At 73.4% G+C, this 44959-nt stretch carries 44 protein-coding genes; 23 read left to right on the top strand and 21 right to left on the bottom strand.

Features of this window, described 5'->3' with window-relative positions; genetic code table 11:
• Positions 1-78 precede the first annotated feature (78 nt).
• Positions 79-267, top strand: a complete 189-nt coding sequence (locus PSD17_RS08685; RefSeq protein WP_013674719.1) for a ferredoxin — start codon at positions 79-81, stop codon at positions 265-267.
• Positions 268-355: 88 nt separating this feature from the next.
• Positions 356-1990 carry an FAD-dependent oxidoreductase gene (locus PSD17_RS08680; RefSeq protein ID WP_339122341.1) on the top strand — a complete coding sequence of 545 codons (1635 nt, stop codon included), beginning with the start codon at positions 356-358 and terminating at the stop codon, positions 1988-1990.
• A gap of 46 nt (positions 1991-2036) precedes the next feature.
• Here PSD17_RS08680 and PSD17_RS08675 read toward each other — a convergent pair whose 3' ends face one another.
• From PSD17_RS08675 to PSD17_RS08665, 3 genes are read right to left on the bottom strand one after another with little or no spacing between them, the layout of a single operon-like run.
• A complete protein-coding gene (locus PSD17_RS08675; RefSeq protein WP_339122340.1) occupies positions 2037-3038 on the bottom strand; it encodes a zinc-dependent alcohol dehydrogenase in 1002 nt (333 codons plus the stop codon).
• Positions 3039-3040: 2 nt separating this feature from the next.
• Positions 3041-3844, bottom strand: coding sequence for a sugar phosphate isomerase/epimerase family protein (locus tag PSD17_RS08670; RefSeq protein ID WP_013674722.1), 804 nt, complete (start codon positions 3842-3844; stop codon positions 3041-3043).
• A 58-nt stretch (positions 3845-3902) separates the two neighbouring features.
• Positions 3903-4847: a ketopantoate reductase family protein gene (locus PSD17_RS08665; protein WP_013674723.1), complete on the bottom strand. Its 945-nt coding sequence runs from the start codon at positions 4845-4847 to the stop codon at positions 3903-3905.
• Positions 4848-5013: 166 nt separating this feature from the next.
• Between PSD17_RS08665 and PSD17_RS08660 the strand changes: the two genes are divergently transcribed.
• From PSD17_RS08660 to PSD17_RS08600, 13 genes are all read left to right on the top strand, one after another.
• Positions 5014-5769 (top strand): class II aldolase/adducin family protein, encoded by a 756-nt coding sequence (locus tag PSD17_RS08660; RefSeq protein WP_013674724.1) that lies wholly within the window; start codon positions 5014-5016, stop codon positions 5767-5769.
• 97 nt (positions 5770-5866) lie between these two features.
• On the top strand, positions 5867-7090 hold the full coding sequence (locus tag PSD17_RS08655; RefSeq protein ID WP_339122339.1) for an alpha-hydroxy acid oxidase: 1224 nt from the start codon (positions 5867-5869) through the stop codon (positions 7088-7090).
• 107 nt (positions 7091-7197) lie between these two features.
• Positions 7198-8406 (top strand): ABC transporter substrate-binding protein, encoded by a 1209-nt coding sequence (locus PSD17_RS08650; protein WP_103381315.1) that lies wholly within the window; start codon positions 7198-7200, stop codon positions 8404-8406.
• Between the two features lie 64 nt (positions 8407-8470).
• Positions 8471-9334: a branched-chain amino acid ABC transporter permease gene (locus PSD17_RS08645; RefSeq protein ID WP_339122338.1), complete on the top strand. Its 864-nt coding sequence runs from the start codon at positions 8471-8473 to the stop codon at positions 9332-9334.
• Complete coding sequence (locus PSD17_RS08640; RefSeq protein WP_339122337.1) at positions 9327-10445, top strand: branched-chain amino acid ABC transporter permease; 1119 nt, start codon at positions 9327-9329, stop codon at positions 10443-10445. The genes PSD17_RS08645 and PSD17_RS08640 overlap by 8 nt, the downstream gene beginning before the upstream one ends.
• Positions 10445-11275 (top strand): ABC transporter ATP-binding protein, encoded by an 831-nt coding sequence (locus PSD17_RS08635; RefSeq protein ID WP_103381312.1) that lies wholly within the window; start codon positions 10445-10447, stop codon positions 11273-11275. The genes PSD17_RS08640 and PSD17_RS08635 overlap by 1 nt, the downstream gene beginning before the upstream one ends.
• Entirely contained in the window at positions 11259-11963 is a 705-nt protein-coding gene (locus tag PSD17_RS08630; RefSeq protein ID WP_103381311.1) for an ABC transporter ATP-binding protein, read from the top strand. The genes PSD17_RS08635 and PSD17_RS08630 overlap by 17 nt, the downstream gene beginning before the upstream one ends.
• Before the next feature lie 28 nt (positions 11964-11991).
• Positions 11992-12564, top strand: a complete 573-nt coding sequence (locus tag PSD17_RS08625) for a hypothetical protein (RefSeq protein ID WP_339122336.1) — start codon at positions 11992-11994, stop codon at positions 12562-12564.
• A gap of 43 nt (positions 12565-12607) precedes the next feature.
• On the top strand, positions 12608-13414 hold the full coding sequence (locus PSD17_RS08620) for an SDR family NAD(P)-dependent oxidoreductase (protein ID WP_234027832.1): 807 nt from the start codon (positions 12608-12610) through the stop codon (positions 13412-13414).
• A complete protein-coding gene (locus PSD17_RS08615; RefSeq protein ID WP_339122335.1) occupies positions 13411-14172 on the top strand; it encodes an SDR family NAD(P)-dependent oxidoreductase in 762 nt (253 codons plus the stop codon). Before PSD17_RS08620 ends, PSD17_RS08615 begins: the two co-directional genes overlap by 4 nt.
• A gap of 12 nt (positions 14173-14184) precedes the next feature.
• Positions 14185-14646 carry a VOC family protein gene (locus PSD17_RS08610; protein ID WP_013674734.1) on the top strand — a complete coding sequence of 154 codons (462 nt, stop codon included), beginning with the start codon at positions 14185-14187 and terminating at the stop codon, positions 14644-14646.
• An 8-nt stretch (positions 14647-14654) separates the two neighbouring features.
• Positions 14655-16103, top strand: a complete 1449-nt coding sequence (locus tag PSD17_RS08605; protein WP_041759610.1) for an FAD-dependent oxidoreductase — start codon at positions 14655-14657, stop codon at positions 16101-16103.
• On the top strand, positions 16100-17002 hold the full coding sequence (locus PSD17_RS08600) for a TrmB family transcriptional regulator (protein WP_339122334.1): 903 nt from the start codon (positions 16100-16102) through the stop codon (positions 17000-17002). Before PSD17_RS08605 ends, PSD17_RS08600 begins: the two co-directional genes overlap by 4 nt.
• 19 nt (positions 17003-17021) lie before the next feature.
• Here the strand turns inward: PSD17_RS08600 and PSD17_RS08595 are convergent, their stop codons facing one another.
• Positions 17022-17441, bottom strand: coding sequence for an ester cyclase (locus PSD17_RS08595; RefSeq protein WP_339122333.1), 420 nt, complete (start codon positions 17439-17441; stop codon positions 17022-17024).
• 87 nt (positions 17442-17528) lie between these two features.
• Here PSD17_RS08595 and PSD17_RS08590 point away from each other — a divergent pair, with 87 nt between their 5' ends.
• Positions 17529-18611 carry a LuxR C-terminal-related transcriptional regulator gene (locus PSD17_RS08590; RefSeq protein WP_339122332.1) on the top strand — a complete coding sequence of 361 codons (1083 nt, stop codon included), beginning with the start codon at positions 17529-17531 and terminating at the stop codon, positions 18609-18611.
• 16 nt (positions 18612-18627) lie between these two features.
• Here the strand turns inward: PSD17_RS08590 and PSD17_RS08585 are convergent, their stop codons facing one another.
• Both PSD17_RS08585 and PSD17_RS08580 read right to left on the bottom strand, forming a co-directional pair.
• On the bottom strand, positions 18628-20025 hold the full coding sequence (locus PSD17_RS08585; protein ID WP_339122331.1) for an FAD-dependent oxidoreductase: 1398 nt from the start codon (positions 20023-20025) through the stop codon (positions 18628-18630).
• A 27-nt stretch (positions 20026-20052) separates the two neighbouring features.
• Positions 20053-22083 (bottom strand): AAA family ATPase, encoded by a 2031-nt coding sequence (locus PSD17_RS08580; protein ID WP_063821965.1) that lies wholly within the window; start codon positions 22081-22083, stop codon positions 20053-20055.
• 224 nt (positions 22084-22307) lie between these two features.
• Here PSD17_RS08580 and PSD17_RS08575 point away from each other — a divergent pair, with 224 nt between their 5' ends.
• Positions 22308-23996 carry an alpha/beta hydrolase gene (locus PSD17_RS08575; RefSeq protein WP_013674739.1) on the top strand — a complete coding sequence of 563 codons (1689 nt, stop codon included), beginning with the start codon at positions 22308-22310 and terminating at the stop codon, positions 23994-23996.
• 7 nt (positions 23997-24003) lie between these two features.
• Here the strand turns inward: PSD17_RS08575 and PSD17_RS08570 are convergent, their stop codons facing one another.
• A complete protein-coding gene (locus PSD17_RS08570; protein WP_339122330.1) occupies positions 24004-24837 on the bottom strand; it encodes an LLM class flavin-dependent oxidoreductase in 834 nt (277 codons plus the stop codon).
• Positions 24838-24999: 162 nt separating this feature from the next.
• On the opposite strand from PSD17_RS08570, the gene PSD17_RS08565 reads away from it, so the two are divergent.
• Positions 25000-25488, top strand: a complete 489-nt coding sequence (locus PSD17_RS08565) for a MarR family winged helix-turn-helix transcriptional regulator (protein WP_013674741.1) — start codon at positions 25000-25002, stop codon at positions 25486-25488.
• A gap of 22 nt (positions 25489-25510) precedes the next feature.
• On the opposite strand, the gene PSD17_RS08560 is transcribed toward PSD17_RS08565, so the two are convergent.
• Complete coding sequence (locus tag PSD17_RS08560; RefSeq protein WP_013674742.1) at positions 25511-26071, bottom strand: TetR/AcrR family transcriptional regulator; 561 nt, start codon at positions 26069-26071, stop codon at positions 25511-25513.
• A gap of 126 nt (positions 26072-26197) precedes the next feature.
• On the opposite strand from PSD17_RS08560, the gene PSD17_RS08555 reads away from it, so the two are divergent.
• Positions 26198-27844 (top strand): MDR family MFS transporter, encoded by a 1647-nt coding sequence (locus tag PSD17_RS08555; protein WP_339122329.1) that lies wholly within the window; start codon positions 26198-26200, stop codon positions 27842-27844.
• Between the two features lie 63 nt (positions 27845-27907).
• Here PSD17_RS08555 and PSD17_RS08550 read toward each other — a convergent pair whose 3' ends face one another.
• The 9 genes from PSD17_RS08550 to PSD17_RS08510 all read right to left on the bottom strand — a co-directional run bounded on the left by PSD17_RS08550 (position 27908) and on the right by PSD17_RS08510 (position 37161).
• Positions 27908-28123, bottom strand: a complete 216-nt coding sequence (locus PSD17_RS08550) for a ferredoxin (RefSeq protein ID WP_339122328.1) — start codon at positions 28121-28123, stop codon at positions 27908-27910.
• Positions 28120-29334, bottom strand: coding sequence for a cytochrome P450 (locus PSD17_RS08545; protein ID WP_339122327.1), 1215 nt, complete (start codon positions 29332-29334; stop codon positions 28120-28122). The genes PSD17_RS08550 and PSD17_RS08545 overlap by 4 nt, the downstream gene beginning before the upstream one ends.
• 119 nt (positions 29335-29453) lie before the next feature.
• The gene (locus PSD17_RS08540) at positions 29454-30989 is read right to left on the bottom strand and encodes an acyl-CoA synthetase (RefSeq protein ID WP_339122326.1); all 1536 of its coding nucleotides are present in this window, start codon (positions 30987-30989) and stop codon (positions 29454-29456) included.
• Between the two features lie 61 nt (positions 30990-31050).
• Complete coding sequence (locus PSD17_RS08535) at positions 31051-32373, bottom strand: MFS transporter (protein ID WP_339122325.1); 1323 nt, start codon at positions 32371-32373, stop codon at positions 31051-31053.
• Positions 32370-33089 (bottom strand): enoyl-CoA hydratase/isomerase family protein, encoded by a 720-nt coding sequence (locus tag PSD17_RS08530; RefSeq protein ID WP_339122324.1) that lies wholly within the window; start codon positions 33087-33089, stop codon positions 32370-32372. Before PSD17_RS08530 ends, PSD17_RS08535 begins: the two co-directional genes overlap by 4 nt.
• A gap of 6 nt (positions 33090-33095) precedes the next feature.
• Complete coding sequence (locus tag PSD17_RS08525; protein ID WP_339122323.1) at positions 33096-34403, bottom strand: LLM class flavin-dependent oxidoreductase; 1308 nt, start codon at positions 34401-34403, stop codon at positions 33096-33098.
• A gap of 3 nt (positions 34404-34406) precedes the next feature.
• Positions 34407-35570: an LLM class flavin-dependent oxidoreductase gene (locus PSD17_RS08520; protein ID WP_103381293.1), complete on the bottom strand. Its 1164-nt coding sequence runs from the start codon at positions 35568-35570 to the stop codon at positions 34407-34409.
• The gene (locus PSD17_RS08515) at positions 35567-36241 is read right to left on the bottom strand and encodes a cyclase family protein (protein WP_013674751.1); all 675 of its coding nucleotides are present in this window, start codon (positions 36239-36241) and stop codon (positions 35567-35569) included. The genes PSD17_RS08520 and PSD17_RS08515 overlap by 4 nt, the downstream gene beginning before the upstream one ends.
• Positions 36241-37161, bottom strand: coding sequence for a dihydrodipicolinate synthase family protein (locus tag PSD17_RS08510; RefSeq protein ID WP_013674752.1), 921 nt, complete (start codon positions 37159-37161; stop codon positions 36241-36243). Before PSD17_RS08510 ends, PSD17_RS08515 begins: the two co-directional genes overlap by 1 nt.
• Before the next feature lie 401 nt (positions 37162-37562).
• On the opposite strand from PSD17_RS08510, the gene PSD17_RS08505 reads away from it, so the two are divergent.
• Both PSD17_RS08505 and PSD17_RS08500 read left to right on the top strand, forming a co-directional pair.
• Positions 37563-38222, top strand: a complete 660-nt coding sequence (locus PSD17_RS08505; protein ID WP_013674753.1) for a GntR family transcriptional regulator — start codon at positions 37563-37565, stop codon at positions 38220-38222.
• Between the two features lie 99 nt (positions 38223-38321).
• Positions 38322-38819, top strand: coding sequence for an STAS domain-containing protein (locus PSD17_RS08500; protein ID WP_013674754.1), 498 nt, complete (start codon positions 38322-38324; stop codon positions 38817-38819).
• A gap of 69 nt (positions 38820-38888) precedes the next feature.
• On the opposite strand, the gene PSD17_RS08495 is transcribed toward PSD17_RS08500, so the two are convergent.
• Both PSD17_RS08495 and PSD17_RS08490 read right to left on the bottom strand, forming a co-directional pair.
• Positions 38889-39326 carry an STAS domain-containing protein gene (locus PSD17_RS08495; RefSeq protein ID WP_013674755.1) on the bottom strand — a complete coding sequence of 146 codons (438 nt, stop codon included), beginning with the start codon at positions 39324-39326 and terminating at the stop codon, positions 38889-38891.
• A gap of 226 nt (positions 39327-39552) precedes the next feature.
• On the bottom strand, positions 39553-40011 hold the full coding sequence (locus tag PSD17_RS08490) for a MarR family winged helix-turn-helix transcriptional regulator (protein ID WP_339122322.1): 459 nt from the start codon (positions 40009-40011) through the stop codon (positions 39553-39555).
• 89 nt (positions 40012-40100) lie between these two features.
• Here PSD17_RS08490 and PSD17_RS08485 point away from each other — a divergent pair, with 89 nt between their 5' ends.
• Together PSD17_RS08485 and PSD17_RS08480 are read left to right on the top strand one after the other, a co-directional pair.
• Positions 40101-41903, top strand: a complete 1803-nt coding sequence (locus PSD17_RS08485) for an ABC transporter ATP-binding protein (protein ID WP_013674757.1) — start codon at positions 40101-40103, stop codon at positions 41901-41903.
• 52 nt (positions 41904-41955) lie between these two features.
• Positions 41956-43035 (top strand): DNA topoisomerase IB, encoded by a 1080-nt coding sequence (locus PSD17_RS08480; RefSeq protein ID WP_339122321.1) that lies wholly within the window; start codon positions 41956-41958, stop codon positions 43033-43035.
• 116 nt (positions 43036-43151) lie between these two features.
• Here the strand turns inward: PSD17_RS08480 and PSD17_RS08475 are convergent, their stop codons facing one another.
• Together PSD17_RS08475 and PSD17_RS08470 are read right to left on the bottom strand one after the other, a co-directional pair.
• Positions 43152-43703: a type 1 glutamine amidotransferase domain-containing protein gene (locus tag PSD17_RS08475; RefSeq protein ID WP_013674759.1), complete on the bottom strand. Its 552-nt coding sequence runs from the start codon at positions 43701-43703 to the stop codon at positions 43152-43154.
• A gap of 41 nt (positions 43704-43744) precedes the next feature.
• Entirely contained in the window at positions 43745-44923 is a 1179-nt protein-coding gene (locus PSD17_RS08470; RefSeq protein ID WP_013674760.1) for a thiolase family protein, read from the bottom strand.
• Positions 44924-44959 lie beyond the last annotated feature (36 nt).

Below are 44959 nucleotides of genomic sequence, written 5' to 3'. Positions count from 1 at the left end.
ACAGCCCATCACCCGATCCTTGATCGCCTACGACCACTGACCGGGTTCGGACTTACTCGTCTAGGAGAGGGGCACGCCGTGCGTGTCGACATCGACCTGGCCGCGTGTGCCGGCCACGGGCAGTGCGCCGCAACGTCCCCGGACGTCTACCACCTCGACGACGACGGGTTCGTCCTCGCCGACGTGACCGTCCCAGACGGTGCGGAGGAGGACGCCCGCGAAGGCGCCTCGGCGTGCCCGGAGAACGCGATCACCGTGCGGGACTGAGCCCGGCACGGGTCGAGCGGGTCCCGGGCCGGAACGTCATCAGCTGCTGCGGCAGGTCCGCGGCCCGAGCAGGAGGAGGTGCGGGCTCGTGCGCGTCTGGACCGGCGATCTCGCCAGGGAGCACGACATGGTGGTCGTGGGGGCCGGCGCGATCGGGCTGACGGCGGCGCTCGTCGCGGCCGACGCCGGCGCCCGGGTGGCCGTCCTGGAGAAGGCGCCCTACCTCGGCGGCACCTCCGCGGTGTCCGGCGGGATGTTCTGGATCCCGATGAACACCCGGATGGCGGCACTGGGGCTGACCGACGACCGCGAGGACGCGCTGCGTTACCTGCGCGCCGTCACCGCCGGCCGCACCGCCGACGACGTGCTCGCCGCGCTCGTCGACCGCGGGCCCGAGATGCTCGACTTCCTCGAACGCCGCGCCGGGCTGCGGATGGCGCCGATGGACAACTTCCCCGACTACCACCCCGAGTGGGACGGCGCCCACCCCGGCGGCCGCTCGCTCGACCCGGAGCTCTACGACATCACACAGATGGGCGAGCTGGCCGGGAGCCTGCGCCCGGACCTGCGGCTGCCGTTCACGATGCGCGAGTACGAGGAGTGGCGCATCTTCACCCGCTTCCCGACGGAGATGCTCGAACGCCGCGCCGCCGCCGGCCTCGTCGCGCGGGGCCGCGCGCTGGTCGCCCCCCTCGTCGCCGCCTGCTCCGACGCGGGCGTCACCCTCGTGACGGGTTGCGCCGCCCAGCGGCTGGTCGTCGAGGACGAGGCCGTCGCCGGGGTCGTCACCGCCGCGGGGGACCGGGTCCCCGCGCGGGCCGTCGTGCTCGCGTGCGGCGGGTTCGAGTGGTCGCCCGAGATGGTCGACAACTTTCTGTCCGGCCCCGTGCACGGCAGCTGCAGCCCGCCGCACAACACCGGCGACGGCATCCGGATGGCCGCGAAGGCGGGCGTCGGGCTCGGCTCGATGCGCGAGGCGTGGTGGGGCCCGATGGTCCTCGTCCCCGGCGACGAGACCGACGGCGCCCAGACCGGCACGCTGCTGCGGTTCGAGCGCACCGGCCCGCACACCGTGATCGTCAACCGCAACGGGCGCCGGTTCGTCAACGAGGCGCACAACTACAACGACATGACCAAGGCGTTCCACCTGTTCGACCCGGGCGCCTACGACTTCGCGAACCTGCCCGCCTATCTGATCTTCGACGAGCGGCACCTGCGCGAGTACGGGTTCCTGTCCCACCGGGCCGGGCTGCCGACGCCGTCGTGGATCCGCACCGCACCCACCGTCGCCGAGCTCGCCGCCCTGCTGGAGATCGACCCCGCCGGGCTCACCGAGACCCTCGACCGGTTCAACGAACACGCCCGCAACGGCGTCGACCCCGACTTCAACCGGGGTGCCAGCGCCTACGACCGGTACTGGGGCGACCAGCACGCGCCGCACCCGGCGCTCGGCCCGGTCGAGACGCCGCCGTTCTACGCCGTCGAGGTCGTCTCCGGCGTCATCGGCACCAAGGGCGGCATCGTCACCGACGGCGAGGGGCGTGCCCTCGACACGTTCGGCGACCCGGTCCCCGGTCTCTACGCCGCGGGCAACACCACCGCGCACCCGATGGGACCGGGCTACCCGGGCGCCGGCGCGACGCTCGGTCCGGGCTCGACGATGGCCTACGCCGCCGGCCTCGCGGCCGTCGCGCAGCTCGGCCTGCGGCCCCTCACCACCTGACCCGGGATGCGCTCCTCCCGTCCCACGGCGCGCAGGCCCTCACGGGTCACGGAGTGACCAACACCTTCACGATCTCGGCGGCGCCGGTGATGGCGTGGTCGAAGGCGGCGGCGACGTCGTCGAGGGGGTAGGTGGCGCTGACGAAGCGCGCCACGGCCTCGCGCTGCGCGCCGACCACCGCGAGCGCCTCAGGGAACAGGCCCGCCCGGGCGCCGACGATCGTGACACCCTCGAACAGCACCTTGGGCACGGGCACCACGAGGTCGTGGGCCGCGACACCGACCACGACGAGCCGGCCGCCGTTGCCGACCGCGCCCAGCGCGGACTCGAGCCCGGGGCGGGTTCCCGAGGCCTCGAACGCGACGTCGGCACCCTCGCCGTGCGACCAGTCGGCGACGGCACCGGGCTCGGCGAGCGGGTCGACGACGCGGGCGGCGCCCAGCTCGGCGGCGAGCGCCCGACGCCCGGCGACCGGGTCGCTGACGAGGATCTCGTGCCCCGCGGCGGCCGCGCACACCGTGACGGCCAGGCCGATGGGGCCAGCGCCGACGATCGCGATCCGCTCGTCGCCACGCAGCTCGGCGCGCGCGACCGCCATCGCCGCGATCGAGAACGGCTCGACGAGGGCGGCCTCGGTCGGGGTCAGCCCGGGTGCGCCGAAGAGCTGCCCGACGGGCGCGACGACCTGCTCGGCCAGCCCGCCCGGCAGCGCGACGCCCAGCGCGCGGAACGACGTGCACGCCGGCCACCGCCCGCGGGTGCAGGGCCGGCAGCGCCCGCACGGGATGGCCGGGTTGATCGTGACCGTGTCCCCGACCTGCAGCGGGCCGTCGTAGCCGCGGGGGAGCGAGGTGAGCGTGCCGCCGACCTCGTGCCCCTGCCGCAGCGGGAACCCGGTGTCGTGTCGTTCCCCCAGGTACATGTGCAGATCGGTACCGCACAGCCCGACGGTGCCGACGTCGACGACGGCGTCACCGGGGCCGGGGTCGGGCTCGGCGACGGTCTCGACGCGGATGTCGCGAGGGCCGGTGGTGACGGCGGCGCGCACGGCTACTCCTGTCCGAGGACGGTGGTGGCGGGATCGGTGACGAGGACGCGCTGTGTCGCCTCCAGCAGGCGGCGGGCGCGGTCCGCCGGGTCGAGCTCGGCAGCGAGCCGGTCGGACTGCACCTCCACCGAGACCGGCAGGTCCGCGGGCAGGCGCGCGAGCAGGTCCCGCAACGGCAGCTCGCCCTCGCCCGGGGCGAGCCGGTGATGGCGGGCCTCGTCGGCGACGGCGTCGAGGTCGGCCGGGCCGGTGGCGGGACCGTCGCACACCTGGACATAGCCGATCCTGGTCCCGGGGACCGCGGCGAGGTCGGCGGGAGAACCCCCGCTGCGCTGCAGGTGCAGCGCGTCGACCAGGACGGCGGCGTCGGCGGGGTCGGCGTCGAGTTCGTCGAGGAGCCCGACCGCGTCGGCCAGCGTCGGGATCCGGGTGAACCGCATGAACTCCACTGCGACCCGGACCGGGGTCGTGTGGGCGGCGCCCACCAGCGTCGCCAGCTGGTCGAGCGTGGCGGCGCGTTCGGGGTGCCCGCTGACCGTCAACAGGTACCGGGCGCCGAGCTCGACGGCGAGGTCGAGCAGGCGCAGCGCCTCGTCGAGGTCACGGTCGGGCCCGAGCCGCACGACCTCCAGGTCGAGCAGCACCAGGCCCTGGTCGGCGGCCCTGCGACGCAGCCGCGTCGCGGTGGCCCGGTCGGTGTCGGCCGCCAGCCGCAGCCCCGCGGCGTCGTACCCGGCCGCCGCGGCGGCGTCGAGCGTCGCCGCGGGTCCGGCGTCGAGTACCGTGCCGGCCGCGAGGGAGATCATCGGGCGCTCCTCGGATAGTCGCTAGCCACGAGACGACGCGTGCTGCACGTCACCGGGCTCACCGGACCCCGGCGAGCGCCAGCAGGCCCAGCACGGTCGTGTGCACCGGTACCGGCACGCCGTGGGTGCCGGCGAGCCGCGCGACCGCGGCGGCCATGCTCGAGAGCTCGGTGCGCCGCCCGTTGCGGACGTCGGTGCACATCGAGGTGTAGTGCTCGCCGGTGCCCGCCCAGACGGTGCGGGCGTGCGCGAGCGCCTCGTCGCGGTCGAGCGCGACGCCCTCGGCGTGGGCCACGGCGACGACCTCCGCGGCCATCGTCTGGACGACGTCGCGGCCCTCGGCGCTGTTCCACACGGTCGCGACGGTGACCCGGGGGACCGCGCTCACCGGGCTCATGGATGCGAGCGCGAGCTTGTTCCAGATCAGCGTGTCGACCTGTGGAACCGCCTCGGCCGACAGGCCGGCGGCGCCCAGCGCAGCGGCGACCGCGGCACCGCGTTCCAGGGGTGCGCGACCCCGCCCCATGCGGCCGAGGTCGGTGCGCGAGGCGCCCGCGGCCGTCGACGCCGAGACCGTGATCCGGCCCGGTTCGGCCAGCGCGGCGCCCACCGTCGTGGTCCCGACGAGGGTGCGCTCCTCGCCGAACACGTCCGCGACCAGCGCGTCGGTGCCCAGCCCGTTCTGCAGCGGGACGGCGACGCCGTCCGCGGCGAGCACGTGCCCCGCCGTGGCGGCGGCCTCGCCGAGGTCGTAGGCCTTGGTGAGCAGGAGCAGCACGTCGAGCGAGCCCGGGGCGACGTCGGCCGCGTGCACCGCGACCGGGACGTCGACCCGCCACGGCTCACCCTCGGGCGGGTCGACCTGCAGCGGAGCAGTCTGCAAGGCCCGGATGTGCGCGCTGCCGCGGCCGATCAGGACGACGTCCGCCCCGGCCCGTGCGAGGTGGGCGGCGTAGGCCGATCCCATGCCGCCGGCTCCGAGCACACCGATGCGTCCGGTCATGTCCTGTCCTCCGGGGGAGCCGCCGCGTCGCGGCCGAGTACGTAGGTCGATTCCTGACCCTGAAAGCGTCACTAGAACCCTAGCGCCGCTCCGCCGCGGCGGGCTAGCCTTCCGGGCAGGCGGTGCCGCCCGGGCCGGTGGCGGCACCCCGGAACCGGAGGAGCCGATGAGTCTCACCGACAGCGCGCCGACCACCCAGCCCGTGATCAGCGAGAGCGACCCGCGGTTCCAGATCGCCGCGGCGCGGCGCATCCTGCACCGCGAGGGTCTGGACAGCCAGGTCGGCGGACACGTCAGCCTGCGCGTCCCCGGCGAGGAGGCCTTCCTCGTCACGCCCTTCCAGTACTTCGACGAGACGCTGCCCGAGCACGTCAGCAAGGTCGGCTTCGACCTCCAGGTCATCGAGCCCGGCACGCTGCCGGCCTCGCCCGGCATCAACTTCCACGCCTCGATCTACTCGGCGCGGCCGGACGTGAACTGCGTGATCCACACCCACGCGAAGAACATGTCGGTGCTGAGCACGACGGGTGAGCCCTACGGGGTCTACTACGACTACGCCTCGCTGCTGCTCGACGAGGTCGTGCCGTGGGTCGACGACCCGAACCTCGTCCCCTCCGAGGAGGGCGAGCTCATGGTCGCCGCGCTCGGGAGCAAGAAGGCGCTGCTCATGGGCCACCACGGGTCGCTGCACGTCGGCGACACGCTGGAGCGGGTCACGATGGAGGCGCTGATCATGGAGCTGTGCGCCGGCTACCAGCTGGCGGCCATGGCCGTCGGCGGCAAGCCGCTCGACCGTCAGATCGCCGAGAGCTACCGCGGCGCGTACCTGAAGAACAAGTTCCGCGAGCAGATGTGGATCGCGAACTACCGCCGACTGATCCGCAGCGACCCGGACCTCTTCGCGACGCTGCAGCGCGGCTGAGGGCAGGCGTCGTTCGTCGGGTCACGACGGTTCCGGGCCCGCGCTGACGCGTGTGGCCCGGCACCGTCGTGCTCGGCCGAGAACCAGGAGGGACCACGTGGTCGGGAGTGGACGGCGGGGCCGGCTCGCATCGGCGGTGACGGTCGCCGACCTGCGCGCGGCGGCGCGCCGTCGGTTGCCGCGCATGGTGTTCGACTTCGTCGACGGCGGGGCCGAGGACGAGCTGACGCTCACCGAGAACGAGGCGGCGTTCGACCGGGTGTCGTTCCGGCCGCGGGTGCTCGTCGACGTCTCCGAGCGCCCGCAGCACGTCACGGTGCTGGGCAGGCGGCTGGAGCTGCCGGTGATCCTCGGGCCGACCGGGCTCATGCGCATGGTCGACCACGAGGGTGAACGGGCCTCGGCGGCCGCCGCGCACGCCTTCGGCACGGTGTCGGTGACCAGCTCGGGGTCGAGCGTGTCGATCGAGGACGTCGCCGCCTCGGTGGCCTCGCCGCAGTGGTTCCAGCTCTATCCGTGGGGCGACCGGGGCACCGTGGAGAACATCATCGGCCGCGCCCGCGACAGCGGGTTCGAGGCGATGGTCGTCACGGTCGACGTGCCCGTCGTCGGGGCCAGGGAGAAGGACCTGCGCAACGGCCTCACGGTCCCGCCGCAGGTCAACCCCAGGACGGGCTGGGACCTGCTGCGCCATCCCGGCTGGCTCGCGGGGCTGCTGACCCACCCGAGGCCGACGTTCGCGAACTTCACCGGGCTCATGACCGAGGCCAAGGGCACGACGGGCCTGGCCGTCTACACCAACGGGCTGCTCAACCCGGCGCACACCTGGCGCGACCTCGAGTGGATGGTCGAGCGCTGGGGCGGGCCCGTCGTCCTCAAGGGCGTGATGACCGGCGAGGACGCCAAGCGGGCCGTCGACGTCGGGTGCCGCGCGGTCGCGGTGTCCAACCACGGCGGCCGGCAGGGTGACTCCGTCCCGGCCGCCCTGGACGTGCTGCCGGAGGTCGTCGACGCGGTCCCGGCCGACGTCGACGTGCTGCTCGACGGCGGCGTCCGCCGCGGCGGCGACGTCGTGAAGGCGCTCGCGCTCGGTGCGCGGGCGTGCCTGCTCGGCCGTCCGTGGGTCTACGGGCTGGCGGCCGGCGGCACCGCGGGCGTCGAGCGGATGCTCGCCATCCTGCGCGACGAGATCGACCGCACACTGGCGCTGATCGGCCGTCCGGGCGTAGCCACATTGGACCGTTCGGCGGTGGGCCCGTGGCCGCGTGCCGTCGCCGGCGGCCTTGCCGACGGCGTTCCGGAGCCCGTGCGTAAATCGTGACCTACTAGAACGTCGTTAGGCAGTTGACGACGCTTCGTGTGACCCTTACATTTCGCCGGAGTTGCGGCCGTCACACGTCCGCGCGTCACCCCAGCGGAGGATCCCCGATGATGCGCAAGCCTCTCCTGTTCGCGGCAGCGGCCGTCACCGCGCTGCTCGCGACGGCATGCGGAAACGTCTCCAGCAGTTCCGGGTCGGGGGGAGGTGAGACACCACCGGGCATCACCGCCGACCAGATCACGATCGGCGCGACGCTCCCCATCACCGGCACCGCGGCCGTCTCCGGCCAGGGCCTGCAGGCCGGCATCCAGATCGCGGTCGACGAGATCAACGCAGGCGGCGGCATCGGCGGTCGCAAGGTCAACGCGATCATCCTCGACGACGGCTTCACTCCCGACCGCGTCGTCACCAACGTCCGGCGCCTGGTCTCGCAGGAGAAGGTCTACGCGATCGTCGCCCCCGCGGGCTCGCAGGGCCTGCCCGGGACCTGGCAGTTCCTCGCTGAGAACAAGACGCCGATGTGGGGCCCGATCTCCCCGGCCGACCCGAAGCAGGCCGAGGTCTACCTGCTCAGCGCCACCCGCGCGGCCCAGGACGCGGTCGCGATCGACTACTTCGCCAAGAAGGGCGCCAAGCGCCTCGCGGTCATCAAGCAGGACAACGACCTCGGTGTCTCGGCCAAGCAGGCGCTCGACGCGCAGATGCCCAAGCACCCGGACATGCAGGTCGTCGCCGACGAGACCACGGCCACCGGCAGCACCGAGGTCAGCTCCGCGGTCAACAAGGTCGTCGCGGCCCAGCCCGACGCCGTGCTGCTCGCCGAGGACAACACCTCGACCGCGCTGATCCTCAAGCAACTGCGGGCGCAGGGCTTCACCGGCATGGTCTTCGCCGACCAGGGCGCCGGCGGCACCGGCGGTCCGTCGACCGTCGGCCCGGCGGGCGAGGCGGCCGAAGGTTTCCTCGGCGGCATGCAGGCCGACACCGTCTCCACGAACAACCCCGCCGTCGAGCACTGGCGCGAGCTGGCGAAGAAGAGCGGCAAGCCGCAGGCCGAGAGCGGCTTCTCGCTGCAGACCTACAGCTTCGTCCAGGCGTTCGCCGAGCTGGTCAAGCGCATGGGTGACGACGTCTCCTACGCGAACTTCCAGAAGACCGCCGAGGGTCTGAAGTCCGAGCCGATCAAGCTCGGGTCGATCCCGGACATCGAGTGCGGACCGCTGCCCGACGGACACACCTGCGCCAGGCAGGCCGGTATCGCGAAGTACACCGGTGGTAAGTGGGTCGTCGAGCAGGAGTTCATGGCCCCCATCTGATCCGCACCACCCCGGGAAATGACCCCGGTCCCGACGGGCCGGGCCGAGCAGGAAGGAGAGAAACGTGCTGCAGACCATCGTCAGCGGGCTGGAGTCCGGAAGCTGGTTCGCCCTGCTCGGCCTGGCCATCGTCGTCGTCATGAAGGCCGCCGACGTCCCTAACTTCGCGATGGCGGAGATGGGGCTCGTCGCGACCTACGTCGGCATCTCGCTCGCCGCGGCAGGCCTGCCGTTCTGGATCACCGTGCTGGCGACACTCGTCGTCGGCATCGCACTCGGGGTGCTCATCGACGCCGCGCTCATGCGCCGGCTGTCCAAGTACGGGCACTTCCCGCTGCTGCTCATGACGATCGGCCTCTCGCTCGCGCTCAACGCGGTCGTCGGCCTGATCTGGGGGCACGACCCCCGCAGCTTCCCCGCACCCTGGTCGGGTGTGTCGGTGAGCGTCGGCGGTGGCGTGTCCGTCGGCGTCTCGCAGATCGTGTCGATCGTCGTCGGGCTCGTCGGCGCCGTCGCGATCACCATGTTCTTCCGGTCGTCGACGGGAGCGCAGATGCGCGCCGTCGCCGAGAACCGGGCGACTGCACGGCTGATCGGGGTCAGCGCCGGCCGGCTCTCGGCCATCGCGTGGGGCATCGGCGGGCTCATCGCCGCGGTCACCGTGATGCTGCAGGCGCAGTCGTCGCTGGTCTCGACGATCACGCCGACGTCGCTGATCATCTACGGCTTCGTCGCCGCCACGATGGGCGGCTTCACGTCGCTGATCGGCACGTTCGTCGGCGGCCTGATCCTGGGTGTCATCCAGCAGTTCGTCGGCGCCTACCTGTCGACCGCGGCGCAGTTCTCCGTCGCGCTGCTGGTCGTGTTCCTGGTCCTGGTCCTGCGTCCCGACGGGTTCACCAAGGGAGTGAGGTTGCGCGATGTCTGACTCGACCGAGGTGCTCGCGAGCGCCCCGACCACCGGGCCCGCCGCCGTCGCGGCCGGGATCAGAGCCAACGCCGGCGCCGCCGACGAGGGCGGGCGCGGGTCGGGCCTGCGCAAGGGCATCGTGGCGATCGTCGTCCTGGTGGTGCTCTTCGCGGTGCCGTTCGTCGCGAACTCCTACCTGGTGTTCGTCCTCAGCCTGACGCTCGTCTACGCGATCTCGACCGTCGGGTTCAACCTGCTCGTCGGGTGGTCGGGGCAGATCGGCCTCGCGCACGCCGCGCTGTTCGCCCTCGGCGCCTACGGGAGCGCGATCTCCGTCCAGCACGGGGTCCCGTTCCTGATCACGATCCCGCTCGCCGGTGTTGCCGCCGCCCTGCTCGCGGTGGTCATCGGGTTCCCGGCGGTCCGGCTCAAGGGCTTCTTCCTCGCCATCGCGACGCTCGCGCTCGGCATGGCGATCGTCGAGCTGCTGGTGTTCGCCCGGCCCATCACCGGCGGCGGCGCGGGCATGAACGTCGACGTGTGGACGCTGCCCGGCATCACCGGCAGCGCGTCGACGTACTTCGTGATCCTCGTCGTCGCGGCGCTGACGTTCTTCCTCACCCGCCGCGCCCTGCTCGGCCGCTTCGGTCGCACCCTGCAGGCGGTGCGCGACCTCGGGTCGCTCACCGGCTCGCTCGGGGTGTCGGTGCTGCGTTACCGGCTCGTCGCGTTCGGGCTGTCCGGCTTCATCGCCGCGGTCGCCGGCACCCTGTACTCCCAGTTGCAGACGTTCATCTTCCCGGCCATGTTCCACATGAACCTGCTGGTCCCGATGCTGGTCATGGTCTTCGTCGGCGGCGCCGGGTCGCTGTGGGGCCCGCTGGTCGGCGCGGCGTTCGCCGTCGTCATCATCGAGTTCTTCCAGGACCTCGGCGACCAGCAGGCCATCGCCTACGGCCTCGTGCTGATGGTCGTGATCGCGCTGCTGCCGGGCGGACTCACCTCGCTGTTCCGGACCATCCGTGACTCGCGGTTCGGGACGGCACTGCTGCGGCGCAAGCCTGCGACGCCCGTCCCCGGCACCGAGGGCACCGCCGCGCCCGAGACCTCTGTGAAGGAGGACGCGTGATGTCCACCGAGACGGTCGACGCGGGCGACACGGCCACCCCGGCGCGGGAGGCCGACGTCGTCGTCGAGTTCGACGGCGTCAGCAAGTCCTTCGGCGGCAACTCCGTGCTGGAGGGCGTGAACCTCGCGGTGCGCCCCGGGTTCACCGGGCTCATCGGACCCAACGGCGCCGGCAAGACGACATGCCTCAACGTCGTCTCCGGCTACCTCCGGCCCGACGCCGGCGACGTGCGCCTCGGCGGGCAGAGCGTCATCGGGCTGCGGCCCGACAAGGTCGCCCGCCTCGGCGTCTCCCGCACCTTCCAGACCCCGCGGCTGATCCCGAACCTGTCGGCCGTGGAGAACGTCATGGTCGGCGGTGGGCGCCACCACCGGCACGGGCACATCGCCGAGCTGTTCGGCGTCCCCGCCGCGCGCCGCGACGAGAAGGACCAGCGCGCCCGCGCCCGCGAGCTGCTGGGCATCTTCGGGCTCGGCGCGCACCCGGACCGGGCGGCGAACCAGTTCCCGATCGGCAGCCAGAAGATCATCGAGGTGGCACGGGGCCTGCTCAACGACCCCGCACTGCTGCTGCTCGACGAACCCGCCGCCGGTCTCGGCGCCGAGGACGTCGACCGTCTCGTCGACGGGCTCAACGGCTGGCTGGGGCAGCGGCCGGAAGCTGCCGTCATGATCATCGAGCACGACCTCGAGCTCATCACCCGGCTGTGTCCCACGGCCGCGGTCCTGCACTTCGGGCGGATCATCCAGAACGGACCGCCCAAGGACGTCCTGCGCGACCCCGTCGTCGTCGAGGCCTACCTGGGAGCCGACGTTGCTGCTGGAGATTGACGATGCCCGGACCGGCTACGGCGGTCTGGAGGTCCTGCACGGGGTGTCGCTGACCGTCGACGAGGGCGAGATCGTCACCGTCCTCGGTCCCAACGGCACCGGGAAGACGTCGCTGATGCGCCTGCTGTCGGGGGTGCTGCCGCTGTGGTCGGGCCGCATCACCTTCGACGGCAAGGACCTCGGCAAGCTCCCGCCCAACAAGCGCGCCGGCCTGGGGCTGTGCCAGCTGCCCGAAGGCCGCGGCATCTTCCAGACCCTCACGGTCGGGGAGAACCTCGACCTCGGGCTGGCCGCCCGCCGCGCCCACGGCGCCGCCGCCAAGGCCGACCGCGACCGGGTGCTGTCGCTGTTCCCGGAGCTCGCCGGCCGGCTCGACCAGTCGGCGTCGTCGTTGTCGGGCGGGCAGCAGCAGATGCTCGCCCTCGGCCGGGCGCTGATGAGCCACCCTCGGCTGCTGCTGATCGACGAGCTGTCGTTCGGTCTGGCCCCGCGCGTCGTGCGCGACCTGTTCGACGTCGTGCGCGAGCTGCGCGAGCAGGGCGTGACGTTCCTGATCGTCGAGCAGCAGGCCGCCGCGTTGCGGGTCTCCGACCGGACGTACATCCTGCGCGGCGGTCGCAACGAGCTCACCCGGGCCTCCGACGAGCTGCTCGCGTCCGACGAGCTGGTGAGCTCCTACCTGCGCTGACGGTGAACATCCGAGGGGGGAACGGGCGATGACGGGGGAACACGAGGAGCTGCACCTGCGGCAGCTCCCCGACCAGCTGCGTGCGCTCGACCCACCGGTCGACCCGCGTGTGCTGGCGCTGGTCGAGGCCGAGCACGCGCGCTGGCGCGGGTTGCACGACCGGCTCGTCGCGCTGATCGTGCAGCTCATCGACGTCGCCGCCGACGCCACCGACGGCGAGCACGCGGTGGACGACGTGATCACCCGGCTGATCGGGGAGACGACCGTCGGCATCGACGACCTCGTCGGCTCCGGCGCGCAGGTCGACCCCGTCGAGATCGCCGCGTTGCTGCGCGCGCACGGATCGGTCGGCACGGTCACGTCCGTCGGCCAGGTCACGACGTTCCGGCACGCCTGCGGCAGCGGGGGGCACTACTGGCGGGACAACCCCGACGTCGCGAAGGTCGCCGACGGCGAGGTGCCCGGTGTCCCCGGTGAACGCCCCCGCTACTGCGCGCGGTGCATCCGCAGCATCGCCGCCCACGCGCACGGCGCATGGACCGTCACGCCCCCGGACGAGGCGGAGGACCTGTGCACGTGGCAGGTCACGGTGTCGCCGTGAGCGCCGGTCCGCTCCCCACCCCCGCACTCCCCAGGAGAAGAACATGAACTCCGCCGTGGCCACGGCCGTCGTCACCGGCGCCGGCAGCGGCATCGGTGCCGTCATCGCCCGGCACGCAGCCAAGGCCGGGTACCGCGTCGCCTGCTGGGACGTCGACGGCGCCGCCGCGGCGGCCACCGCCTCGTCGATCGGCGACCTCGCCACGTCCCGGCGCGTCGACGTGACCTCCGAGGACGCGGTCGTCGCGGGGTTCGACGCGCTCGACGGCCCGCTGTCGCTGGTGGTCAACAACGCCGGCCTGGTGCGGTTCGGCCCGCTCGCGACGCTGTCGGTCGCGGACTGGCAGGCCGTCATCGACGTCAACCTCACCGGGACGTTCGTCGTCGCGCGCCACGGAGCCCTCCGGATGGGCGACGCGGGCGGCGCCGTCGTCAACATCTCGTCGATCAACGGGATCGCGGCCGCCCCCAACGGGGGTGCCTACACCGCGACGAAGGCCGCGGTGATCCGGCTGTCGGAGCAGATGGCGCTGGAGTGGGCGGGCAGCGGGGTGCGGGTCAACTGCGTCGCGCCCGGCCTGATCAACGCCGGCATGTCCGACGCGATCTACGCCGACGCGGAGATCCGCAGGCTGCGCCAGGGCCAGGTCCCGCTCGGCGAGCTGGGGACGGCCGAGCAGGTCGCCGACGCCGTCATCTTCCTGGCCTCGCCGGCCGCGGCCTACATCACGGGGCAGACCATCGCCGTCGACGGCGGCATCACCGTCGCCGCGCTCGCGCGGATGGCGCGCCCCAAGTCGGTCGACTCGGTCGGGGCCGACGGTCCCGACCCGACGCAGGAGGTCTCGTGAAGCAGGTCGCCGGAACGTCGGTGCTGGTCACCGGCGGGGGCAGCGGCATCGGTGAGGGCGTGGCGCGGCTGTTCGCCGCCCGCGGTGCCCGCGTCACGATCAGCGGGCGGCGCGAGGACAAGGTGCGCAAGGTCGCCGACGACATCGGCGCCGGGTGCATCGCCGTCGCCGGGGACGTGACGGTCGCGGCCGACCGCGAGCGCATGCTCGCCGCCGCGATCGAGCACGGCGGCGGACTGGACACGTTGGTCAACGCCGCGGGCAACATGTACCGCGGGAAGATCGACGAGCTCGACGAGCAGCAGATGCTCGATCTCTACCATGCCAACGTCGTCGGGCCGGTGCAGTTGACCGGGCTCGCGATGCCCGCGCTGCGCGAGCGCTCCGGCTCGGTCGTCGTGTTCGGGTCCGTGCACACCCAGCGCGCGTTCCCCGGCGCGTCGCCCTACGCCGCGACCAAGGGTGCGCTCGAGGCCCTGACCGGTGTGCTCGCCGCCGAGCTGGGCCCGCAGGGCGTCCGGATCAACTGCATCCGCCCCGGCGGGGTCTACACCGAGATCAACGAGCGCGCGGGTCTGGGCACCCCGGAGCAGGCGCAGGAGCGGCTCAAGGGTCTGGCGGCGGCACACGCGATCGGGCGCATCGGCACCACCGAGGAGGTCGCGGAGGCCGTTCTCTACCTCGCCGAGGCCGAGTGGGCCACCGGCAGCATCCTGACGATCGACGGCGGTCTGTCGCTCGGCGTGACGAACGACTGAGAGGCCTTCCTCATGGAGCTCTACCACGTCGGCTACGTCGTCGACGACATCGAGAAGGCGATGGCCGCGCTGTCGGCCACGGCCGGCCGAACCTGGTCGGAGATCCGTCCGCGCCACCTGAAGGTGCAGGTCGACGACTCGCCGGAGATCCTGCAGGTCGAGCTCCTCGCCGCCTACTCGCGGCCCGGACCGCCCTACGTCGAACTGATCCAGGACGTGAGCGGGGGCATCTGGTCCGGCGGCGCCCACGGCGGCGCGCGCCTGGACCACCTCGGCTACTGGGAGGCCGACCTGCCCGGCCGGGTCGCCGCGCTGCGGGCGGCCGGCGGCACGCAGGTCGTGCACGCCGTCGACGACTCCGGGAACCCCGTCCGCTTCGCCTACATGCGGGCGCCGGGCGGCGGGCCCTGGCTGGAGCTGGTCGACGAGTCCGTGAAGCCGGAGCTGATGGCCTGGATCGAGGGCACGGCATGAGTCACGGCGTGAGTACGGAGCCGACCGGCTCCGCGCTCGAGTGCGATGTCGTCGTCCTCGGCACCGGGCCCGCCGGGATGGCCGCCGTCGCCGCGGCCGCCGCCGACGGGGTCGACGTCGTCGCCGTCGAGGCGATGGACCACATCGGTGGCAACTGCGTCTGGTCCACCGGCTACCTGACGTTCGTGAACTCCGCGATGCAGGCCGAGCAGGGCATCGTCGACGACGTCGAGACGTTCGTCGCCGACGCCGCGCGGATGACCGCCGAGGCCGCCGAGGGTTACGGCATGGTGGTCGACGAGGACCTCGTGCGGCTGTTCGGGCGGGAGAGCGCCGAGACCTACGACATCCTCACCGCGCGCGGCGTGCGGTTCAGCCGGTTCATCCCGCGGCCCAAGCAGCACACCGTCGACCGGATGGCGGCCGTCGTCGACCCGTGGATGTTCGCCCGCGCCTTCGAGCCGGACTTCGCGTCGCCGAACGTCCGCACCCTGTTCGGGACGACGGCGCGGCGGCTGCTGACCGACGCCGGCCGGGTCACCGGCGTCCTGGTGGACGGGCCCGACGGCACCACGTCGATCACGGCGCGCGGCGGTGTCGTGCTCGCGACCGGCGGCTACCAGTCCAACCCGGAGCTGCGGCAGCGCTACCAGCCGAACTTCCTCGCCCGCGGGCCCTACCTCGGTGTCGACACGTGCCGCGGCGACGGGCACCTGATGGGCCAGGCCGTCGGCGGCGACCTGGTGAACATGACCTTCGTGCCGCCGCTGGTGATCGTCTCGTCGTCGCTGGTCGAGGACGCCATCGCCGTCAACGAGTCCGGCGTGCGCTTCCACGACGAGGCGGGCCCCTACGAGGAGCGCGTCGAGGCCCTGCTCGGCCAGCCCGGCCGGCGCGGCTGGTACATCGTCGACGACGTCGTCGCCCGGGAGAAGGCCACGCTCATCGGGCAGATGCCCGAACCGGCCGTGCAGGCTCCGACCCTCGTGGAGCTGGCGTCGACGATCGGCGTGCCCGTCGCCGCGCTCGAGGCGACCGTCGCCGGCTGGAACGCGTTCCTCGCCACCGACGCGACGCGCGACCCGCTGACCGGGCGCGTCGTCATGCCGCCCGGGCGGCGTGCCTGCGCGACCGCGCCGTTCACCGCGATCCCGATGGTCGTCGGCGTCAACTTCGTCTCCGGCGGCTTCCGCGCCACGCAGTCGTTGCAGGTCATCGACGTGTTCGGCGCGCCGATCCCCGGCCTCTACGCGGCCGGGGACTGCCTCGGCGGGCTCGGCGGTACCGCGGAACTCGGCGGCACCCGCATCTCTGGCGGCTTCACCCTCGGCCGCCTCGCGGGCCGCGCCGCCGCCCGCGGCGAGGTCGACACCCGCGTGCGGCACAGCGTGCAGGGCGCGTTCCTGCCCAGCAAGCTGGACACGAAGATCGCGCTCGTGCACCTGGCCGACCGATGACGGCACCCGACGGCGTCGTCGCCCAGCTCCAGGAGCTGGGGATGTCGATGTACGAGGCGAAGGCGTACCTCGCGCTGGTCGCGGCAGGGGAACCGCTCAACGGCTACGAGGTCGCGAAGCGTTCCGGGGTGCCACGCAGCACCGTCTACGAGACGCTCGGCAAGCTCACCGCGAGCGGCGCCACCTACGAGGTCCGCACCGACGACGACACCGTCACCTACCTGCCGCTGCCGCCCGCCTCGCTGCTCGACCGGCTGCGGCGGCGCTACGAGTCGACACTCGGCTCGCTGCGGGCCGCGCTGCCCGCGATCGTCCCGCCGTCGCGGGTGCACCTGATCCACAACCTCACCGGCCGCGACGCGCTGCTCGAACGCGCGGGCGACGTCGTGGCCGGGGCGCGGCACGACCTGTTCCTGTCGACGTGGCCGCAGGAGAACGTCGACCTCGAGCAGCTGGTCCGCGAGGCCGACGCCCGCGGGGTCGCCGTCACGACGCTGACCTACGGCGAGGACGAGGAGATCCCCGGGCACACCTACTCCCACCGGCTCTCGCCGCCCGCGGTGGTGCTGGAGAACCTGGGCTGCCGGCTGTTCGTCGCCGTCGCCGACCGCCGCGAGTGCGTCATCGGCGGGTTCGTCGGCGACGACGCGTGGGGCATCTTCTCCGACAACCCGGCCGTCGTGATGGTGGCCGTCGAGTACGTCCGCCACGACATCGCGATGCAGCTCATGGCCGAGCACTTCCCGGCCGACGAGGTCGCCGCCTTCTGGACCGACGACGTCGACCTCGCCCGCCTGCGCTCCGACCACGGGTTCGCGGCCACCGCCCTGCGGGCGGGTGGCTCCGACGGCGAGTCGCGCCCCGGCGGCCGCAGGCGCCGCCGCGGCCGGTCGGCCTGACCGCCCGCGCAGGGGTCCGTCACGGGGTGAGCCCGAGCTGTCGACGCAGCCCGAGCTCGTCGAGCCGGCCCCAGCGTTCGACGATGAGGCCGCGCTCGACGCGGAACACGTTGATGCCGCGCAGCTCGACCGTCCGCCCCGTCGCCGCGACGCCCATCAGCTCGCCGCGGTGCGTGCCCCGCGCCGTGAACACCTCGGTGACGACGGACCCGTCGGTGACCAGCAGCTCCACGTCGCTGTGCCAGTCGGGGAACGCGGCCCGGAACATCGCCGCCGCGCGCCGCAGACCCTCGGCGCCGCTCGGGGCGTCCGGCACGGGTGGGTCGTGGTCGACGAAGCCGGGGGAGAGGTGCCGGTCGACCGCACTGAGGTCGCCGGCCGTGAACAGTGCCTGGATGAAGGTGTCGACGACGCTCGTCGTCGTTTCGGTGGTGGTCATGGCGCCCAGCGTCGGATCCCTCGGGGCCGGTGACCATCCCAGCACCGTGGGGTACCGCGGCGGCGTCGATGCGTCCACACTCGGCCGGTGCCGAACCGGCCTGACGTCGCACGGGCCGAGCGCGCGATCCGGCGTTGGAGCCGGGGCGGGCTCGACGCGGCGACGCTGCGCGACCGGGTGCTGCACGAGGTCCGCCGGGCGATGCCCGTCGACGCCGCGTTCTTCGCCACCGCCGACCCCGAGTCGTTGCTGTTCACCAGCGTGCACGCCGAGGACCCGCTCGCAGCGGTGAGCGCGGCGTTCGTCGCGAACGAGTTCGGTGCGGGTGACGTCAACCGCTTCTCGACGCTGGCGCGGGCTCGCGCACACGTCCGCACCCTCGACACGGCGACCCGCGGCGACCGGGCGGCCAGCGCGCGCTACCGCGAGATCATGGCCCCGCTCGGGCTGGGCGACGAGCTGCGCCTCGCCCTCGTCGAGGGCGACCGCTGCTGGGGCTACCTGTGCCTGCACCGCGAGGACGGGCCGCTCGGCTTCACCCCGGCCGAGGCGGCGGTCCTCGCCAGGGTCGGTTCGCACGTCGCGCACGGGCTACGGCAGGCCGTGCTCCTGCACCGGCGGCCCGCCGATGCGGGGACGCCCCGGCCGGGGGTCGTCCTGCTCGACGACGCGCTCGACCACGTCGCGAGCACCCCGGAGGCGGAGCAGCTGCTCCCGCTGCTGCCCGCCGACCGGCCGCGGCGGTCGCCGGTACCCACCGCCGTGCGAGCGGTCGCCGCCGCGCTCCTGGCGGCCGAACGGCCGGGTCCGGCGACCGGCGAGCCCCCGCCGCCGAGCGCCCGGGTCCCGTCGGCCGCCGGCGGCTGGCTCGACGTGCACGCCTCCCGTCTCGGACCGCCCGGCGCCGAGCGGATCGCCGTCGTCGTCGAGGCCGCCGGGCCCGCGACGACGTTCGGCGTCCTGTGCGCCGCCCACGGCCTGAGCCCCCGGGAGCACGAGGTGACGCGGCTCGTCGTGCACGGGATGTCGACGCGGGAGATCACCGCGGCGCTGCACATCTCGGCACACACCGTGCAGGACCACCTCAAGTCGGTCTTCGACAAGGTGGGGGTGCGCAGCCGCCGCGACCTGACGGTCCTGCTGCTGTCGGGCACCGTCCGAGGGCACTGACCGCGGCGGGCCGACGTCAGACCCGCGTCCCGGCGACCGTCGCCACCAGTTCCTCGCGGGTCGGACCACCGACCCGCCGCGGCGGTCCGGCGTGTTCGAGCACCCGGCCCGTCACGGCGGCGTCGGAGAACACCTCGCCGGGCGTCGCGAGCATGCCGCCGATCATGGTGTGGACCCGGGCCAGTTCGGGGTCGACGGCGGCGCCCGCGGCGAGCGCCGTCGACACGGCCCACCCGCGGTCGTCCGTGCGGTAGGGCATGCCGGCGATCTCCGCCTCGATCTCGGCGAGCCGGTGGCGGTCGAACACGAGCGTCGAGTCCAGGTAGGGCGTCAGCGTCGTCGCGGTCGCGTCCGCGAAGGCACGGACGAGAGTGTCGGCGTCGTCGGTGCCGTGCGCGGCGAGGACGTCGCGCAGCAGCTGCGCGTGCACCGCCCCCATCGACGCACCGCGACCCAGCGACGGGTTCGTGCACGCCCACGCGTCGCCGACCGCGACCAGGCCGGTGACGACCGGCGTGCCGTCGACGACGTACTCCTGGTGGCGGTCCTCGATCCCGGCCATCACGTCGACGCCGGTGACCGGCTCGCCGTCCAGCCACGGTGCGGTCGCGTCGAAGAGCCGGATCGCCGCGTCCCAGCACGCGGGGTCGCGCAGGCCGCGCAGCTCCCGGTCCCGAGCGCTCGCCGTGATCGCGACGCCGTGCACGCCGTTGTCGGCGGGCAGGGTCAGGACGGAGACGGAGTCGTGGTGGGTCAGGGCGGCGTCGAGCCCGGTGGGGGTCACACCGGAGGCGGCCCGGAAGTGCCGGGCGTAGTAGACGAAACCCAGGTCGGCCCGCTCCCGCGCGGGTGGCCGCCCGCCGAGCGCGCCGACCCAGCCCGCGACCGGGGAGCGGCGGCCGAGCGCGTCGACGACGACGTCCGACGCCAGCTCCCGGCCGCCCGCGCGCACACCGGTGACGTGCGGGACGGCCCCGGACGCGTCGGCCAGCAACGCGTCGACGGCGACGCCGCGCAGGATCCGGATGCCGCCTGCGCGCTCGGCGATCGCCGCGACGGCCGCCTCGACGACCGGGCGCCTGCCGGTCACGACGTCGAACCGCTCGTCGCCCTCGCGCCGGCCGCCGGTCGCGGCCGGGGGGCGCAGGTGCAGCAGGTTCGTCCGCACGCCGCCGGCCGCGACGAGGGCGTCGAGCACCTCGGGCAGCTCGGCGGCCATCACGGCACGCCAGCGCGGCAGCATGATGTGCAGCAGCCGGAACTGCGCCACGCCGCGGCGTTGCCACGCGAGGGGATCGGCCGGTGGCGGAGCGGGATCCCGTTCGAGGACCGTGACGTCGTGCCCGTCACGGGCGAGCAGGAGGGCGGTGGTGAGGCCGGTCAGTCCGGCCCCGAGGACGGTGACTGTGCTCATGGCCGGCACGGTCCACCGTGAGGGTGCTCACTCTCCAGCTCGGATCCTGTCCGGTTCATGCCCGTCTGTGCCCGGCCCGCCGTTGACCTCGCGGGCCCAGAGCAGGTCGGCGAGCCGCTCGGTCGCGCGGGCGAGATGGCGCCGGTAGGTGCTGAAGGGCAGGCCGAGCACCTCGGCGGCGGCCTCCTGGCTCGGCGCCCCGTGCAGGTAGGTGCGGTCGAGGACGCGGAGCAGCACGTCGCCGCGGGGCTCGGCGGCGAGCCCGTCGAGGGTCTGCACGATCACCTGCCGGACGTCCGGTCCGAGCGCGGTCGTCGCCAGCGGGCATCCCGCGAGCCGGTCGGGCCGGGACAGGTCACGCAGCGCGGCGCGCACCGCGGCGTCGAAGGCGTCGCGGCCCATCGGCGCGGGCCGCAGCAGCTCCGGTGGCGGGGGCCCGGTCTCGCCCGTCAGCTCGCGGCGGCCGGTCATGTCGAGGAACGCCTCCAGGGACAGCCGGGCGCGGTCCCAGGCGAACGCCGTCACCTCGCCCCCGCCGGGCACCGGCACCCGCGCCAGCACGGAGAACCCCAGGTAGTCGAAGAACGGCCGCCAGTAGGCCTCGTCGACGGGGGTCACGACCGACCAGCCCACCGGCCGAGACAGCCACTCGACCGATGCCGAGACGGAGGCGGTCAGCACCGCGACCGGGCTGCGCTGTGACCCGGCGAGGTCGCCGACGAAACGGCACACCCCGATCCGTTCGCCCGGCCGCAGCGCGCGGCGCCGGGACACGGCCTCCAGCACGGCGGGTACGACCGGGTCGGGCCCGGTGTCGGTCGTCGCGTCGACGAGGACGTGTAGCGCAACCGCCTCGACTCCTGAGTCCGACCGCGCGACGTGCGCCCCGGCCGGCTGGGTGGTGAGCCAGTGCCGGCAGGCGGGCTCCGCGTGCAGGCCCTCCGAGGCGGCCGCGACCGCGCACATCCGCTCGTGGTCCCCTGGGGTCGCCGCGGACACCGCCGGTGCCCCGCCGTCGCGCAGCACCGACAGCTCGGCCTCCGCCGGGCTGCGCCGGTGCAGCAGGATCAGCTCGGTGGCGTCGCGGTAGCGGGTCACCGAGCCGGGCGCCACCAACCGCGTGACGGTGTGCATCCGGATCGTGCGGTGCAGCTCGGCGTAGGCGTCGGGGCTGCGCTGGGCGAACTCGGCGTCGAACACGTCGCGGACCAGGTCGTGCAGCCGCAGGCCCTGCGAGGTCGTCGCGGTGTACGGGCGCATCGCGAGCCAGCGCCACACCTGCGACGCGCGGTCGCCGACGGTGGCCGCGAGCAGGTCCTGGGTCGTGCGGAACGAGTGCGCGCACGTCGCCAGCCCGATCCGGTGGTGCTCGTCGGGGACGTCGTCGACCAGGACGCGGCACAGATCCGCGACCAGTCCCGGACGGTCGCCCAGTGCCGCGGGAGCCGGTCCGTCGGAGCCGGCCTCGGCGAGGAGCACCAGCGCGAGCGGGTGGCCACGGCCGAGCGCGGCCAGCCGCTCGCGGTCGGGTCCGGCGACGCCGAGCCCGCGGAGCAGGGCCTCGCTCTCGGCGGCGTCGAGCCTGGGCAGCGGGTGGGCGTCCAGCAACAGGCGCCAACCCGGGTCGGCCGCCCAGTCGGGTGCGGGCGGCTCGCGACCGGCCAGCACGGTGACCGAGCTCGCCGGCAACGACGGCAGCAGCCGCGTCCGGAACCAGCGGTCCAGCGGGGTGAGCAGCTCGTAGCCGTCCACGAGCAGCACCGGTCCCGGCTCCCGGCCGTCCGCGGTCGCGGCGGCCACCGGATCGGCCACCGCGGGCAGCGACCCGCCGATGTCGCGCCCGTCGAGCACGACGGTCTCGCGCCCCGCGGCCCGGGCGCGCCTGCGCATCTCGTCGAGCAACGTGGACTTCCCGATCCCGCCGGGACCGTGGACGAACAGCACCCGGGTGACGTCGACCCCCTGGAGCGCGCGCTCGAACGCCGCGAGCTCCCCGGCACGGCCGACGAACCCGCGACGGCGGGCGTCGTCGAGCGCGGCGGCGAGGGTCGTTCCCATGGCGGCTCCCGGGATCGGGCCCCGATGGTAGGGGCCGCCCGCGTCCGTGGACACCACCCGGACGACGCGGGCACCACCCCCACGACATGGGCGCGCCCGCAGGGGGTCCGTGCGGGACCGGTCGGAGTAGGCCCGTCGGGGGTACTGCGCGGCGTGCAACATCGTTACGGTTCGTGGATGACCCGTCGTGGTGTCGAGCATGCCGGACCGCCGCGGCGGCGGATGTGACCCTCACCCGCGAGGTGCCGCCCGAGGACCGGACCGAGCCCGTCGACGAGGCGGTCCCGCCCGTGCGGCGGTGGTACGCGCCGAGCCTGCCGGGGCTCTGGGGCGGGCTGATCCTGGCCTGCCTGACGTTCACCCCCTCGCTGTTGCCCCGCAGCGGGGTGCTGCAGGGCGCGGTCGCGGGCATCGGCGCGATCCTCGGCTACGGGCTCGGCGTGCTCGTCGCGCTCGTGTGGCGGGCGTTCGCCGGCCGTGGACCCCGGCGTGCCCGGGGCCGGTCGCTCGCGGTCTTCGGGATCGTCGCGGTGCTGCTCGTCGTCGCGTCGGTCCTCGCCGGGCGGTACTGGCAGGGCGAGCTGCGGACCCTGATGGGTGCCCCCGCGCAGTCGTGGGGCGACACGCTGCTCGCGGTGCCGGTCGCCCTCGTCGCGTTCGTCGTGCTGTTCGCGCTGTGCCGTGCCCTGTTCCTGCTCGGCCGCGGGCTGGGCCGGCTGCTCTCGCGCTGGATGGGCAGGCGCGGCGCCCGGGCACTCGGCGGACTCGTCGTCGCCGCCGTCGTGGTGTACCTGGTGAGCGGACTGGCGCTCGACGGGCTGTTCGCCGCCACCGACCGGGCCTTCGCCGCCGCCAACGACGAGACCCCCGCCGGGGTGAGCCGGCCCACGTCGGACCTGCGTTCGGGCGGACCCGAGTCGCTGATCGGCTGGGACACGCTCGGCCGGGAGGGGCGCATCTTCGTCGCGGGTGGGCCATCGGGCGCCGACATCGCCCGGTTCACCGGCACGCGTGCCGCGGAGCCGATCCGGATCTACGCGGGAGTGGACTCCGCGGACACCGCGGAGGACCGCGCGGCGCTCGCCGTCGCCGACCTGGAACGGGCGGGCGGGTTCGACCGGGCGCGGCTGCTCGTGGCGACGACGACCGGGCAGGGCTGGCTCGACGCCGGCACGATGTCGTCGTTCGAGTACGTCGCGGGCGGCGACAGCGCGATCGTCGCCCTGCAGTACTCGTTCGTCCCGTCCGGCTTCTCGTACCTTGTCGACGCCTCACGTGCGCAGGCCGCGGGCCGGGCCCTGTTCGACGCCGTCTACGGGAAGTGGGCCTCGCTGCCCGTCGACCACCGCCCGCAGCTCTACGTCTTCGGCGAGAGCCTCGGGTCGTTCGGCGGCGAGGCGGCGTTCAGCGGCGAGTCCGACCTGCGCAACCGCACGTCGGGCGCGCTGTTCGTCGGCCCGCCGAACTTCAACGCACTGCACACCGAGTTCCGCGACGGCCGCGACCCGGGCAGCCGTGAGGTCGAACCCGTGTACCGCAACGGCCGGACGGTCCGGTTCAGCACCGACATCGACGCCGGCGCTCCGCCGGTCGGCGCGCCGTGGGACGGGTCTCGGACGCTGATCCTGCAGCACCCGTCGGACCCGATCACGTGGTGGAGTCCGCGGCTGCTGTTCAGCCGGCCCGACTGGCTCGCCGAGCCGCGCGGCCGCGACGTCCTGCCGGCGATGACGTGGCTGCCCGTCGTCACGTTCTGGCAGGTCACGCTGGACATGCCCGCGGCCGCCGACGTCCCGGAGGGACACGGGCACCGCTACACCCGCGAGTCCGTCGACGCCTGGGCCACGCTGTTGCGCCCACCCGACTGGACCCCGCAGAAGGCCGACCAGCTGCGCGCGATCATCTCCCCGTGAGTGAGCGTCAGCGGTCGCGCAGCAGCTCCACGACCGGGGCGAACTGCTCGACGAACTGTGCGTTGACGCTGATGTAGGACGTGCCGATCCGCTCCCGGCGGCGCTGCAGCTCGTCGGCCATCTCCTGCGGGGTGCCGCGCAGCATGGTGAGCGCGTCGGCGGCGATGAGCTCGTCGGCGTCGACGCCCATGAACTGCTTGGTCCACGGGGGCACGTCGTCGCCGATGACGAAGATGTTCATGGCCAGCTCGATGGCGTCGGCCCGGTCGCCGGCCTTGGCGCGCAGGTCCTCGGCCATCGCGGCCATGTCGTCGGTGTTCGCGAGCGGGCCGGCGGCGAGTGTGACGATGTCGGCCTTCTCGGCGGCCAGCGTGCGGGACTTCGGCCCGCCCGCGGCGACGAGCACGGGGGTCCGCAGGTCCCCGGGTCCGTCGGCCTGCTCGAGCTCGCGGACGCGGTCGATCGTCGCGCCGACCTGCGCGAGCCGCTCCGCGGCGGTGCCGTAGGGCATCCCGAGCCGTTCGGCGGACTGCTTCGCCGCCGGGATCCCGGTGCCGATCCCGAGCTCGAAGCGGCCGCCGGTCAGCACGGTCATCGAGTGTGCGTCCCAGGCCGCGGCCATGGGGGTGCGCAGCGGCGAGGCCAGCACGAACGTCGCCACCCGGATGTCGGCGACCGACGCCGCCACCGCCAGTGACGGGAACGGGGCGAGCAGCTGCAGCCCGTCGGGCATCAGCAGCGTCGAGTAGCCGAGCTCGGCGATGCGACGGGCGGTGGCGCGCCAGGCGTCGCCGTCCTGCGGCGTGGCGACGACGCCGAAACGAAAGGTGTGGTCGGTCATCGGACGGCCCTTCCGGAAGACGGGCAGCGGGATCGCTGCGACGACGAGAACAGCAGACCGAGGGGCGCGGGAACGACGCCCCCGCTTCTTCCCCAGGTCAAATCATTACAAGCTAGAACGATTCTCTCGGGCGAATCATTTGTCAAGTGATACGGTGCCCGCATGAACACCGCCGTGGAGGCCGTCGTGCCGCCGCCCGGGCCCGGACCGGGATCGGCCTTCCTGCTCGCGCAGATCGGCGCGCACGCGGCGGGCAGGTTCGCCGAGCGGATCGGCGCGCTCGACCTCACGCCCCCGCAGACGGGGCTGCTGCGTGCCGTCGCGGCGGCGCCGGGGCAGTCGCAGCAGGCGCTGGCCTCGGTGCTGGGCACGCCGCCGAGCCGGCTCGTCGCGCTCGTCGACCAGCTCGACGAGCGCGGGCTGGTCGAGCGCAGACGCAACCCGGCCGACCGCAGGCTGCACGCGCTGTACCTGACGTCGGCGGGGGAGGAGCTGTTGCGGCGCATCGCCGACGTCGGCCGCGAGCACGACGACGCGATCTGCGCGGCTCTCGACGACGGCGAGCGCGCGACGCTGCGGGCGCTGCTCGCGCGGATCGCCGACGAGCAGGGTCTGACGCCGGGCGTGCATCCCGGCTACCGGCACGTCTGACCGCACCGGGGAGCGGGGCGGATCAGGTGCGGGCGAGCTCCAGCGCGACCTCGAGCGCCGCGGTCCGGCGCTCCTCGTCGGAGACCGGCAGGCTCTCCTGGTCCATGAAGGCCCCGAGGTGCAGGGCGATCACCGCGAGCCGCATGCGCAGCTGCTCGGCGGCCGACGCGTCGGGCGCGGTGACGGCGCGGCCCATCGCGAAGAAGCGGGTCTTCATGTCCTTCGCCGCCGCGACGTCGCGCAGCGACGACTGGCCTTCCTGCATCAACCGCGCGACCTGCGCGGCCGACGGCCCGGTCAGCAGGTCCTGGTAGCGGCGCAGCACCTCGGCGCGTGTCTCGGGTCCCGGGCCCTTCTCGTGCGCCCACTCCACGATCTCGTCGACGCCGGCGAGGAAGTCGTCGAACAGGGCGCCGACGATCTCCTCCTTGGTCTTGTAGTGGTAGTAGACGGCGGCCTTGGAGATGCCCAGCCGTTCGGCGATCTCACGCAGGGACGTGCCGTCGTACCCGCGCTCGGCGAACAGCTCGAGTGCCACCTCACGGATCTGCGCACGGGTGTCCGTGCGCCGCGCGTCCGTCACCGCTGACCTCCTGGTTGGTGATGCCCACCATCTTACTTGCCGACCGGCTAGTGAGAGCGTACCTTACCTCTCAGAGCTTACTAGCCGGTCGGCAAGTAAGGGTGATCTCGGGGAAGGACGCCAGTCATGGAAGAGGGGACTCGGGCCGCGGTCGCCGTCCCGGGCGAGGCCGTCGCGCAGCGGGCCGGCAGGCACCGCGCCGAGGTCGCCCACACGCGGGCCGCGGGGGAGCAACTGCCGCCCGCGCAGGCCGACGGCGGTGAGCCCGCCCCGCGCAGCAGGCGCGAGATCTACACGGTCCTGTCCGGCCTGATGATCGCGATGCTGCTCGCGATGCTGGACAACATGATCGTCGGTACCGCGATGCCGACGATCGTCGGTGAGCTCGGTGGGCTCGCCCACCTGTCGTGGGTGGTCACCGCCTACGCGTTGGCGACGGCCGTCGCGACACCGGTGTGGGCCAAGCTCGGCGACCTCTTCGGCCGCAAGGGCGTCTTCATGATCTCGATCCTGGTGTTCCTCGCCGGGTCCGCGCTGTCGGGCCTGTCGCAGAACATGGGCGAGCTGATCGCGTTCCGCGGCATCCAGGGCCTGGGTGCGGGCGGCCTGATGGTCGGGGCGATGGCCATCATCGGCGACCTCGTCCCGCCGCGTGAACGGGGTCGCTACCAGGGCATGATGGCCGCGGTCATGCCGATCGCGTTCGTCGGCGGCCCGCTGCTGGGCGGGTTCCTCACCGACAACCTGAGCTGGCGCTGGGCCTTCTACATCAACATCCCGCTCGGCGTCGTCGCGCTGATCGTCATCTGGTTCACGATGAAGCTGCCGGGCCGCCGTGCGCAGGTCTCGATCGACTGGGCCGGCGCGGGCCTGCTGGCCGTCGCCGTCTCGGCGCTGACGCTGCTGACCAGCTGGGGCGGCACCGAGTACGCGTGGGGCTCGTGGCAGATCATCGGCCTGGCCGTGCTGACCGTCGGCGCCGCCGCGTGGTTCGTCCGCGTCGAACGCCGGGTGGCCGAGCCGATCCTGCCGCTGGCGCTGTTCCGGGCGCCGAACTTCACCCCGGCCGTCGCGCTGACGTTCCTCACCGGCTTCGCGATGTTCGGCGCGGTGACGTTCCTGCCGCAGTACCAGCAGATCGTCCAGGGCGCGTCGGCGACGAGCAGCGGGCTGCTGCTGCTGCCGCTGATGGCGGGCATGCTCGTCACGTCGCTGGCCGGTGGGCAGTTCGTCACCCGGACCGGGCGCTACCGGATCCTGCTGATCGTGGGGGCGTTCGCCATGGCCGCCGGTCTGGGCGTGCTGTCGCTGATGACCGTCGACACGACGTTGCTGACCAGCGCGCTGTTCATGGTCGTCCTCGGCGTGGGCATGGGCTTCCTGATGCAGACGACGATGCTGGTGGTCCAGAACAGCGTCGAGCGCAAGGACATCGGCGCGGCCAGCGGGGCCGCGACCCTGTTCCGGACCATCGGCGGTTCGCTCGGCGTCTCGCTGCTGGGCACGCTCTACGCCCAGCACCTGCAGTCCTCGCTCACCGGCAGCCTCGGCGCCGCCGCGGGTGCCCAGGTCAGTGGCGGCCAGCTCACCCCGGCCATGCTGGGGTCGCTGCCGGCGCCGGTGCAGGAGGCGTTCCGCGCGGCCGTCACCTCGGGTGTCACGACGGCCTTCCTGTGGGCCGCGGGCGTCGCGCTGGTCGCGATCGTCGCGGCGTTCGTGATCCGCGAGGTCACCCTGCGGGGCAGCGCCCCCGCACCGACCCCGACGCACTGACCCACCGGCGTACCGCACGAACGGCACAGTCGCGCAACTCGGTTGCGCGACTGTGCCGTTCGTTCACCCGGCTGCGATGCGCAGGGCGCCGGACGGGCAGCCCGCGACGGCCCGGCGTACGGCGGTGCTGTCGGGCGGGTCCTCGACCAGCAGCGTGACCAGGCCGTCGACGTCCTGGTCGAAGACGTCGTCGGCCGACATCACGCACATCCCGGCGCCGATGCACGTGTCGCGGTCGGCGACGACGTGCACCTGCCCGTCCTGCTCAGCCGCGCTCACCAGGTCACCTCCATCCTGGCCATGCCGTAGACCACGTGGAACGACCGGAACGCCGCAGCGCCCGGCACCTCGGCCAGCGTCGGGAAGCGACGCAGCAGCGCCGGGAACGCGATCCGCATCTCCATGCGCGCCAGCGGGGCACCGAGACAGTGGTGGATGCCGTGGCCGAACGCGAGGTGCCCGATGGCGCCGCGGGTGACGTCGAGCCGCTCGGGGTCGTCGATGGAGGCCGGGTCCCGGTTGGCGGCGGGCAGGGCGCACATCACGGTGTCGCCCTTGGGGATCGCGACGCCGCCGATCTCGGTGTCGACCGTCGTCGTCTTCATCGTCCCGCTGTGCACGATGGAGAGCCAGCGCAGCAGCTCCTCGACGGCGGGCTCGACCGCGGCGGGGTCGTCGCGCACGATCGCGAGCTGGTCGGGATGGCGCAGCAGCGCGAGCGTGCCCAGGCCCAGCATGTTCGACGTCGTCTCGTGCCCGGCGACCAGCAGCAGGCTCGCGATGCCGGCCAGCTCGTCGAACGACAGGTCGTCGCCGTGCTCGCGCACCAGCATCCCGAGCAGGTCCTCGCCCGGGTCGGCCTGCGCGCGGGTCACGAGCGTCGCCATGTACTCGCGCGACTCCAACCCGACGCGGCGCCGCTCGGCCATCGGCAGCGACATGTCGAGCAGCAGCCCGGTGCGTCGCTGGAAGGCGTCGCGGTCGGCGTAGGGCACCCCGAGCAGCTCGCAGATCACCAGCGACGGCACCGGCAGCGCGAAGTCGGCGACCAGGTCCGACGGCGGGCCCTTGGCGGCCATGACGTCGAGGTGCTCGTCGACGATCTCGCGGATCCGGGGTTCGAGCCTGCGCATCCGCCGGATCGTGAACTCTGGGGTGAGCATCCGGCGCAGGCGGGTGTGCTCGGGCGGGTCGAACGCGAGGAGGTTGCCGGCCCGCATCCGGGCCCGCTCCTCGTCGGACAGGTCGTCCATCATCGCCGTGCGCGCCAGGCCGAGGGTGTTGCTGAAGGTGGTGGCGTCGGACAGCACCGTCCGGACGTCCTCGTGGCGGGTGACGGCCCAGACGTCGATGCCGAACGCGGTGCGGACCCGCGCGACCCGCGGACCGTCGCGCAGCGCGGCGAGCTCCGGGACGGGTTCGAACTCGTTGCGGCGCATGTAGACGGGCAGCTCGATGGCTGCACGGGTGCGGGTGTCGCTCTGACTCATCGATGTTCCCCCGACGTCGACGGCAGTTCACGCGGCAGCGCGCACTTTTTTGACACTCACTGCCACATACCCAGCATGGCACGCGCGCACCGGCGGTGCAGCCGGCTTCGCCGGGGAGGTCAGCGGGCGTAGCGGGCGCGCAGGACGTGTTTGCGGAGTTTGCCCGTCTCGGTGCGGGGGAGCTCGTCCACGAAGTCGACGGTGCGCGGCACCTTGCGCCGCGACAGCCGCTCACCCAGGAAGTCCTGCAGCTCCGTGGCCAGCGCAGGCCCCGGCGTCGCCCCGGGCGCGGCCCGGACCACGGCCGTCACGCGTTCGCCCAGGTCCTCGTCGGGCACCCCGATGACGGCGACGTCGAGCACCGCGGGGTGCAGGGCCAGCGCGTCCTCGATCTCCTGCGGGTAGACGTTCACCCCGCCGGAGATGATCGTGAACGCCCGCCGGTCGGTGAGGTAGAGGTAGCCGTCGGCGTCGACGTGGCCGATGTCGCCGTTGGTGCCCCAGTTGGGGTGCGTGGGGTGCTGCGCCTCGACGGTCTTCGTGGCGTCCTTGTGGTAGGCGAACGGCAGGACGTCGCGCTCGAAGTACACGAGCCCGGTCGCGCCGGCCGGCACCTCGGCACCCGACTCGTCGCACACGCGCAGCACACCGAGCCGCGACCGGCCGACCGAGCCGGGGTGCGCGAGCCACTCGTGCGAGTCGATCATCGTGACGCCGAGGGCCTCGGTGGAGCCGTAGTACTCGTGCAGCACCGGGCCCCACCAGTCGATCATGCGCCGCTTGACCTCCACCGGGCACGGTGCGGCGGCGTGCACGGCGACACGCAGCGAGGAGATGTCGTACCGGGCACGGACGTCGTCGGGCAGCTTGAGCATGCGCACGAACATCGTCGGCACCCACTGGCTGTGCGTGGCCCGGAACCGCTCGATCGCGGCCAGCGAGGCCTCCGCGTCGAACCGCGGCATGACGACGACCGTCCCGCCGACGGACAGGACCATCGCGGCGAAGCGCAGCGGCGCCGCGTGGTACAGCGGCGCGGGGGAGAGGTAGACGGTGTCGGCGTCGAACCCGTAGACGGGCCCGAACACCGCCAGCAGCGGGTCGGGACCGTCGTCGATGCCCTTGTCGGACAACGGTGGCTTGACGCCCTTGGGGCGGCCCGTGGTCCCGGAGCTGTAGAGCATGTCCTTGCCGCGCGGCGGGTTCCCCGGCACGGGCTCGGCGGAGGCGGCCGCGAGCGCGGCCTCGTAGTCGTCGTGGCCGGCGACCGCCCCGCCGAAGGCGAGCCGCAGCCGCACCCGCGGCGTCGCGTCGACGATCGCGGTGGCCGTGGCGGCCTGCGCGGCCGAGGTGATGACCGCGGCGGCGTCGCAGTCGTCGACGATGTAGGCCGCCTCGCCGGGCTGCAGGTGGTGGTCGACGGCGGTGACGTAGAGGCCGCTGCGCACGGCGGCCCAGTAGACCTCGATGCAGCGCGGGTCGTTCTCGGCCAGCACGACGACGTCGTCACCCGGGCGCAGGCCCGCGTCGTACAGGACGCGGGCCAGCCGCAGCGAGCGCTCGTCGAGCCGGCGGTAGGTGAGCGTCTCGCCCGTGTCGGACATGACGACGGCGGGCTTGTCGGGGGTGCGAGCGGCGATCCGACCGGGGTGCAACGGGCGCTCTCCTGTTCCGTGAGTGGCGATAGTCGTTATAGCGACCATCGCCACTCACGGGTCACTCCGGGAGCGGCTTCCCCTTGGTCTCGGGGCCGGCCAGCAGCGAGAACACCAGGCCGAGGACGTAGATCGAGCCGATGACGAGCGCGGCCGTCGCGATCCCGCCGAGGCCGCCGACGATCGCGCCGGCCAGCAGCGCACCGGCCGCGGCGAACACCCGGCTGACGTTGAACACGACGGTGATCGCGCTGCCGCGCAGGCTCGTCGGGAACAGCTCGCCCGGGTACGTGGCCATCCAGCCCATCTGGCCGAGGGTGAAGAACCCGTTGACGGCGACGACGAACGTCAGCAACCCGATCGAGGAGTAGTGGATCCCGAACAGCACCCAGGTCATGACGAGCGCGCCCGCGAAGTAGGACCACAGTGCCCAGCGTCGGCCTATCGTGTCGGCCAGGACGCCCCAGGCCAGCCAGCCCAGCACACCACCCGCGTTGTAGGCGACGACGATCAGCGTCGTCGTCGTCGGCGCCGCGCCGGCGGCCTTGACGACGGCACCCGCGTACTGCGGCACCCACGTCGACACCGCCCACCAGCCGACGAGGCTCGCCGTGGAGCAGGCCAGCAGCTTGAGCATCCGCGACCGGCTGACGGGTTCGTTGAACAGCCGGCGGAGCGTGAAGACGGTGAGGGCGCGCTCGTGCTCGTCGAGCGTCTCGCCCTGGGCCGCACGGGCCGAGGCGGCGCGCCTGCGGGCGTCGGCGTCCTCCCACAGGGGCGACTCGCCCACCCGGCGGCGCACGAACAGCACGACCAGCGCAGGCAGCGCGCCGATGGCCAGCAGCCAGCGCCAGGTGCCGGGGTCGGTCGGGCCGAGCAGCCAGAACACGCCGGTGGCGACGAGGAAGCCGACGCCGAACGCGCACTGCAGCAGCGCGATGCCGCGCCCGCGGCTGCGGTCGGCCCAGGTCTCGGCGACCAGCGCGCTGCCGGGGCCCCACTCCGCGCCCATGCCCAGGCCCGCGATGATCCGCAGGACGAGGAAGATCGCGAAGTTCGGCGACAGCGCGGCGAGGCCCGTCGCGATCGCGTAGGTGAGGATCGAGACCATCAGCACCTTGCGACGGCCGAAGTAGTCGATCAGCACGCCCGACGCGAGCCCGCCGATCGCCCACGCGATGAGCTGGACGGCGAGGATCGTGCCGAAGTAGATGGGGGAGGCGCCCTTGCCCACCAGGTCGGCCACGACCAGGCTGCCGACGAGGACGATCGCGTAGGTCTCGAACCCGTCGAGCATCCAGCCGAGCCACGCCGAGGCGAAGTTCGCGCGCCGGGTCTTCGCGGCCGGCTGCGCGCCGGTGCGGACAGCCGCCTGCGTGCTCACGAGTTCCCCCGCTCGATCCAGGCGACGAGCCGCTCGACCGCGTACTCGCCGAAGTCCTTGGCCGGGCGCTGGTCGGTGGACTTCGCCTCCGCCGCGAACTCCTTGAGCAGCCGCAGGGCCGACGCGTCGCGGCCGGCCAGCTCGGCGACGGTCCGTTCGACGGTCGTGTCCAGGTCCCCCTCGGCGACGACGCGGCTGACCAGGCCGAGCCGCAGCGCCTCGGCCGCGCCCACCTTGCGCGAGGTGAGCACGAGGTCGTCGGCGGCCTTCGGGGTGACGTGGCGGTAGAGGTAGGTGAGCACGACCAGCGGCGGCAGACCGGCCGCCAGCTCGTCGAAGCCGAGGATCGCGGTGTCGGCGGCGATCGCGATGTCGGAGTGCAGCGCGAGCCCCGTGCCGAACCCGAACGCGCGCCCGCGCACCGCGGTCACGCTGATGCCGGGGAAGCCGCCGAGCAGCTCGTTGGCGTGCAGGATGAGCCGCAGGTTGTCGGCGCGGCTCACGCCGGCGACGCGCTCACCCTTGTCGCGGCCGAGCGTGAGGTCGGCGCCCGCGCCCGAGACGACGAGCACGGTCGCGCCGCTCGCGTGGGCGCGCTCCAGGCCGGCGATGAAGGCCTGCATCGTCGCGTAGGTGATCGTGTTGGCGTGGTCGGGTCGGTTGAAGGTCACGCGCGCGACACCGTCGGCGTCGTCGTAGAGCACGGGATCGGGCATCGGGGGTCAGCTCCGGTTCGGGAGGGGAGGGAGGCCGAGATTCGTGCGCAGGGTGGACCCCGCGTACTCGTGTTGGAACAGACATCGCTTGCGCAGCAACGGAACGACGTGCTCGACGACGTCCTCCAGCCCCGACGGGAACGCGTCGATCATGAGGTTGAAGCCGTCGACCGCGCCTGCCTCGACCCAGGTCTCGATCGTGTCGGCGATCTCCTCCGGCGTGCCCACCACCTGTTGGTGGCCGCCGCCGTTGGCGTAGAGCAGCTCGCGGACGGTGAGCTTCTTGCGGGTCGCGAGCTCGACGGCGGCGTCGCGGAAGCCGTGCGAGCCGCGGAAGCCCTCGTTGGCCCGGATCAGATCCACGGGCAGGGGCTCGTCGAGCTCCAGCGCCTCGACCGGGACGCCCACCCGCAGGGCGAGCTTCTCCAGCTCCGGACCCACGCCCCGCAGCTCGTCGAGCTTCTCCTTGCGCGCCCGCGCCTCGTCGGTGGTGCTGCCGACGACGGGCAGCAGCCCGGGGACGATCTTCACCGCGTCGGCGCTGCGGCCGTACCCGACGGCGCGGCGGCGCACGTCGGTCCGGAACGCGGTCGCGGCCTCGATGGTGTTCTGCGCGGTGAACACGACGTCGGCGTACTGCGCGGCGAGGTCGCGCCCGCCCTCGGAGGCCCCGGCCTGGAAGATCACCGGCCGGCCCTGGCGCGAGCGCGGCAGGGTCGAGGGGCCGCGGACGGAGAAGTGCTCACCGACGTGGTCGAGGGTGCGCACCCGCGCCGCGTCGACGAACACGCCGGACGCCTTGTCGCCCACGGTGGCGTCGTCCTCCCAGCTCTCCCACAGCCCGATCACCACGTCGAGGAACTCGCGGGCGCGCGCGTAGCGCTGGTCGTGCGCGGGCAGCGGCGTGCCGCCGAAGTTGCCGGCGACGGCCGGGACGAACGTCGTCACGGCGTTCCAGCCGGCCCGGCCACGGCTCATGTGGTCGAGGCTCGCGAAGCGCCGCGCCAGGTTGAAGGGCTCGTTGAACGTCGTCGACGAGGTGCCGACGAGCCCGATCCGCTCGGTGTGAGCGGCCATCACGGCCAGCGTCACCGCGGGGTCGAGGGCCCCGAGGTTGGGCCGGGCGAAGCGCTCCTCGCTGACGTCGAGCGTGTCGGCGAGGAAGATCGCGTGCAGCGCGCCGGCCTCCGCGGTCCGCGCGATGTGCGCGTAGTAGTCCGGGTCCACGTAGTCGAACGCGTCGCCGTCGCGGTAGCGCCAGGCGCCGTGGTGCATGCCCAGGCCCATGACGGTGGCAGTGAGGATGATCTCCACTGCTCAGCCCCGGAGACCCTTGGCCTTGAGCAGCGGGACGACGGCCTCGTTGAAGAAGGCCAGCTCCGGCTCGTAGTCGTAGAAGCCCAGCTGGACACCGTCGAACCCGGCCGCGTGCAGCCGCTCGAGCGCCTCGGCGACGCGCTCCGGGCCGCCGGTGATCTGCAGGTGCCCGCCGAGCGCGCGGTCGGCGAGCACGTGCTTGGGCCAGGCCTGCGCGTCGCCGGTGGTGTGCCGGGCGTGGTAGTTCACCAGGGACCCGGTGTCGGCGTGGGCGACGATCTCGTCGCGGTAGGCGAAGGCCTCCTCGTCGGTCTCGCGGCAGATGACCAGCGGGAAGATGATGACCTTGACCTCGCGGCCGTGCTTGCGGGCGGCGTTCTTGATCTGCGCGACGTGCTCGGGCATCGCGTCGATCGCACCGTCGAAGTCGGCCCCCGCGGGGCTCGCGGTGAACACGATGTCGACGTGGCGGCCCGCGAAGTCGTAGCCGGCCGGAGAGCCGCTGGCGGCCACCAGGATCGGCCGACCGTACTTCGGCCGCGGCGACACGTACGCGTCGCGCAGGGAGTAGAACTCGCCGTCGTAGGTGAGGTTCTCGCGGCCGTTCCACAGGTCCTCGAGGATCGAGGTGAACTCGTCGGCCATGTCGTAGCGCCGGTCGTGGTCGATGCGGTCCATGCCGAACATCGGCGGCTCGCCCGTCGCGTAGCCGGTGACGATGTTGAGCCCGTAGCGTCCGGCGGCGATGTGGTCGGCCGTCGCGGCGAACCGCGCCAGGTGCATCGGGTGCCAGTTGCCGTAGAGCACGTGGACCGTCGAGATCGACAGGATGTTCGTCGTCACCGTCGACAGCGCGATGGTCGAGATGAACGGGTCCAGGAAGTTCTCCCGGTAGTGCATCTCGCCGCCGAAGCCGCCCTTGCCGACCCACTGCTGCAGGCCGAACACGAACTCGAAGCCGGACGCCTCGGCGAGCTGGGTGAGGTGCCGGTTGTACTCGAAGTCCCACCGCGTGGCGCGCGGCAGCGTCGACTGCGAGAACGCGCCGGTCTGCAGCGGCAGGAACAGGCCCAGCATCAACGGCTGGCGGGCGGCCCGCGACAGCGGGCTGTCCGGGAAGTCGAGCGGGCCGGGAACAGGGTCGAGCGGGCGGGCGTCGGTCATCGTGTTTCTCCGTCGGGGAGATCGGTGTCGACGACGACCCGGGCGGGCCCGGCGTCGCCGCCGCGGATCGCGAGCGGGTACGCGTGCACGTGTACCCGCCGTCCGCCGAGACCCTCGAGGTCGGTGAGGTTCTCGGCGATGAGCACCTCGGCGCCGAGCAGCGTGCGGTGCACGGGATAGTCGAAGCCCTCGCCGCGGCGGTGCACCGGCAGGTCGGGCGTGATCATGTCGACGCCGACGAACGGCACCCCCTGCTCGACGCACCAGGCGGCGAGGTCGGGGGACAGGCTGGGGTGGTCGGCGTAGTCCGGGGACAGGAACCTCTCGCTCCACCCCGTCGCGACCAGCAGGAACTCACCGCGTCGCGGCGCCGGGCCACCGGCCAGGACGTCGTCGACGGTGATCTCCTCGCCCGGCTTGCGGTCCACCTTCGCGACGACGCCCGTCCCGGCGAACCGCTCGATCGGCAGCTCGTCGATCGTCTTCGCGCCGTCCACCGCGTGCGCCGGGGCGTCGATGTGCGTGCCGACGTGCAGCGCGAGGGTGATCGCGCTGATGTTGAGCGGGGCGCCGTCGGCGATCCGGGCGACCTGGTGGCGCTCGACCTCGGGCAGGATCGGGATCTTGGGCATCCCGGGCCAGAGCTGGTGGGAGACGTCGACGAGTGCCATCAGGCGTCCGCACCGGCGAAGTGGTCGACCAGGTCCCACTTCGCGAGGAACTCCCGCATCTCGGCGCGGGCGGTGTCGTCGAGTCCCGACCAGGGCCACAGCGGCTCGCCCAGCTCGCAGCCCATCAGACCGGCCGCGGCCTTGACCGCGGGCAGGAAGCCCAGCCCGGTCCAGCGGCCGGGGAACTCGGAGAAGAACAGCTGCAGCCGCGCGGCCTCCGTGATGTCGCCCGCCTCGAACGCCTCGATGAGCCGCGCCGCGATCGGCAGGCCGGGCGTCGGCAGCATGGCACCGGCCCCGCCGAGGACGAGCGTCGAGAGCAGCAGCTCCATGTTCGTGTAGACCTGCGCGTTGCCCTGGATGCGGTTGACCAGGCCGAGCAGCTTCTGCTCGTCGCGGGAGGTCTCCTTGATCGCGACGACGTTCGGGTGGCTGCAGATGCGGGCCATCGTGTCGACGGACAGGTCGACGCCCAGCCGTGGGTTGTTGTAGAGCAGCACCGGGATCGGGCTCTCGTCGGCCAGCGTGGCGAACCAGCGGTGCGCCTCGTCGGGGGTGGGCGCCGCACCCCACGGCTTCGGGCTGGCGACGGCCGCGGCGACGGACGCGCCCCGGTCGGCGATGGCCCCGGCGAGGGCGATCGACTCCTTGAGCGACGCGCTGGACACCCCGGCGAGCACGGGGACGTCGGCTGGCAGCCCCTCGCGGGCGGCGTCGACCAGGGCCAGCCGGGCGGCCTTGGTCAGCACCTGGAACTCCTGGCTCTCGACCGCGCCGACGGTCACCGCGACCGGGCGGGCGGCGGCCAGCGCGTCGATCTGCGCACCGAAGCGTGCCTTGTCGACACGCACGGAGCTGCCGACGAAGGGGGTCAGCGCGGCCACGACCGGTCCACGGCGCAGCACGACGTCAGCCGTCATGAGGGGTACCTCTCTGCTGGATCTCCGTGCCGGAGGCGGTCACGGACGGTGGCATCGCGTATCGATGCGGGGCCCGGCGCCGACGGCGCGGGCGGCGGCGATCAGCCGCGGACGAGACCGGGACGACAGCTACGGCAACCGCGGTCGCCACGGGTGTCGCGGGGCCGGGACAGCACGCTGCGCTGGGAGACGTGAACCGTGCTCACGAAACCTCCTCGCCCGTCGTCGGTCGGTCGAAACCGACAGTAAGTGAGGACCGGGCCATGTGCAAGACGCGTGTCGACACGTGTCTACACGCGTCTACGTAATGGACGTGCGAGCTGGATTGTGCGGACACGTCCCGTACTCTGTGGCCGTCGATGTCGGGTCGGGCCGCACGGTCCGGCTGGTGAGGGGGACCCGTGGCCGCACCCGTGCAGGCAGCCAACGCCGGCGAGTCGCAGTACCTCGTGCTGCGCGACGAGATCGTCGGTGGCGCCCTGCCGCCCGGGACGACGCTGCTGGAGACCGTGCTCGCCACCCGGCTCGGCGTGGGGCGCGCCCCGGTGCGCGAGGCGATCCTGCGGCTGGAGTGCGACGGGCTCGTCGTTCGCGGCCAGCGAGGACCGCAGGTCCGGACGCTGACCGCGCCGGAGGTCGTCGAGATCTACCAGGCCCGCATCGCGCTGGAGGCCGAGGCCGCCGCGTCCGCCGCCGCGCACCGGTCGGCGCTCGATCTGGCCCGGCTGCGCCACGTCCACGAGGAGGCCGGCGCCGCGACCGACCCCGACCAGATGCGCGCGCTGCACGGGCGCTGGCACGCGGTCCTGCGGCAGGCCTGCCACAACCCGACGATCACCGGCATCCTCGAACGCCTCGCGCTGCAGCTCGCCCTCTACGACAGCGTCGACATGTCGCGCAACCCGAACCTCGAGTCGACCGACGACGAGCACGCCGAGGTCCTCGACGCCATCGCCGAGGGCGACCAGGACCGGGCCCGCACCGTCCTGCGGGCCCACCTCGAGCGCACCCGCGACGTCCGGATCGCCGCGCTCGTCCGGGAGGAGAGCTCGACGGGCTGAGCGGCGGTCGCGCCGGGCGGGCGAAGGTTTGGGATTCGCCCGGAACGGTGATCACCCGTCCGGGCCGGTGGCCGGACCGGCAGACGGGAGATGCACGCGATGACCTCCGACGGCACGATCCTGGTCGCGGTCGAGAAGCCCGAGCCCGACGTGGTCGTCGTCCGGGTGGCGGGCACGCTCGACCGCACCACGTCCACCCGGCTGCTGCGGGTCGTCGAGATGCAGGTCCACGTGCCGGGGCTGATCCGTCGGGTGCGGCCGCGCCGCGTCCTCGTCGACCTCGCGTCGGTGAGCCGGGTCGACGCGCACGGCCTGTGCGCGCTGCGTCGTGCCGAGTCGCTCGCGCGGCGCGGCGGGGTCCGGCTGCAGGTCACCGGGCTCGCCGACCGGCGTGACGTGCTGCCCGGCGAGGTCGTCGAGGTGCTCGACGCCCTCGACGCCTGCGCCTCGTTGGAGGACGCCCTCGCCGCCGCCCTTCCGGTGGGCTCGCTGCGGGAGGTGGGGATCGTGGTCGCCGGGAGCGGGGTGCCCGCGGGCGACGTCGGCCGGGCCGTCGCGGCCGAGGAACCGGATCCGGAGCTGGCCCCGGCCTCGTGACGTTCGCGCCGCGCTCGGTGGGCTCGCCCGCGGGTTCGTCGGGCGGGGCGTGGGCCGGGGTCGGTGTCCTCAGCCGTCGGTGTCCTCGGCGACGCCCTCGGGGGCGCCGTCGAGGGAGCTGACGAGGTCGAGGGTGGCGTCGACCTCGGTGAGCGTGAGCGGCCGCATCACGACGTGGTCGCTGCGGTCCACCACGACCCGCACGTGCCGGCCGCGGGCAACGGCGAGCTGGTGCACCCGGATCAGCGCGCTGATCCCACGGGAGCCGAGGAACGTCACGCCCCGCAGGTCGACGACGACGTCGGCGCCGGCGTCGAGGACCTCCGTCGCGGTGCTGACCAGCGCCGACGCCTCCGGGGCGTCGACGTCACCGACCAGCCGCAGGCCCTGAACCGACGCCGACACCTCGGCCCGGAACAGCGCTCCGGAGCGGGCGCCGTGGTCGGGTACGTCGATCCAGTGCAGTCCGTCGCCGTCGGCGAGCGGAGCGGGGGAGACGGGCGGCACGGGGGTCCTTTCGGCTGCTCCGGGCGGGGCCGCTGGGGTCGGCGCGGGCCGGAGGCGGACGTGAAGCGGTCGTCGCGGGTACCCGGAAGCACATTGCTCGACCGCCGGACGCCCGCTCACGATATCCGCGTCCGCGTCCCGGTGCGCGCGGCGCAACGCCGAATCCGCCGGTCGGAGGCCCGCCGCACCCTCGAACAGGCGCGCCTCTCGAACAGGCGCGCCTCGGTCAGTCGCGTAGGGAGCCGAGGATCCGGGCGAGCTCGGCGCGGTCGCCCGCGTCCAGGCCGCGGAAGAACTCCTCCGCCTCGGCGGCGCGGGCGGCGCGGATGCCGTCGGCGACCTCGCGTCCGCGCGCCGTGACCCGGACCAGCGTGGCGCGCCGGTCGGCGGGGTCCGGGGCGCGTTCGACGAGGCCGCGCTCCTCGAGGTCGTCGACGACCTCGGTGGCCGACCGCGGTGCGATCCGCAGCTGCTCGGACAGCGCGCCCGGCCGCATGTCGCCGTTGCGGGCCAGCACTCCGAGCGCGCGTGACTGCCCGGGTGTGACGTCCCAGGGTGCGAGCGCGTCCTTGGAGAGGCGGCGCAGCCGCCGGGCGACGGCCCAGAACGTCTCGGCCAGCGAGTCGTCGCCGGGCTCCTCGGCGGTGACGGGGCGGGGCCCGGCGGTCGGACGGTCACCGGTCACGGGAACAAACTACCAGCAGGTCGTGTTGCAGCCTCATGTTGAGGTAACCTCAGCAAGTCTACCGAGAGGGGACCGGCTTGGATCCCACCATGAGCGGCGTCACCGTCGCCGCGGACCGCCCGCGCCGCGGCGGTCGTACCGTCACCGCCGCCGAGAAGGAGCAGGCCCGGCGGGTCTCGCTGCGCCGCATCGGTCGGCTGTTCGCCCCGTACCGGACCCAGCTCGTGATCGTCACGGCGATCATCGTCGCGTCCTCGGTCGTCGGAATGGCCTCGCCGTTCCTGCTGCGGGCCGTCATCGACCGCGCGCTCCCCGAGCGCGACGTCGCGCTCCTCGTCGCGCTGGCCGCGGGGATGGTCGCCGTGGCCGCGCTGACCTCGGCGTTCGGCGTCGTCCAGACCTGGATCAGCACCAAGATCGGCCAGCAGGTCATGCACCGGCTGCGCACCGACGTCTTCGCCCACCTGCAGCGGCAGTCCATCGCCTTCTTCACGCGCACCCGCACGGGCGAGGTGCAGTCGCGCATCACCAACGACATCGGCGGGATGCAGTCGGTCGTCACCTCGACCGCCACGTCCATCGCCGCCAACCTCACCACCGCCGTGGCGACGATCGTCGCGATGGCCGCGCTGTCCTGGCAGCTCCTGCTCGTCTCGCTGGTGGTCATGCCGCCCGCGATCTACCTGACCCGACGCGTCGCACGGATGCGCCGCGCGATCACCGCCGAGCAGCAGCGCGAGCTCGCCGACCTCAACGTCACCGTCGAGGAGGGCCTGTCGATCAGCGGCGTCCAGCTCACCAAGACGATGGGCAGCGGCCCCGCACTCGTCGCGCGGTTCACCGAGTCCTCCGCGCGGCTCACCGATCTCGAGCTGCGCAGCCAGCTCGCCGGGCGCTGGCGGATGGCGTCGATGAGCGTCATCTTCGCGGCGATCCCGGCGGTCATCTACGTCGGAGCCGGTCTGCCGGTCACCGCGGGCACGATGACCATCGGCACGCTGATCGCGTTCACGACGCTGCAGGGCTCGCTGTTCCGCCCGCTCACCGGTCTGCTCAACGTCGGCGTCTCGATCGTGAGCTCGCTCGCGCTGTTCGCCCGCATCTTCGAGTACCTCGACCTGACCGTCGAGGTCGACGACCCGGCCGAGCCCGTCGACGTCGACCCGGCGCAGGTCGCGGGCCACGTCCGGTTCTCCGACGTCACCTACGCCTACCCCGGCAGCGACTCCGCGGCCGTCGCCGGCGTCACGCTCGACGTCCCGGCGGGCTCGACGCTCGCGCTCGTCGGCGAGACGGGCTCGGGGAAGAGCACCCTCGCGGGCCTCGTCGCCCGGCTGCAGGACCCGACCGGCGGGCGGATCACGATCGACGGCATCGACCTGCGCGACATGCGGCTGGCCGACCTCGCCCGGATCGTCGGCATGGTCAGCCAGGAGACCTACCTGCTGCACACGACCGTCCGGGAGAACCTGCGGCACGCCAAGCCCGACGCGACCGACGCCGAGATCGAGGCCGCCGCGCGCGCGGCCCAGGTCCACGACCTGATCGCGGGCCTGCCCGACGGGTACGACACCGTCGTCGGGTCCCGCGGCCACCGGTTCTCCGGCGGGGAGAAGCAGCGCATCGCGATCGCCCGGACGTTGCTGCGCGACCCGCGGGTGCTCGTCCTCGACGAGGCGACCAGCGCGCTCGACACCGAGACCGAGCGGGCCGTGCAGCAGGCCTTCGACACCCTGTCGCGCGGCCGCACCACCATCACCATCGCCCACCGGCTCTCGACGGTGCGCGGCGCCGACCGGATCGCCGTCGTCGACCAGGGCCGCATCGTCGAGTCCGGGACGCACGACGAGCTCGTGGCCCGCAACGGGCGCTACGCGGCGCTGGCGACGTGACCGGCCGCCGGGCGGACGGCATGCGGGGTCGTCGATCCGGGTACCGGCCATCGTGCACGACGACGACCTCCCGCCCGGACTGACCCGTTCGGACCCGTCGGGTCCGGGCTGGACCCGGCAGCGGCGCGGGAAGGGCTGGAGCTACTCCGACGACCGCGGCCGGGTGATCACCGACCCGCTGGTCCGCAGCCGGATCGGGCAGCTGGCGATCCCGCCGGCGTGGCGCGAGGTCTGGATCGCGCCCGACGAGAGCGGGCACATCCAGGCCGTCGGCACCGACGACGCCGGCCGCCGCCAGTACCTGTACCACCCCGCATGGCGGGAGGCGCGCGACCGGGAGAAGCACGACCGCGCCCTGCTGCTCGGGACGCGGATGCCGCGGGTGCGGGCCGAGATCGCGGCGCGGCTGACGGAGTCCGGGCTGGGGGCACGCCGGGTCCTCGCCGCGGGCCTGCGGATGCTCGACCTCGGGGTCTTCCGCGCGGGCGGCGAGCAGTACGCCCCGGACAACCCGGACGACGACGGCACGTTCGGCCTCGCCACCCTGCTGCGCGACCACGTCAGCCTGAATCGCGGTGCCGTCCTCGTCGACTACCCGGCCAAGGGCGGGGTGCAGCGGTCGGTGCGGCTCGCGGACCCGGAGCTGCACAGGGTGGTCGGGTCGCTGCGCCGCCGGCGCGGTGGGGGGCCGGAGCTGCTGGCGTTCCGCAACGGCTCCGGCCGGTCGCGGGGCGACTGGCACGACGTCACGACGGCCGACCTCAACGCCGCGGTCAAGGAGCTCGCCGGCGCCGAGATGACCTGCAAGGACCTGCGGACCTGGAACGCGACGGTGCTCGCCGCCGTGGACCTCGCCGCCCGCAGCCGCGACGGCGTCCCCGACGCGCAGCGGGCCCGCACCCGCGAGGTGCGGCGCACGATGGAGGCGGTGTCGGACCACCTCGGCAACACCCCGGCCGTGGCCCGGGCATCCTATGTGGATCCGCGGGTCGTGGAGCGCTACGAGGACGGCCGCACGATCCTGCGGGCACTGCGCCGGGTCGGGGACGTCACCTCGGAGGCGGGGTCGGTCGACGCCCGCTCACGCGACATCCTCGACCGGGCCGTCGTCCGGCTCATCAGGAAGGGCTGACCCGGCAGGGCTGACCCGGCAGGCCGACCCGGAAGCCGACCCGGAACGGCCGACAGCGGTCGTGAGCGGCGATGGTCGCCGCAGCGTCGCCAGCGACCATCGCCACTCACGGGGCGTCAGCCGCGGGCCGCCGCGAACTCCTGCACGATCCGGTCGCAGAAGGCCGGCAGGTCGTCGGGGTTGCGGCTGGTGGTCAGCCTGCCGTCGGTGACGACCTCCTCGTCGACGGTCGTGCCGCCGGCGTTGCGGATGTCGGTGCGCAGGCTGGGGAACGACGTCAGCGTCCGGCCCTTGACCAGGTCGGCCTCCACGAGCGTCCACGGCGCGTGGCAGATCGCGGCGACGGGGCGGTCGGCGGCGAACGTCTCCCGGACGAAGGCGAGGACGTCCTCGTCGAGCCGCAGCCGGTCGGCGTTGACCGTCCCGCCCGGCATGATCAGCGCGTCGTAGTCCGACGCCGAGACCTCCGACGCGACGCGGTCGACCGGGAACTTCCCGGCCGGTTCGATGTCGCCGTTCATCGCCTGGATGTCGCCGTCGGCGAGCGAGACCAGCTCGGTCGTCGCCCCGGCGCTCTCCACCGCCTTCCGCGGCTCGGTGAGCTCGACCTCCTCGACACCGTCGGTCGCGAGGATGGCGATGCGCAGTCCGTCCAGAGTTCCGCTCATGGCAGCGGACGTGCCCGCCACGGTACGGGGCGAAACGCGGCTCAGCGGATCAGCTCGACGACGGTCGCGTTCGCGGTGCCGCCCCCCTCGCACATGGTCTGCAGGCCGTAGCGGATCCCGTTGTCGCGCATGTGGTGCACGAGACGCGTCATGAGGATCGTGCCCGAGGCCCCGAGCGGGTGCCCGACCGCGATCGCGCCGCCGAGGGGGTTGAGCACCTTGCCGTCGGGATCGTCGAGACCCAGCTCGACCTGCCACGCCAGCGGCACCGGAGCGAACGCCTCGTTGACCTCGAAGGCGCCGATGTCGGAGATCGCCAGGCCCGTGCGGGCCAGCACCTTGCGGGTCGCGGGGATCGGGCCGGTCAGCATCATCAGCGGGTCCGCACCGCTGACGGCGCCGCCGTGGTAGCGGGCGATCGGCGTCAGGCCGAGCTCCTTCGCCCGTTCCGGAGTCGTGACCATGACGGCCGACGCGCCGTCGGAGATCTGGGAGGCGTTGCCCGCGTGGATGACCCCGTCGGCGCTGAACGAGGGCTTCAGCTTCGCGAGCGTCTCCGGCGTGGTGCCGCGACGCAGGCCCTCGTCGGCGGTGAACTCCGGCTTGCCGGGGACCTCGACGAGCTGTCCGGCGAACGCCCCGGAGTCGGTGGCGGCAGCGGCGAGCGCGTGCGAGCGGGAGGCGTACTCGTCGAGCCGGGCGCGCGAGAGGTTCCAGTGCTTCGCGATGCGCTCGGCGCCCACGCCCTGGTTGAAGTCCTGGTTCGGGAACTCGCCGGAGGTGAGGTCGGCGGCGTAGCGCTCGCGCACGAGCGGGCCGAACGGCCGGCCCAGGTCGCGGCCGGCACCCAGCGGCACCCGCGACATCGACTCGACGCCGCCCGCGACGACCAGGTCGTACTGCCCGGCCATCACCATGCCCGCGGCGAAGTCGAGCGACGACTGGCTCGACCCGCAGGCCCGGTTGACCGTCACCCCGGGCACGGTCTCGGGCCAGCCGGCGGCGAGCACGGCGTAGCGCCCGACCTGCGCGGCCTGGTCGCCCGCCTGGTTGACGCAGCCCCAGACGACGTCGTCGACGACCGCCGGGTCGACGCCGGTCCGCTCGGCGAGCGCCCGCAGCACCGCCGCGGACAGGTCGACGGGGTGCACGTCGGCGAGGCTGCCGTTGCGCTTGCCGATGGGTGTGCGGACCGCGTCGACGATGACGGCTTCCGGCATGGTCGCTCCCGACTCTCGTGTCGTAGGGCCTTCATT

Source organism: Pseudonocardia sp. D17 (genome assembly GCF_036984265.1).
GTDB lineage: Bacteria > Actinomycetota > Actinomycetes > Mycobacteriales > Pseudonocardiaceae > Pseudonocardia > Pseudonocardia benzenivorans.
This window is presented reverse-complemented; position numbering and strand designations above follow the sequence as displayed.

What these genes read in the sequence shown, in the direction of transcription:
- PSD17_RS08650 (WP_103381315.1), top strand. Translation starts at nt 7,198, where the DNA reads ATGATGCGCAAGCCTCTCCTGTTCGCGGCAGCGGCCGTCACCGCGCTG.
- PSD17_RS08515 (WP_013674751.1), bottom strand. Translation starts at nt 36,241, where the DNA reads ATGGCACTCGTCGACGTCTCCCACCAGCTCTGGCCCGGGATGCCCAAG.
- PSD17_RS08635 (WP_103381312.1), top strand. Translation starts at nt 10,445, where the DNA reads ATGTCCACCGAGACGGTCGACGCGGGCGACACGGCCACCCCGGCGCGG.
- PSD17_RS08485 (WP_013674757.1), top strand. Translation starts at nt 40,101, where the DNA reads ATGAGCGGCGTCACCGTCGCCGCGGACCGCCCGCGCCGCGGCGGTCGT.
- PSD17_RS08670 (WP_013674722.1), bottom strand. Translation starts at nt 3,844, where the DNA reads ATGATCTCCCTCGCGGCCGGCACGGTACTCGACGCCGGACCCGCGGCG.
- PSD17_RS08620 (WP_234027832.1), top strand. Translation starts at nt 12,608, where the DNA reads ATGAACTCCGCCGTGGCCACGGCCGTCGTCACCGGCGCCGGCAGCGGC.
- PSD17_RS08530 (WP_339122324.1), bottom strand. Translation starts at nt 33,089, where the DNA reads ATGCCCGATCCCGTGCTCTACGACGACGCCGACGGTGTCGCGCGCGTG.
- PSD17_RS08600 (WP_339122334.1), top strand. Translation starts at nt 16,100, where the DNA reads ATGACGGCACCCGACGGCGTCGTCGCCCAGCTCCAGGAGCTGGGGATG.
- PSD17_RS08565 (WP_013674741.1), top strand. Translation starts at nt 25,000, where the DNA reads ATGAACACCGCCGTGGAGGCCGTCGTGCCGCCGCCCGGGCCCGGACCG.
- PSD17_RS08475 (WP_013674759.1), bottom strand. Translation starts at nt 43,703, where the DNA reads ATGAGCGGAACTCTGGACGGACTGCGCATCGCCATCCTCGCGACCGAC.
- PSD17_RS08555 (WP_339122329.1), top strand. Translation starts at nt 26,198, where the DNA reads ATGGAAGAGGGGACTCGGGCCGCGGTCGCCGTCCCGGGCGAGGCCGTC.
- PSD17_RS08500 (WP_013674754.1), top strand. Translation starts at nt 38,322, where the DNA reads ATGACCTCCGACGGCACGATCCTGGTCGCGGTCGAGAAGCCCGAGCCC.
- PSD17_RS08595 (WP_339122333.1), bottom strand. Translation starts at nt 17,441, where the DNA reads ATGACCACCACCGAAACGACGACGAGCGTCGTCGACACCTTCATCCAG.
- PSD17_RS08580 (WP_063821965.1), bottom strand. Translation starts at nt 22,083, where the DNA reads ATGGGAACGACCCTCGCCGCCGCGCTCGACGACGCCCGCCGTCGCGGG.
- PSD17_RS08585 (WP_339122331.1), bottom strand. Translation starts at nt 20,025, where the DNA reads ATGAGCACAGTCACCGTCCTCGGGGCCGGACTGACCGGCCTCACCACC.
- PSD17_RS08660 (WP_013674724.1), top strand. Translation starts at nt 5,014, where the DNA reads ATGAGTCTCACCGACAGCGCGCCGACCACCCAGCCCGTGATCAGCGAG.
- PSD17_RS08610 (WP_013674734.1), top strand. Translation starts at nt 14,185, where the DNA reads ATGGAGCTCTACCACGTCGGCTACGTCGTCGACGACATCGAGAAGGCG.
- PSD17_RS08545 (WP_339122327.1), bottom strand. Translation starts at nt 29,334, where the DNA reads ATGAGTCAGAGCGACACCCGCACCCGTGCAGCCATCGAGCTGCCCGTC.
- PSD17_RS08570 (WP_339122330.1), bottom strand. Translation starts at nt 24,837, where the DNA reads ATGACCGACCACACCTTTCGTTTCGGCGTCGTCGCCACGCCGCAGGAC.
- PSD17_RS08510 (WP_013674752.1), bottom strand. Translation starts at nt 37,161, where the DNA reads ATGACGGCTGACGTCGTGCTGCGCCGTGGACCGGTCGTGGCCGCGCTG.
- PSD17_RS08470 (WP_013674760.1), bottom strand. Translation starts at nt 44,923, where the DNA reads ATGCCGGAAGCCGTCATCGTCGACGCGGTCCGCACACCCATCGGCAAG.
- PSD17_RS08625 (WP_339122336.1), top strand. Translation starts at nt 11,992, where the DNA reads ATGACGGGGGAACACGAGGAGCTGCACCTGCGGCAGCTCCCCGACCAG.
- PSD17_RS08665 (WP_013674723.1), bottom strand. Translation starts at nt 4,847, where the DNA reads ATGACCGGACGCATCGGTGTGCTCGGAGCCGGCGGCATGGGATCGGCC.
- PSD17_RS08520 (WP_103381293.1), bottom strand. Translation starts at nt 35,570, where the DNA reads ATGACCGACGCCCGCCCGCTCGACCCTGTTCCCGGCCCGCTCGACTTC.
- PSD17_RS08640 (WP_339122337.1), top strand. Translation starts at nt 9,327, where the DNA reads ATGTCTGACTCGACCGAGGTGCTCGCGAGCGCCCCGACCACCGGGCCC.